Below are 42,291 nucleotides of genomic sequence, written 5' to 3'. Positions count from 1 at the left end.
TCTCGCGGGCCGCGCCAACCTGATTTTTTTAAAGCCTGCTCCAGCACGCTCACTCCGTGCTGGTCAGGCTCGCTCCACTTGCGCCAGTACGCATAGACGTTGTGCCACTTGGGGAACTGCGGCGGCAGATAGCGCCACTGACAACCCGTGCGAAGCAGGTACAGCACTGCACAGAACACTTCGTACAGGTCCAGCTTGATCGGTTTGGTGCTGCGCCGAACGCTGCGCAGCAGCGGCTCGATCTCGGCAAACTTCTCTCTACTGATGTCGCTTGGGTATGGCTTTCTTTTCACCCCAGGATTGTCGGGGGAGATCGTAAACACGCTCTTAGAGACGCACCTGAAAACAGGCCTCCCTCCCGAGGCGGCGGATTGTGCCCACCGGTCTTCCAGGAAGTTTGTCAATTCGTGACATCGGCCGCGAACAGCGTGCGCGCCCCGGTTCGGCATTTCGGCCCCCCCTTCGCACCGGCGCCCATGCCATCTCCGCTTCCGGGATTTAGTGCGAATCCATGCACGCACAAGCCCTGACCCACAGGGTGGTTCCATGAAGATTCACAGCCCACGGTCCAGCAGCCCGCAACGAAGCACGGAAGAGAACCGCAACCCCGCCAGCCAGGAAGGTCCGCGCCCGGACGGCCACGGCAGTTCCGGGCACAAGGCCGAGCCCCAGTCGGCACTGCTGAAGAGAAGAAGCTTCAAGCTCAATGCGGAAATCAGCGAGGGGTTGAGGCTCAACGCCCGGCTTCCGTCCCTCGGGGACCGCCAGGCCGTTCCCTTCAGTCCCCGCTCCCTGCCGACCTCCACGCCATCCTCGACCCCGAGCCCCAGCCTCACGAGGACGAGCTCCTCGTACGACAGCCCGACGTCGAACCTCGCGTCCCTCCTGGACCCCACGACGCCCGTCCTGCGCGACGGGGCGTCGGACTCCTGGCATGCGCTGCGCTCCCTGGGCCATGAAAGGCGGCGCAAGGGCGAAATACGCTCGGCCACCTCCGACGTGGTCCTCAGCCCCCGCCTGGTGAAAGTGATCAGCCAGAACATCACGCGGCGCGACCTGCGGGAGAAGCTGGCGGCACTGAAGCCGGGCTCCGCGGAAGTCGGCAAGGGGTTCACCGCCGTGGCGCTGGAACGGCCGCGGAAGGGGTCTTCCGGGGCATCGCCGGGCCTGCGGCCACTGGGCGCGGGCGCCTCCGGAACGGCCTATGCCGTGAGGCTCTCGGAGAATTTCGTGCGCGACGGGAAGGATTTCGGGCGGGACTTCGTGTTCAAGGCGATGCTGTGCACCGATCCCGCGAATCCCATCCCGCGCCATCTGTACGACGCCCATGCCGACGACGCCCCCGGCCTGGCGGAGGCCATCGAGAACGAAAAGGCCAGGATCGGCAAGGAATACCAGATGGCCGCCTCGCTGGAGGACACCTCGCAGGTCATGCGGGTCTATGGCTTGGTCCAGATCGGCGACAAGTTCGGAATCCTCTCGGAAAAGATCGAGGGCCCGACGGTCCACGGCGTGATCGGCAAAGCCCACCGGGCCCTGGAAAGCGGCGCCGTCAGTCCCGGTGAATACCTCACCCTGGCGCGGACCATGGTCGCCGACGTGCTCATCGGGGCTTCACGCTTCGCGGACGAGGGCGTCGTGCACCAGGATATCTCGCACAACAACGTCATCTACGACGAAAACCAGAAGATGTTCCGGCTGATCGACATGGGCAAGGGGGACGAGGAGGGCGAGCCCAGCGGCATGGGCACCCCGGGCTACATCGATCTGCGGTCGGTGGCGGGCCACAAAAGCGATGTGTACAGCGCGGCCCAGCTGCTCGTGCACTTCTTGAAGTCGCCGGACTACCACATGGGCTTCATCGGACTCCATGGAGAGTCCTCGGTGGAGAAATTCCCCTTCATGGAGCCACTGAAAGCCTTGCCCTCGGAAAGCAAGGCGGAAATCGTTCAGTTCCTCAACCGCATGATCAAGGGGAATTCCGAGGAACGCGCCAGCGCGGAAGCCTTGCTGCGGGACCCCTTTTTCGGAGAACTGCCGCCCCGCGATCACACCCATGCGATCTACGGAAGATTGAGCCGGCCCGCGTCCTGAGAAAACCGATCCAGGAGAGGGGCATGGCCCCCAGGCTCAGCGCGCCGTCAGCGCATCGATGGCGCGCAGATCCTCCGGCGTCAGCGTGCCGGCGGCCTGCCGCAGTCGCAGCGTGCCCAGCAGCACGCTGTAGCGGGCCTGGGCCAGGTCGCGCTTGGTCTGGTAGAGCTGGCTCTGCGCGTTGAGCACGTCGATGTTGACGCGCACGCCCACCTGGTAGCCGAGCTGGTTGGCGTCGAGCGCGCTCTGGCTCGACAGCTCGGCCGCCTCCAGCGCCCGCACCTGGCTCTGCCCGGACTGCACCCCGAAGAACGCTGAGCGCGTGCTTTGCGCCACGGTGCGGCGCGCGTTGTCGAGATCGGCGCGGGCCTTGTCCTCCAGCGCGAGGGTTTCCTTCACGCGGTTCTGCACCGAAAAGCCCGCGAACAGCGGCAGCGTGAGCTGCACGCCCACCGTGGCGTTGCGCGTGCGGGAGTTGATGTGGGGCAGGGTCACCGTGCCGTTGGGGTTGCGCGCCACCGTGTAGCCCGCCTGCAGGTCCACGGTGGGCAGGTGGCCGGTCTCGGCCCTGCGCGTCTCCAGCCGGGCGACGTCGAGCGCGATGACCGCCTGCCGCACCTGCGGCTGCAGCTCCTCGGAGGTGCGCACCCAGGTGTCCACGTCGGCCGGGGCCACGGCCGGCAGCTGCACGGGCAGGGCCAACGGCAGGGGCGAGACCCCCACGCGGCCCACGACCTGCTCCAGCGCGAACTGCTTCACGCGCAGGTCGTTGTCGGCCGCGATCTCCTGCGCCACCACCAGGTCGAAGCGCGACTGCGCCTCGCGCGAATCGGTCACGGTGGCGTTGCCCACCTCGAAATTGCGCTGGGCCGAGGCCAATTGCTCGGAGACGGCCGTCTTCTGAGCGCGCACGAAGGCCAGCGTATCGCGCGCGGCCAGCACGTCGAAATACGCCTGGGCCACCCGCACGATCAGGTCCTGCCCCGCCGCGTCCAGCCGCGCCTCGGCCAAGTCGATGCCGCGCTGCCCCTGCTCGAAGCCGATGCGGTTGGCGGGGCGGTACAGGGGCTGCGATGCCGTCAGACCCGCACTCTGCTGCGGCGTGCCCAGGTCCAGCGGCGGGCGGTTCACGTCGGTGCGCGCGTACGAGGCACCCGCGGAGAGGCCCGCGCTCGGCAGCAGGCCGGCACGGGCCTGCTCCGCGCGGCTTCCGGCCGCGCTGGCCTCGGCCATGGCGGCCTGCAGCGGCGCGTCGTAGGCCCGCGCCATCTCCATCAGCGACGAGAGGCTCTGCGCATGGACGGGCGCGGCCAGGGCGGCCAGCGCAAGGGCCGCGGCCAGCGCGCGGAGCGGGGAGGGAAGAGGGCGGAGGAGGGGCATGGCGAACAGGCGTCCTTCAAGGAAAAAACCAGGGTTTTCTTCGATCGGCGGGCGCAGGGCGGCCCGCGCGATGCCGGCATGCCGGCCCATCGCGGGGGGCGCATTCGACGCCGGCCGGACCGGCGTTCAGTAGCGGGCCACGGAGGCGTCCCGCTCGTGCGACCAGGCGTCGATGCCGCCGGTGATGTTCGCCAGCCGCCGGAAACCCTGCTGCGCCAGGAAGGCCGCCACGCGCTGGCTGCGCATGCCGTGGTGGCACAGGCAGGCGATGGGGCGGTCGGCATCCAGCTCGCCGAGCCGGGCGGGAATCTCGCCCATCGGGATCGCGGCCACGTCGAACCCGCCGGCGCCGGGCGCGGGCTGTACGCTGGCGGTCTGCAGTTCCCAGGGCTCGCGCACGTCCAGCACCAGGGGCCGCGCTTCGTCCGCGTCGGTGGCGAACCATTGGTCAAGCTGGGCGGGACGCACGTGGTCGATCATGGAAGGGTTTCCTGTATCCGGAAAGAAAGGTTGCTCGTTCGCCAGGGACGCCGGTTCAGAAGGTGAAGCGCGGGCGCTCGGCGAAGTGCTGCAGGCGCGGCGCGTTGGTGTCCCAGGGGTAGGAGGTCTCGAAGCGGTCACCCGTGCGGCGCACGAAGGTGGCGCGCATCATCGGCTCGTTGCCCGTGATGGCGCCGAGGCGTCCGCCCTCGCGCAGCAGGGCGAGCAGGTTCTGCGGCACCTCGTACACCGAACCGCTCAGCACGATGACGTCGAAGGAGCCTTCCGGGATCGCGTCCAGCGCGCCGTCGGCCTGCCGCACCACGGCGTTGTGGATGCCGGCGCTCAGCAGGTTCTCGCGGGCGAACTCCACCAGGTCGGGCACGATCTCCAGCGACAGCACGTGCTCGGCGCGGTGGGCGAGCAGCGCGGCCATGTAGCCCGAGCCGGCACCGATCTCCAGCACGCGGTCGGTGGACTTGATCTGCAGGTCCTGCAGCAGGCGGGCCTCGACGCGCGGCGCCAGCATGCACCGGCCCAGGTTGCGTGCCTCTTCGGTGGAGGGGCTGAGCGGGATCTCCATGTCCATGAACGCCATGCCCCGGTAGGTCGGGGGCACGAAATCCTCGCGGCGCACGGCCGCCAGCAGTTCCAGCACGTCGGCGTCGAGCACGTTCCAGGGGCGGATCTGCTGCTCGATCATGTTGTAGCGGGCCAGCGTCACGGGGTCGCTCGCGTTGGCGGTCGTGTTGAGGGGGAGGGTCATGGGGGATTTCTCCGGTGCACGGGTCAGGACAAACCGTCGATTTTAGGCGGGCCGCCCTCGCGCACGCACAGGCCCGCCAACAGGTTGTCCACCTGCGCGTCGATGAAGCGCTGGGGGTCCATCTCGAGCGCATCCGGCATGCAGGGGCCCGAATGCCGCCACATCATCATGAAAACCAGCGGCGCCACGACGACATAGACGGAGCAGTCCAGGTCCAGAATCCGGAACTCGCCCCGGTCCATGCCGCGCTGCAGGGTGCGCCGGATGAGCCGGTGGCTCGGCTCGACCACCTCGGTGCGGTAGAACGCCGCGATGTCGGGAAAGTTGTGGGCCTCGCTCAGGATCAACTTGGAGATGCCCGAGGCCTTGGTGGAGCCGATGTGCTCCCACCAGAGCTGGTAGGCATGGCGCAGGAGCTCGGGGGTGCCGTGCGGATACTGCTCGATCTCCACGTCCCAGTCGGCGAAATGCCGGCCGATGTTGTGGCGCACCACCGCCTTGAACAGGTCTTCCTTGCTGGGGAAATAAAGGAACAGCGTGCCCTTGGAAACCCCCGCCCGCGCCGCCACCTCATCCACCTTGGTGGCGGCATAGCCTTTCTCCACGAACAGGTCGAGCGCGGCCTCGATCAGCTCGCCCGGGCGCGCTTCCTTGCGCCGGGCACGCCGGGGCGCCTCGGGCTCGGCAGGGTGGGGGGGGGATGCGTCGTGAAGCATATTAATGACTGACTGGTTAGTAATGTAGCAACCGCGCGCTCCAGCGTCAACGCACCTGAGCGGCTGCGCGCCATCGCGGCGCGGTGCCCGGGCGCCGTCGGCGGCCCTTTTTCCTGGTCTCTTTTTCAGCGAGGCGTTCCATGACTTTCGAAACCATCACCCTGGGCGGCGGCTGCTTCTGGTGCACCGAAGCCGTCTTCGACCGCGTGCGCGGCGTGACCGACGTGGAGAGCGGCTATGCCAACGGCCACGTGCCCCATCCCACGTACGAGCAGGTGTGCACCGGGTCCACGGGCCACGCGGAGGTCGTGCGGCTCACGTTCGACCCCGAGGCGATCACGCTGCAGGAGATTCTCGAGATCTTCTTCGCCACCCACGACCCCACCACGCTCAACCGCCAGGGCAACGACGTGGGGCCGCAATACCGCAGCGGCATCTACACCAGCCACGCCGGGCAGCAGGAGCAGGCCGAGGCCATGGTGCGCCAGATGTCGCAGGACCGCCTCTTCGGCGCCCCCATCGTCACCGAGGTCGCGCCGCTGGCCGCGTACTGGCCCGCCGAGGACTACCACCAGGACTATTTCCTGAACCACCCGGAGCAGGGCTACTGCGCATTCGTCGTGGGCCCGAAGGTGGAGAAGTTCCGCAAGACCTTCGCGCGCCACCTCAAGCCGGACTGATCCGGAATGCGGCCCAGGCGGGCCGCAGAAATCGCGTGGGCGGGAGCCGGCAGGCGCATAATGCAACCCGATTGCATTAATGGACGCCCGTTTCCTGCGCCCGCGCGGCACCGCCCCGTGGATCGCCTGGAGCGTGCGGCCCGCACCGGCCATGCCATCCACCTCATCCCCCCGTGCCCCCCGGCCCTCGGCCGCATCCACCCCCGCCACGCCACGCGCGCTGCCTGACGGGCTGCGCGCCACCCGCGCCACCCGTGCCGTGCTGGCGCTGATGGACAGCGACCCCGCCGTGGCGCGTTCCGGCACCGACGTCGTGGCGGCGCTGGAGCGGCGCGGGGTGTCGGTGAACCGGGTCACGGTGTACCGGCTGCTGGACCGCCTGGCCGTGGCGGGCCTGCTGGAGCGGCATGTCGACGGCCAGCGGGTGACGCGCTATGCGATCGCCGCCAGGGCGCCGGACCGCGCCGCGCCGCGCTTCGTGTGCGCCGACTGCCACCGCCAGTTCCGGCTCCCGGAGGGAGCCGCGCCCGTGCAGTCGGCCCTGCAGGAGGTGCTGCGGGCCCTGGCCTCGGCGGGCCACGAAGAGCTGGCCGTGGACATCGCGGTGCGCGGGCGCTGCGCCGGCTGCGCGCATCCGGAGAAGGGCGCGTGATCCGGGCACAGGGGCTGGCGTTCTCCCACGCTGGCGGCGCTGCCCTCCGTTTTCCCGACATGGACCTGCCCCAGGGCGGATGCCTGCTGCTGGGCGGCCCGTCGGGCTCCGGCAAATCGACGTGGCTGGCCCTGGCGGCCGGGCTGCGCACGGCCACGGAGGGACATCTGGAAGTGGCAGGGCAGGCGCTCGCGGGAGCGGGCCGGCTCGCCGGAGCGCGGCGCGATGCCTGGCGGGCGCGCCACGTGGGCTTCCTGCCCCAGGCCCTGCACCTGTCGCCCGCGCTCAGCGTGGCGGAGAACCTGGCGCTGCCGTATTTCGCCGCCGGCCTCGCGCGCGACGACCGCGCCATCGCGGCCGCGCTGGCGCGGCTGGACGTGGACGCGCTCGCCGCCCGCCGCCCGCACCAGCTCTCCGGCGGGCAGGCGCAGCGCGTGGCCCTCGCGCGGGCGGTGCTGCTGTCGCCCCGCGTGCTGCTGGCCGACGAGCCCACCGCCAGCCTCGACGACGATGCCGCCCGCGCGGCGCTCGGCCTGCTGACCGCCTGCGCGGCGGCATGCGGCGCCACGCTGGTGATCGCCACGCACGACCGCCGCGCCACCGACGCGCTGGGCCCCCTGCCGGGCACGCAGCGGCTCGATCTGGCCCCCGGGGCCTCCATGTCGCCGTCGAATCTATCTCATCAGCTATGAAAAATATAGCAAACGGATGGAGCCTGCCCCGGCTGGCCTGGCGCTACCTCTGGTCGCGCCCGCTGGCGGCGGCGCTGAACCTGCTGCTGCTCACGCTCGGGCTCGCGGCCGTCACGCTGGTGCTGCTCGTGGCCACCCAGGTGGACCGGGGCTTCGAGCGCGACGTGCAGGGCATCGACCTCGTGGTGGGCGCCAAGGGCAGCCCGCTGCAGCTCATCTTGGCGGGCGTGTTCCACATCGACGTGCCGCCCGGCAACATCGCGCTGCAGGATTTCGAGGCGCTGCGCAGCCACCCGCTGGTGGCGCAGGCGATCCCGCTCAGCCTGGGCGACAGCTTCGGCGGCTACCGCATCGTGGGCACCACGCCCGAGTACCCGGCGCATTACGGCATGCAGATCGATGCGGGCCGCCTGTGGGACAAGCCGATGGAAGCCGTGCTGGGCGCCACCGTGGCCGGCGCCATGGAGCGCGCGGCCCGAGGGCCCGAAGGCGGCGGCATGCCGGCGCCCGGGCCCGTGGGTCTGCTGGGGCGCAGCTTCGTCGGCACCCATGGCCTCGCGCCCGGCGGGCACGCACATGGCGACCATCCCTACTCCGTGGTCGGCACCCTGCGGCCCTGCGGCTGCGTGATCGACCGGCTGGTGCTCACATCGACCGAATCGGTCTGGATGGTGCACGAGACCGCCCAGGCCGACGACCCCGAGGACCTGGAGATCCTGCGGCAGGAGCGCGAGGTGACCCTGGCCCTGGTGCGCTACCGCAGCCCGCTCGCGGCGGTGACGCTGCCGCGCTACATCAACACCAGCACCCCCATGCAGGCGGCCGCCCCGGCCGTGGAGATCACGCGCCTGCTGCGCCTGCTGGGCGTGGGCGTCGAGGTGCTGCGCGCCTTCGGCGCCGTGCTGCTGGGGGTGGCGGCCCTGAGCGTCTTCATCGCACTCTGGAACGCGGTGCGCGAGCGCCGCGCCGATCTGGCCATGCTGCGCATGCTGGGCGCGCCGCCCGCACGGGTGGGCGGGCTGCTGCTGTGCGAGGCACTGTGGCTGGCGCTGATCGCGTCGGCCCTGGGCCTGGGCCTGGGCCACGCGCTGGCGGCGGTGGTGGGCCAGATGCTCGCGGCCCAGAACGCCATGCCCGTGACCGGCGCCCTCTGGCTGCATGGGGAATGGTCCATTCCCGGCCTGGCCGTGGCCGTGGCCGCCCTGGCCGCGCTGCTGCCCGCCCTGCAGGCCTACCGCGTGGACGTGGCCGAGCTGCTGGGGCGCCCCTAGGGGCGCCCCCAGGCCCTCGTCCGGTTGTCCTTTTCCTTCTTTTTTTCTTTTCCGTTCCCTTCTCAACCTTGCCTGAAAGGATGCACACCATGCACCAACCCCGCCGCCTCGCCTTCGCACTCGTCCTGGCTCCCTTGCTCGCCCTGGGCGCCCTGGCGGCCCACGCGCACGACGACAAGGACTCCGCCCATGGCGACAAGGAGATCCAGGCCGACATCCAGCGCCACCGCGCCATGGCCAGCGCCCACGAGGCCGCGGCGAAATGCCTGGAATCGGGCAAGGGCCACGACCAGTGCGAGAAGGAACTCCAGGCCGCTTGCAAGGGTCTGGCCATCGGTAAATACTGCGGCATGAAGCATCAGCACTGACCGGACTGCATGGCGCGGCCGGCCGTTATGCCATGCCGCGCCCCCCGGTCGGCTTCGATCTTCCCCACCCCACCCGATGGTTTGCCCCTCTGCACCGTATCCCGGAGTGTTCCGATGAAATCACCGAGCCTGGCCTGGATCTGCGCCCTGGCGTGCGCGGGCGCCTGGGCCCAGAGCCCATCGGCACCCAAGGCGGACGGCAATGGTGCCGTCCTGTCGTCGCCGCTGGGCGGCGGCGCGCTGCCCGGCGGCAGCGGCCCGGGCTACCACAGCCCGCAGAGCCCCATCAAGCCGCTGCCCCAGCGCGATGACGTGGTCCCCTGGTCCACGCTCACCAACCTGACCAAGAAAACCCTCAAGACCCGCGTTGCCCCGGTCTTCAACGCCGAGCAGAAGGCGCTCGACGGCAAGGTGCAGCGCATGCAGGGCTTCATGGTGCCCATGGATGCCAGGCCGCTGCAGCGGCACTTTCTGCTCACGTCCGTGCCGCTCACGTGCCCGTTCTGCATCCCCGGCGGCCCCGAAAGCATGGTGGAGGTGAAGGCCTCCGTGGCCGTGCCGTATTCGCTCGAACCCATCGTGGTGCAAGGCGAATTCAAGACCCTGGGCAACGATGAATACGGGCTCTTCTACCGCATGGTCAATGCCGAGCCCGTGAAGTGACGTGACCCGGCCCGCTCCCATGCCCCGCCTTTCCACGGCCACCTCCCTGCCGGCTGCGCGCCGGCAGCGGCGCGCCCGCACGCTCGCGCTGTGGATGTGGCTGGCGATGGCACTGGTCCTGGCCCCGGCACTGGGCCGGGTGCACCAGGTGGTGCACGGGCCCACGGCCGGCGCGGTGCAGGCCATGGACAGGGCAGGGGGCCACGGCGGGCACGCCCATCCGGCCGGCGTGCTGGAGGCCTTGTTCACCGGCCATGCCGGCAACGACTGCCACCTGCTCGACCAATCGCTCTTCGGTGACGCGCTGCCGCCGGCCCTGCTGCCGGCCCCGGCGCCGGGCGTCGTGCCCGCGCCGCCGGACCTTCCCTGGACGGGCATCGGCGCACGCCCGTCGCGCACCTTCCTGGCACGCGCGCCGCCGGGCTCCGCCCGCGCCTGAACACGCCGGGCCGTGGGCCGCTTCGCAGCGGCCCGGCCGGGTTTTTCGTTCTCCGGTTTTTCGTTCTCCTTTTCCGCTTCCTTTTTTCTCTCAGCGCCTGCTGTGCGCGTTTCGCCCCGCTACGGCCGATGACCGGCCGGATTGCGGCGGCATTCGCCATGGCGGGCGTCCGGGCTGGCGCGCGGGTGTGCGCCGCCCGTCCGTTGTCCTCCATTTCTCTCTTCTCTCGTCGTTTGCCATGAACTCCCACCTTTCATCCCCTCCACGCCGCTCACGCCATACCGCGCTGCACCCGCTCGCCTGTGCCGTGCTGATGCTGCTGGCGTCCGGCGCACGCGCGCAGACGACCGAGGGCGACCCCTCCGGCCAGAAAACCCGCCTGCCCGAAGTGACCGTCACCGGCAACCCGCTGGGTGCGGACACGGTGGTCGCCCCTGCCACGCAGCTGTCCGGCGACGACCTCACGCTGCGCACCGAGTCCACGCTGGGCCAGACCCTGGACGGCCTGCCCGGCGTCAGCAGCACCTATTTCGGCCCCAACGCCAGCCGGCCCATCATCCGCGGGCTGGACGGCGACCGCATCCGCGTGCTGCAGAACAGCGGCGCCACGCTGGACGCATCCGCCCTGAGCTTCGACCATGCCGTGCCCACCGAGGCGCTGACCACCGAGCGCATCGAAGTGCTGCGCGGCCCGGCCGCACTGCTCTACGGCGGCAGCGCCGTGGGCGGCGTGGTCAACGTGATCGACAACCGCATCCCGCGCGAGCCACTCAACGGCGTGGACGGCAAGGCCGAGGCCTCGGCCGCCACCGGCAACCGCGAACGCGCGGGCGCCGCGATGGTGGAGGGCGGCAACGACCGCTTCGCCCTGCATGCCGACGTGTTCGACCGCAACACCGACGACGTGCGCGTGCCTATCGACCTGGCCTGCGAGAAACCCGGCTCGCCGAGCCTCGCGCGGCGCATCTGCAACTCGGCCAGCCACACGCGCGGCGGCGCACTGGGTGGCACGGCGTTCTTCGACCGGGGTTACCTGGGCGTCTCGGCCAGCACTTACCGCAGCAACTACGGCACCGTCGCCGAGGACGACGTGACCATCGGCATGCGCTCCAACCGCTATGCGCTGGACGGCCTGTGGCGCTTCGACACCGGCCCGCTGCAGAGCGTGCGCGTGCAGGCCAGCCACACCGACTACCGCCACACCGAATACGAAGGCAGCACGCCCGGCACCACCTTCCGCAACGGCGGCAACGACCTGCGGCTGGAAGCGCGGCACGCGCCCATCGGCAAACTGCAGGGCGTGGTCGGCCTGCAGACCGAGGTTTCGCGCTTCTCCGCCGAGGGCAATGAAGCCTTCGCCCCGCGCAGCCGCAGCGCCAGCACCGCGCTCTTCGTGCACGAAGAGCTGGGCACCGACTGGGGCAAGCTCACCTTCGGCGCCCGCACCGAGCACGACACGGTCGAATCCTTCGGCAGCCCCGGCATCGACCGCTTCGCCATCGGCAAGCACGACTTCAACCCCTACAGCGCCGCCCTGGGCGCGCTCGTCAACCTCACGCCCGCGTGGCAGCTGACCTCCAACCTCTCCTACACCCAGCGCGCGCCCAAGGACTACGAACTCTTCGCCAACGGCCCGCACGTGGCCACCGGCGCCTGGGAGACGGGCAACCCCAACCTGGGCCTGGAAAAATCCACCAGCCTGGATGTGGGCGCCGCCTGGAAAAGCGGCCCGCACCGCTTCGCCGCCACCGCCTTTGTGAGCCAGTTCTCCAACTACATCGGCCTCACGCCCACCGGCCTGCTGCGATCGGAAGAGGGCGACACCGTGCCCGCCGGCACCGACGGCGCACTGCCCGAATACCGCTACCAGGGCATGCGCGCCCGGTTCTACGGCCTGGAAGCCAGCGGCAACGTGCGCCTAGTGGGCGAGAGCGGCCTCGTGGCGCCATCGTCCCGCGTACTGGGTGATGGCTCCACGGTGGACCTGCAACTGCGCGGCGACATCGTGCGCGCCACCAACCGCGACACGGGCGAGCCCCTGCCGCGCATCGCCCCGCTGCGCCTGGGCAGCACCTTGCTGTGGGCCAGCGGCCCCTGGCGCGCCGGGCTGGGCTTCGACTATCTCGCCGCGCAAAACCGCGTGCCCGCCGACGGCACCCGCGCCACGGGCGCCTACACGCTGTGGAATGCATCGCTGGGGTATCGCACCCAGTGGCAGTTCGGGGCCAACCGGAGCAATGTGCTGTGGTACGCGCGGCTGGACAACATCACGGACAAGCTGGCGTACAGCGCGACTTCGATCCTGACGACCACGGCGTTCCCGAAGGCGCCGTTGCCGGGGAGGAGTTTGAAGGTGGGGGTGAAGGTGGAGTTTTGAGGGGGTGGGGCGTGCTGGGGAGGAACTGCACGCCCCATTTTGGGTCGCTGGGAGACGGTATTAAGGGGCTGTTTTAGGCTGGTAGCAGTCCTTCGCTAACGGCCACGCCCCTCTCGTATGGCGTTGATCCAGCCCCGCACATGGGAGCCGTCGTTGAACCGATCCTGGAACAACACGTTCGACAGCAAACCCCAGTTGTGGTCTGCTGCGCGCAGGCCAGTCTCCACCGCAGCTGCGTCGCCATGCCACAGCGATTCGATATTGCTGGCCCAGCGAAGGTACTGCATCCAAGACAACTTTAGCCACGCAACCTTCTCTCCGCTCCGGATGATTTCAAGTATTCGAGCCCCTGCGGGATTTGACTCAAAGGTTCGATCATCGAACCAGCCCTGGCGGTTGAGCTTCGCGACGTCGGCTTCCCGCAAACGCGCAAGTAGAGGGCCTTCGTTCCAATATGGCACTTGGCGACCGCCAGGCTCCTCCTCGCCCCAGCGACCTGGAGAGAAGCGACGGAGGTTCATGTACTTGCCCGTTGAGATGTCAGTAGCGCCGGCAAATTTCCAGAGCACAAGGTCGTGGCTTGCGAAGGCGACATGGATGCGCATCGCCTCGGACAACAGCCTAATTAGGTGCACAGCCGTCGGCAAGCCTGCCGCGTCCTTCATGGGTTGCCGTGCCGGAACGTCTTCGTTTAGAAACATCAAGTAGACGCGATCACACGAGCTGCGGGACAAAATAGACGCGATGCTGAGAGCGCGGGAGGGGTTGTTCAGGTCTCTGAGGCTAACGATTGCGGTGAGCAGCGTCTCCTGCTGTCGTCCATCGGCATGGTGCTTCATCGCATCAGCAACCTCAACAATGAAGGCGTAGTAGGCGTCGGTGAACTGTCGGGGAACAAAGGCCGGCGAGCAAACCGCATCCACCCCTAGCTGCGCCCCTTGCTCGACGATTTCGTGGGCGCGTTGAGCCCACCAGTTGAGGTCTCCACGGTCCGCAGTCTCGTATTCGGAAGAGAAGTACGCCCACTCGTCCATCTTCCCCTTCTCGAACGCGGGGTTGTACATCTGCGGATCGAGGATCACCTCCAACTCGTCACGAAGATCACCAAGCCGGCCTAAGCGGTTTGCGACGTCAGCTGGCGCATCGTTCACCGGACTGAGGACTAGCCCTGCGTAATCACCAATGTCCGGCTCTTCCAAAAGGTTCCAAGAGTCGTGACCGAGTTGCAAGTAAGAAGCCATAAGTTTCCTCAGGAAGATGTCTTCAACGACTCTAGAAAGTCAGAGGGATTTCTGAAGCGGGCGATGGGCCAGGGTTTCAGTGCCGTCCGAAGTGCTCCGAACCCCAGGGCCGCAAGGCGCGCCGCGTTTTCGGCGGGCATCTCGTGGCGGGCAGCCACTGCCATGATCGCCTCGGGGATGGTCTTCCCCGATGCGAGGAACGGGTGATGCCCAAGTAGGCACTCAGCGAGCACGATGGCGAGGTCGAATTGGTCGGTGCGCCAGTCAATCAGTGCCTTGTCGTTGGTCAATTGTTCTGGAGCCGCGTATGCGGGGGTGCCGGGCCCCATTTGGGCGAATGCCTGAGTCAGGGTAGGCTGATTGAGCATCCGTACGATGCCAAAATCGGTCAGCACCGGGTGGGCGTTGCTGCGGTCACGGAACATGATGTTCTCAGGCTTAATGTCGCGGTGGACGAGTCGCTTCTCATGGAGATGACCGAGAACCTCGGCAAGCGCAACACCAATTGCCCGGGTATCCGCGACAGACAGCACACCACATGTACGCCGGGATTGCAGGGTTCCTCCAGCCAGGTATTCTTCGCAGACGACCCACAGCTCGCCCCCCTCCAGAGTGATGTGAGGGTGGGCCTGAAGAAGCCGAGCTACCGAGTTGTGCGAGCACTCTTGAAGCGCTCGAGCTTCCCTAACCAGCCGCTCCGTAGCGCCGGCGGCAACTGCAAGCTTCAGTGCGAATTGCTGAGAGTTGTAGGCGGCCAGATAGGCACTTTTGAAGGCGCCCTGCCCAAGAGGGCCTAGAAACTCAAATCCGCGCTGGTTGCACAGCTCCGCAGCTGCCGCGTCCAGATTCAAGTGCCCGCTCATCGTCGAGGGCATCGAAATGTTCGTGCGCTTGTGCACGGAGCCAAACCAAAAGCGCCTCCTGCTCTGACGCTTCGATTAGCACCTGCACGGACTTCCCATCGAATGAACATAGTCCCACCCCTCGTAACTCGAACTCGTCTCGATCCCTCAAGGCTCTCTCGGCCACACGTGCGGGGACGATGACATACGATTTGTTAGCGTATGCGGTGCTGCGGTACGCCTGATGAAATGCTCTTTTCCAGTTATCCAGCTTGGCCTCGAAGGCCAGCAGCGTCTTTCGCCGATGTCGTGCGAGAACATCCACGAACCCTGCTGTGTGATCCCACTCTTTAGTAATCTGGACCCGCCCGAAGGAGGTACGACCTGCCGACAACTTACCAACAAAGCGCTCTACAAAGTCGGCTTCGGTGGCAAATTCTTTACGATCGTTCGGTTGGGTGATGGCGTGGGCCATATCGCTTATCCAAGGCTCTTTGATACACAGTTTAACAAGGGGTTAGGGTGCTGGGCATTTTCTACGCCCCATAGTTGGCAGCATACGGATGCTAAGCATCCCGCCCTGAACTTGGACCATTCGGATGCCCAGTCATTGACGCAAGGGACCGCCCTGCATAACGGCCCTTGATCGGGCTCTACGAAACTGTAGGAATCCAAGCGGCTTCCGGCCCAGTCTTGGCGGCAGATAATCCTGCATCCCAGTCCTCGTTGCGCCCCATCGACCCCGCTGTCCCTCCGGATGGGGCACGCCTCCCTCCCCGTGAACTCCCCCGTCTTCGCCTCCCTCGTCCCCGTCATCCTCTGCATCGCCATCGGTTTTTTCACCGCCCGCATCGGCTGGGTGCGGGCCACGGCGATCAAGGATCTCTCCAACATCGTCTTCCTCGTCCTCACGCCCGCGCTGCTGTTCCGCACGATGGGCGCGGTGCGGGTGCAGGACCTGAACTTCGAGCCGGTGGCGCTGTACTTCCTCGCGGCGGGGCTGGTGTTCAGCGTGACCATGGCCTTCGCGGGTTTTTCCACGCGGTCGGCGGCACGCGGGCTGGCCAATATGTTCAGCAACAACATCATGATCGGCGTGCCGCTGGTGGGGCTGGTGTATGGCAAGGAAGGGCTGGTGACGCTCTTCACGCTGATCTCGCTGCATGCGCTGGTGCTGCTCACGGGCGCGACCATCGTGTTCGAGCTGGCCGAGGCGCGCGAGAGCCAGCGGTCGGGCCGCACCGCGCCGCGGCCGGTGCTGCACACCGTGCTGCAGGCGGTGCGCAACGGCATCGTGCACCCGGTGCCGCTGCCGATCCTCGCGGGCCTGCTGTTCGGGCAGACGGGGCTGGTGCTGCCGGAGGTGATCGACAAGCCGCTGCAGGTGCTGGGCACGGCCCTGGGGCCGATGGCGCTGCTGCTGGTGGGCATTACGCTGGCCTACACCAAGGTGGGGCACCACGTGCGCGAGGCGCTGGGCATCGCGGTGGTGAAGAACATCGCGCACCCGCTGCTGCTGTTCGCTCTGGCCTGGGTCTTCGGGTTGTCGGGGCTGTCGGTGGCGGTGATGTTCACGGCCGCGGCGCTGCCCGTGGGGGCGAACGTGTTCCTGTTCACCCAGCGCTACGGCACGATGCAGGACGAGGTGTCGGCCAGCATCGCGCTTTCGACGGCGATGGCGCTTCTCACGGTGCCGCTGATGCTGTTGCTCGCGCAGCGGCTGTGGCACTGACGAGAGGCCCAGCCGCCCGGGGCGTGGCCGGTCAGGGCGCGAGGCGCTCGCGGGCCCAGGTGCCCGCGGGGTCCTGGCGGTAGCTGAGCCGGTCGTGCAGGCGGCTCTTGCGGCCCTGCCAGAACTCCCAGCGGTCGGGCTTCAGGCGGTAGCCGCCCCAGTGGGGCGGGCGCGGGGGCTGCAGGAGGAATTGCGCGCCGTATTTCGCCGCGTTGGCCACCAGCACGCCGCGACCCGAAATCACCTGGCTCTGCGGGCTGGCCCAGGCGCCGATGCGCGAATCGAGGGGCCGGCTCGCAAAATAGGCGTCGCTTTCGGCATCGCTCACTTTTTCGACCGTGCCTTCGATGCGCACCACGCGCTCCAGCTCCACCCAGTGGAACTGCAGGGCCGCGAAGGGGTTGCCCGCAAGCTGCCGGCCCTTGCGGCTTTCATAGTTGGTGTACCAGACGATGCCGCGCTCGTCGTAGCCCTTGATGAGCACCACGCGGGTGCTGGGGCGCAGGTCGGGGCCCACGGTGGCGAGCGTCATGGCATTGGGCTCGGGCACCTGGGCGGCAAGGGCTTCCCGCAGCCACTGGTCGAACTGCTGCAGCGGGTCGGCATGGGAGGCGTCTTCGCCCAGTTCGGCGCGCTCGTAGCTTTTGCGCAGGTCGGCGATGGAGGAGGCAAGCGGAGAGGGTGTGGAGGCCATGCGGCGATTGTGCCCCGGCCGTTCCCGGCACGGCCTGCGGGCGGTCAAGGCACCCCGTCGGGCCGCAGGGACAGGCGCAGCAGCCGCGCCAGGGCGCGGTCCTCGATGCCGATGCGCTTCAAGCCGTCATAGGTGGCCTGTGCGTAATCGAGGGTGGTGCCGTATTTGCCGCTGGCCTCGGCGAAGATGCGGCGGTATTCCGCCTCGGACAATTCGCCCGTGTGGCTGGGGCTTCTGCGCGAGAGCGTGAAGGCCAGGGCGCGCACGGTGCCCTGCGGCGTCTGGCACGGCAGCCACCGGGGGTCGTACACCGCCAGGGCCATCTCGCGCTGCCACAGGTTCACCAGCACCTGCCGGGCATGCGCCTGCTCCACCCGGAAGACCATGCCGCGGCAGCTGCCGCCCGACAGCATGCCGAACACCAGCCCCGGGCAGGCGGGCGTGCCCCGGTTGATGCGGCTCCACATCTTGAGTGCCCGGTGCCAGCCGTGCACGCGCGCGGGCCGCTGCTCGGCGAACTCGAAATCGGGCCGCCAGATCAGCGAGCCGTAGCCGAAGATCCAGAGGTCCTGCGCCTCTCCCCATTCGCAGAGGGTCTGCTCCAGCAGGGGTGCGGGATCCCGCAGCGGAGCGGGCAGGGGGGCCGTGTCCGCCCCCCTACAATTCGCGGTTTCGTCCATGTCCCATTATTGACCTACGGAGTTTTCCCCATCATGGCCTTCAGTTCTTCCAGCGATGACAGCCAGCAGCGCTTTGCCCTGGGCTTCCTGTTCGCGATCATCGCGCTCGTCGTGTCCACGGTCGTGGGCACCGTGGTGGTCCAGCGGGGCATCGCACGCCATCCCGCCCCGGCGGTAGCCGTCCCCGCGGCGGAAGTGGTGGCCCCCGCCGGCACCCTGGATCTGGCCGGCAACGAGGTGGCGCGCGTGGTGGTGGATGGCAGCGTGGTGAAGTTCTTTTTCGCGTCCGGCAAGGCCGATCTGGCCGCCGATGCGGCCCCCGCGCTGGCCGACGTGATCCGCGCGGTGAAGGAAGACGGCCGCCGCGTGCTGGTGTCCGGATTCCACGATGCCACGGGCGATGCCGCGGCCAACGCCGAGCTGGCCAAGCAGCGTGCCCAGGCCGTGCGCGATGCGCTGGTGGCCGGTGGCGTTCCCGCCGACAGGATCGAACTGCGCAAGCCCGAATTGACCCAGGGCGCCGGCAACAACGCAGAAGCCCGCCGCGTCGAGGTGACGCTGGCGCCCCGGTGACGCGCTCCCCCCAAGGCACTGGCTCCAGGCCCGGCACTGCCGGGCCTTTTGTTTTCTATCCACCCGCACGGACATGCCGTGCGGCTTCCTGAAAGCCAGGGCGAAATGCGCGGCCCCGGGTCACCGGGCACCGCTCAGCGCCACGCCTGATCCAGCGCCTCCACAGCCTGCACGAAGCGCAGCTCGTCGATGTGCTCCCGGATGGATTCCAGCGATGAAGCGCCGATGCCCATGCCCAGCCCGGGCGCCAGGGTGGCGAACAGGTCCAGCGCCGCCAGATCCTGGCGCAGCAGCAGCTCCCGCAGGCGGACCACCTCGGGCGCGTTGCGCGACAGGGCCGGGACGGACGCGGGGCTGGAGAGCGGATCCGGGGCCTGCGGGCTGCTGGAGAGCCACTGCGCGGCATGCTCGCGCAGATGGGCCAGCGACTCGTTGAGCGCGGCGATGAGCGCCCGCGCATGCATGCGGTTCTGCGCGCGGCAAGCGTTCTCGGCATCCGTGGCCAGGCGATGCACGTCCTGCGCCCCCACGGTTCCGGAGGCCCCGCGCAGCTTGTGGACCCGGGCTGTGGTGTCCCGCCAGTCGGCTTCCGAGTCGGCGGGGATGGGGAATTCCTGGAACTCCCGCAGCAGATGCCCGAGCAGGGACCGGAAGAGGACCAGATCGCCCCCGAGCTGCCGCGCCACATGCTCTACCGCGATGCCCGGAATGTCGGGCCAGTCACTGGAGTGCGGTGCTTCGGTGATGGCCGGCAAGGCCTGGGCATTTCCGGCGGCGCGGTCCGCGGGCAGGTACCTGCGGATGCAGGCCACCACGTCGCGCGGCGAGAACGGCTTGACGATGAAGTCGTTCATGCCTACGTTCTCGGCTTCCTGGCGCTGGCTGGCGAGCGCCCCGGCCGTGAGCGCGATCACCGGGAGATCCGTCAGGCCCATGCTGCTGCGGATGAACCGGGTCGCGGTCAGTCCGTCCATCACGGGCATGTGGATGTCCATGAGCACGATGTCGAACGCCTCGCCCCTTGGCTGCAGGCGGTCGATGGCCTCCTGGCCGTTGGCCGCGAGGCCGACCGAAGCCCCTTGCAGCTCCAGGACGCGCCGGGCCACCTCCAGGTTGATGTCGCTGTCATCCACCACGAGGACGCGCACGCCGGAGAGCCCGGTCATCTCCGGCTCCTGCGGCTTCTTCGCCTCGGCCACCTCGATGGCGGCCTCGGCGCGCCCGAACGGCAGCTCCACCCAGAACTGGCTGCCGGTTCCCGGCACGCTCTCCAGCCCCACGCGCCCGCCCATCAGTTCGGCCAGTTGCCGCACGATGGACAGCCCCAGGCCCGTGCCCCCGAAGCGCCGCGTGATCGTCGCATCGGCCTGCGCGAAGGGCTGGAACAGCCGCGCCGCATCTTCCGGCGAGATGCCGATGCCGGAATCGTGCACCTCGAAGCGCAGGCGGATGGAGGCGTCTCCGTCCGGCAGACTGCGCACGATGAGGCGCACGCCCCCCCGCTCGGTGAACTTGATGGCGTTGGACAGCAGGTTGGTCAGGATCTGGTTGAGGCGCAGCGCGTCGCCGACCAGGTGGCGGGGAAGGCCATCGGGGAGGTCCAGGGTCAGGCCGATGCGCTTGGCGTCGGCCTGGACCCGGACCACCTCCATCAGGTAGTGCAGGCTGTCGCGCAGGATGAACGGCTCCGGGGACACGCTCAGTTCGCCGGCCTCGATCTTGGACAGGTCCAGGATGTTGTTGATCACGCCCAGCAACGCCTTGCTGGCGCGCAGGATCTTCTGCAGGAACTCCGCCTGCTGGGCATCCAGGCTCGTCTGTTCCAGCAGGTAGGTCAGGCCGATCACGGCGTTCATCGGCGTGCGGATCTCGTGGCTCATGTTGGCGAGGAATTGGCTCTTGGCCAGGCTGGCCTGCTCGGCGGCGGTCTTGGCCCATTCCAGCGCCTGCTCATGCTCCTTCTGGTCGCTCATGTCGTAGGCGACCCCCAGGAAGCCCAGCAGCCGCCCGTCATCGCCGTACATCGGCGTGACCACCAGGGAGACCACCACGCGCGAGCCGTCCTTGCGCAGGTAGGTCCATTCCCGCACATGCCCGTGCGTGGAGGGCTCCCGGAAGATGCCCTCGGCGGAGGCCGGCACGGCATGCCCCAGCGCCTGGCCGAGCTCCTGTGCGCGTGCGTCGATCTCCTGCGGGTCGTGGAAGAGCGTCGTCGAGTTGGTGCCGATGATGTCCGTGCTGTCGTAGCCCAGCAGGCGCTCGGCCCCGCGGTTGAAGATGCGGACGACGAAATCCGCGTCCGTGGCGATGATGGCGACCTCCGATGCGGACGCCAGCACCATGCGCAGCAGGGACGTGGTCTGCGACAGGTCCAGCTCCACCTGCTTGCGGTCCGTGATGTCCCAGTTGATGCCGATCATGCGCAGCGGGCGGCCATCGGCACTGCGATGGAGCTTGGCCATGGCCTTGATGTGCCGCACCTGGCCGTCGGGCCACAGCACACGGAACTCCATGTCGACGTCCTTGAGTTCCGCGATGCAGTGGCTCAGCTCCTGGGTGGCGCGTTCGCGATCGTCGGGATGCACGCGGTCCAGCCAGAGGGCGTAGGGCTCGACATCGTGGTGGCGCGTCTGCCGGTAGATGCGGTACATCCAGTCGTCCCAGCGCAGGCTGCGGGTCTCGAGATCCAGCTCCCAGACGCCCAGGCTGGCCGCGTCCGTGGCCAGCGCGAGGCGCTCGTGCGTGGCCGCCAGTTCGGCGGCGGCGCGCTTGCGCTCGGTGATGTCGAAGCGGATCGAGATATAGCGGTCCACCTGCCCGTCGGCATCGGCGAAGGGCGCGATGATGCTGTCCACCCAGTAGAGCGAGCCGTCCTTGGCGCGGTTGCAGACCTCGCCATGCCACACCTTGCCCGAGGCGATCGTGCGCCAGATGCCCGGCCAGAATCCGGCATCGTGCGTGCCCGAGTTGATGAGCCGGTGGGTGCGGCCCAGCAGTTCCTCCCGGCTGTAGCCCGAGATCGCGCAGAACGCAGGATTCACGTCGGTGATGCGACCGGATCGGTCGGCCACGGAGACGATGGCGTGTTCATGGATGGTGCGCAGCAGGAAGTCGTTGTCCCGCTGGGCCGCCGCCGCGGCCTGGCGGCTCTCGGTCAGCTCCGTCACGTCGTGCACCAGCACGTAGAAGCCCCGGACCGTGCCATCCACGATGTCGGGCAGGTAATGCGCCAGCCAGTGGCGGATGCCCGGGCCGTCGCGGCGCGTCTCGGAGCGGTCGAAGGTCTGCGCCACCCCGCGCAGGGCCGACCGGGCATAGGGCTCGTTGCGCTCGAACAGGTTCTGCCCCAGCAGCTCCAGCATGGAGCGGCCGGTCGCCGGCTCCTCCCCGACGCCCAGCCAATCCCGGTAGGCCTTGTTCGCGAAGCGGTTGCGCAGGGCGTCATCCCAGTAGCCCACCATGGACGGCAGCGCGTCGAGGATGTTGCGCAGGTCGCGGCGTGCGGTCTCCAGGCCCAGGGTGCGCTCGGCCACCTTGCGTTCGAGGTCGGCCGTCAACTGCTGGAGCGCGCGCTCGGCCGCCTTGTTCTGGCTGATGTCGCGCAGCGTCTTCACCACGCCCACGACGGCTCCGCGGGCATTGCGCAGCGGCGCGGCCGACACCGCGACGTCGATGCGGGTGCCGTCGCGGCGCAGCCGCGTGGTCTCGAAGGTCGAGACGAGCTCGCCCCGGCGGACCCTGGCGAGGATGCCGGCATGCTCGTGCTCGGGGTTGCCGGGAGCGAAGAGGGTGTCGATCGGGCGCCCGACCATGTCGGCTTCCGCGTGGCCGAAGATGGCCTGCGCGGCCGGGTTCCAGTGGATGACGCGGCCATCCAGCGCCACGCCGATGATGGCGTCCGGCGAGGACTCCACCATCGCCGCCCGGCTTTCCCGCGCGGCCTGCAGCGCATCCCGCTGGCCCGCCCCCTGGCCCGCGAGCCAGGCGAGCGCGGCGAGCAGGGCGACCACGCCCGCGCCCAGCACGGCGACTTCCCAGGCGGCCCGCTGGTGCAGCGCGGCGACGAACTGGGGGGTGGCCAGGATCTCCGCTTCCCATTGCCGGCCATAGACCGTCAGGGGAACGCGCACGCGCAACCCGTCTACCACGGTGGCCTGCCAGGGCGATGTGGCATGGAAGGGCGCCGCCTCTGTGCCCGGGGCGCCGTCGTCGCGGTCCCGCAGCGCGAGAACATACCCCTCCTCGCGCGCCCGCTGGGCCGCGAGGATCTCGTCCATCACCAGGGGGGCGTACGACCATCCGATGGTGGCCTCCTCCCGGGACTCCGGGGTGTCCGGCACCGCGCCCGGCCGGTAGATCGGCAGCAGCAGCAGGAAGGACTGCCGGGACTTGCCCGTCTGCTGCAGCAGGGCGAGGGGGGCGGTCAGGATCGGGGTGTTTTCCCGCATCGCCCGCTCCGCCGCCGTGCGGCGCCGGGTCTCCGAGGCGACATCCAGGCCGAGCGCGACCGCGTTGCGCTCCCGGGGCTCCGCGTACTGGATCACGTAGCGTTCGCCGGCGTGCGGCTCCAGCTGGCGGATCGTGAAGTCCGGGGCGCCGTCGCGGCGCGCGCGGGCCAGGAAGGCGGCCTCTTCGCCCAGGGCGACACGGCGGACGAAGCCGAACCCCCAGGCCCCGGGAAACTCACGCGCGATGTCGCGCGATTGCGCGTACTGCCGGAACATCTCCCGGTTGATGTTGTCCGGGCCGGCCGCAATGATCGCACCCCGGGCACCGCGCAGGCCGTATTCATAGCGCTCCATTCCGGTCTGAACGCGCTCGACGACCCGTGCGACCAGGGCCTCGAACGCCGCCTCGCGGGCCTGCCGGTTGATGGCGATCTGCCAGGAAACCGCCAGGATCACGAGCGCCATTCCGCCCAGCAGCACTCCCGCCACGGCACTCCTGACCTTCCAATGCCCATTGACCATGAAGGGGACTCCTGTCGCGTCCGAGGGGTTCGGGAACCGTGCTGCCGGATCTGGCATCGTGGCCCCGGGTCAGCGGTCGGTGCCCGGCCGCGGGCCGGGGCCGGTGGCCGAAGCGAGAAGGGACAGGGGCGGGACGGCCAGGACGGGGGCGCTCCCGGGGGCCGTATCCGAGACGTGTCCCTGATACGCCCGCGCGCGCCCGGCCTGCTTCGCGGCATAGAGTGCCTGGTCCGCGCTGCGCACCAGGCGATCGGCCTGCTCCCGCATGGATGCCTCGCCATGCTCTCCCCGGGAGGGCAGCCAGTCGGCGCTGTATTCGTCGCAGCTCGCGATGCCGATGCTGACGCTCAGGCGCCCGGCAGCCGCGGAATCGCCGTGCTCGATCCGCAGGGCCGCGACGTTCTCCATGATCCTGCGGGCGACGAAGGCGGCGCCCGCGCGGTCCGTCTGGGGCATCAGCAGCGCGAACTCTTCGCCGCCGTAGCGGGCTGCGAGGTCGCCCAGCCGGAGGCCGGCATCGCGCAGCGCCTGCGCGACCTGACGCAGGCAATCGTCGCCCGCGGGGTGGCCATAACGGTCGTTGAACTGTTTGAAATGGTCCACGTCCACCAGCAGCATGCTCAGGGCCGTGCCCGAGCGCTGGCAACGCTGCCATTCCTGCAGCAGCGATTCGTCGAACTTGCGGCGGTTCGCCAACTGGGTCAGCCCGTCGGTGGCCGCGATCTGGCGAAGCTCTTGTGTGAGCTGCGAAAGCCGCAGCTGGGTTTTCACCCGGGCCTGGAGGAGGGCGGGCCTGACGGGCTTGGCGATGAAATCCGCCGCGCCGAGCGCGAACCCTTCCAACTCCAGGTCCACCTCGGCGTGGCTGGTGACGAAGATGATGGGTACGTCGGCGGTGGCGGGGTCGGCCTTGACGGCCCTGCAGACTTCGAAGCCGCTCATGCCGGGCATTTCGGCATCCAGCACGATCACGCTGGGCGGGGCCTCGCTCACGAGGCGCAGGGCATCGGCGCCATTGGTGGCGAACTGCACGTCCCCGAGCCCCGCCAGCATGTAGCGCATGAGCTTGATGGCGCCCAGGTCATCGTCCACCAGCAATATCTTCTGCTGCATCCATTCTCCCTCCGGGATTGAGTTCCGTTGCCCGTGCCGGCTCTCGGGCCGGATCGAACGCCGCTCAGTCGCTGCCAGCCCTGTCGGGCCTGCAAGCATTGTGGGGGAGAGTCCTTGATGTTCGCTTACGAGAGTTGCATGAATGTAACGCTCGCCGTAGGGTCTCTCCCCGCGGGTTCAGGTGCTCTGCCGCACCACCAGCTCGTACTCCAGGGCCACGCAGTGCCGGGCGGGCGGCGTGCCGCGCATCAGGTCCAGCAGCATGCCGGCGCCGGCGCGCCCCACCTCGCCGCGGGGCGTGCGCACGGTGGTGAGGGGCGGCACCATCTGGTCGCTGCCGGCCAGGTCGTTGAAGCCCGCCACGGCCATGCGGCCCGGCACGGCCACGCCCAGCCGCGTGGCGGCCAGCAATCCACCCTGCGCGATGTCGTCGTTGCAGAAGAAGATGGCATCGGCATCGGGCAGGCGCTGCAGCACTTCTTCGAAAAGGCGGGCACCGAGCGCGATGGACGAGCGCTCCGGGCTCAGGATCTCCAGGCGGGGATCGTAGAGGCCGGCCTGGCGCAGGGCCTGGCGGTAGCCCTCGGCGCGCTGCATCGTGCGGGGGTCGAGCTGGGCCGCGCAGAAGGCGATGCGCCGGCGCCCCTGCTCCAGCAGGTGGCGCACCATGGCGGCCCCGGCCTCGGTCTGCGAGAAACCCACGCAGTGCACGCCCTGCGCATCGCTGGTTTCCATGAGGTGCACGCAGGGCACGCCGCTGCGCGCGATGAGCTGGCGCGCGGCCTCGCTGCGGTCGAATCCGGTGACCAGCAGGCCGGCCGGGCGGTGGGGGAGGTAGGTGCGCAGCAGCAGCTCCTCCTCGGCCACGTCGTAGTGGGTGACCCCGATCAGCGGCAGGAAGCCGGCGGGGAACAGAGTGCGGTGCACCGCCTCCAGCAGGTCCACGAACAGCGCGTTGGAGAGCATGGGCACCAGCACCAGGACCTGTGTGCTGCGCTGCGAGGCCAGGGCGCGCGCGGCCGGGTCGGGCACATAGCCCAGTTGCCCGGCGGCCGCCTGCACGCGCGCGGCCAGCACCGGGTCCACGCCGCGCTCCTGGCGCAGGGCGCGCGAGACGGTGATCGGGCTCACGCCCGCCAGGCGGGCCACGTCGTCGAGGGTGACCCGGCCGCTGGCCTTGCGGGCGCGGCGGCCGGGAGGAGGAGCGGATGCGTTCAAGGGTTAATCCGGATCGGCTGGTACAGCATTGTTGTCTAGGATAGCGCTATCCATCTCAGGGTTAACGTCAGAAGCAGGCCAAGTCTTTCTTAACGTCCCTGGGAATTCTTTTTTCTACATTGGAGACAAGCGGGCCCTTTTTCCCCGGGAAAAGTCCGCATTTTTTATGGATTCTTTGGATAGCGCTATCCAAGCACTGCCGACCTCCACCCTGGTGGTCATGGGCGTCTCGGGATGCGGCAAATCCAGCGTGGCCGCCGCTGCTGCCGCCCTGCTGGGGTGGCGCCTGGAGGAGGGCGACGCGCACCATTCCCCCGAGAGCGTGGCCAAGATGCGCGCCGGCCAGCCGCTGACCGACGAGGACCGCGCGGGCTGGCTCGATCGCCTGGCCCGTCTGCTGGCGGACGTGGGCAGCCCGGGCGCGGTCGGGTCCGCGGGGCAGGGCGGCGGCGGGCTGGTGCTGACCTGCTCGGCCTTGCGCCGCCGGTACCGGGACCGCCTGCGGGCCGCCTCGCCGGGGCTGCGCTTCGCGTTCCTCGAACTGGACTACGACAGCGCACTGGCCCGGGTGCGGGCGCGGCCCGGGCACTTCTTTTCCCCGTCCCTGGTGGCGGACCAGTTCGCCACGCTGGAATCCCCCCGGGGCGAACCCGGCGTGCTGCCGCTCGACGCCCGGCAGCCCGTGCCCGCGCTGGCCGAGGCCATCGCGGCGTGGATGCGCCGTGGCGGCACTGAACCCCAGGGCGTGGCGGTGTCCACGCCCACCCCTTCCGGAGATACCGCATGACCGAGTCCGCAACCCACCCGGCGCAGCCCGCGCGCCGCAAGAGCCTGCCGCAGCGGTGGGCCGAGCATTTCATGGTGCTGGCGCTGGCCGGCATGGTCGTGGCCGTGTTCGTGAACGTGGTGCTGCGCTATGCGTTCGGCACCAGCATCGTTTCCTACGAGGAGATCTCGCGGCTGCTGTTCGTCTGGCTGGTGGCCGTGGGCGCCATCGTGGCCGCGTTCGAGGGCAAGCACCTGGGCTTCGACATGCTCACCGCGCGTCTCTCGGGGGCGCCGCGCAAGGCGCTGTTCTGGGTCAGCCAGGCGCTGGTGGCGCTGTGCATGGTGCTGCTGCTCAAGGGCTCCTGGGAGCAGGTGGTGGCCGGCCTGGAGAGCTACAGCACGGTGCTGGGCTACCCGCTCGCGCTGGGCGCGGCGGCCACGCTGGTGCTGGCCGCGGGCCTGCTGGTCGCGCTGGTGCTGGAACTCGTGCGCGGCCGTCCGGCCGGCGATGACGCGGGCGGCGACGCCTCGATCGAGTGAGGGAAGCACCATGGTCGTGACCCTCATCTTCCTCGGCGTGCTGATCGGCGGCATGGCCATCGGCATGCCCATCGCCCAGGCGCTGGTGCTGACCGGCGTGGCCCTGATGTGGCACCTGGACTTCTTCGATTCGCAGTTGCTGGCGCAGAACCTGCAGGCGGGCTTCGACAACTTCCCGCTGCTGGCGGTGCCGTTCTTCATCCTGGCGGGCGAGCTGATGAACGCGGGCGGCCTCTCGCGCCGCATCATCGATCTGGCGCGCGCCTTCGTGGGCCACATCCGGGGCGGGCTGGGCTTCGTGGCGATCGGCGCGGCGGTGCTGCTGGCGTCCATGAGCGGCTCGGCCATCGCCGACACGGCGGCGCTGGCCACGATCCTGCTGCCGATGATGCGCCAGCAGAACTACCCGGCCAGCTACAGCGCCGGCCTGCTGGCCTCGGGCGGGATCATCGCGCCGATCATTCCGCCGTCCATGCCGTTCGTGATCTACGGCGTGACCACCAACACCTCGATCAGCAAGCTGTTCCTGGCGGGGGTGTTCCCCGGCCTGATGATGGGCATCTTCCTCATCCTGGCGTGGTGGTGGATCGCGCGCAAGCACCAGTTGCCCGCGATGGAGCGCGTGGAGTGGGGACCCCGGCTGCGGGCGCTGCTGCACAGCTTCTGGGCCATGATGATGCCGGTCATCATCCTGGGCGGCTTGAAGGGCGGCATCTTCACGCCCACGGAAGCCGCCGTGGTGGCCGCCGTGTATGCGCTCATCGTCTCGATGTTCGTGTACCGCGAGCTGAACTGGAGCCAGCTCTACGAAGTCTTCCTGGCCGCGGGCAAGACCACGGCGGTGGTGATGTTCCTCTGCGGCGCGGCCACCGTGACGGCCTACATGATCACCCTGGCCGACCTGCCCAACCTGCTGGCCGACAGCTTCGCCGGTGTGATGGGCCACCCCATGCTGTTCATGGCGCTGATGATGGTCTTCCTGCTGGTGGTGGGCACGGCCATGGACCTGACGCCCACCATCCTGATCTTCGGCCCCGTGTGCGTGCCGCTGGCCGTGAAGGCCGGCATCGACCCGGTGTACTTCGGCTTCATGTTCATCTACGTGGGCTGCATCGGACTGATCACGCCGCCCGTGGGCACGGTGCAGAACGTGGTGGCCGGCGTGGGCCGGCTGCGCATGGAGACCGTGATCCGGGGCACGACGCCGTTCCTGCTGGTGTACGTGCTGCTGCTCGTCCTCTTCGTCATCTTCCCGTCGCTGGTGACGGCGCCGCTGCGCTGGCTGCATTGAGGCTGCGGCCCCTCGCGTTCGATTCCATTCATTTTTTCAGGAGACAAAACCATGCGCATCCGCTTCGCCCTCGCCACCCTGGTGGCCGCCATTGCCGCCACCGGCGCGCCCGCCGTCGCCCAGGCCCAGGATTTCAAGCCGCGCATCGTGCGCTTCGGCTTCGGCCTCGTGGACAACTCCAACCAGGGGCGCGCCGTGCGCTTCTTCGCGCAGGAGGTGGAGAAAGCCACCGGCGGCAAGATGAAGGTGCGCGCTATCGGCAATGCGTCGCTGGGCTCCGATACGCAGATGCAGCAGGCCCTGATCGGCGGGGCGCAGGAGATGATGGTGGGCTCCACCGCCACGCTGGTGGGCATCGTGCCCGAGATGGCGGTGTGGGACACGCCCTTCCTCTTCAGCAGCGCGAAGGAGGCCGACGCCGTGCTCGACGGCCCCGTGGGCGAGAAGGTCAAGGCGAAGCTGGAGCCCAAGGGCATGGTCGGGCTGGTGTACTGGGAGAACGGCTTCCGCAACCTCACCAACAGCAAGCGCCCCGTCACCAAACTGGAAGACATGGGCGACATCAAGCTGCGCGTGATGCAGAACAACGTGTTCCTCGACAGCTTCAAGGCCCTGGGCGCGAACGCCGTGCCGCTGCCGTTCTCCGAGCTGTTCACGGCGCTGGAGACGCGCGCCGTCGATGGGCAGGAAAACCCGTTCAACACGGTGGTGTCCAGCAAGTTCTACGAAGTGCAGAAGTACCTTACCGTCACCAATCACGTCTACAGCCCCTGGATCGTCACGGTGAGCAAGAAGTGGTGGGACACGCTCACGCCCGCCGAGAAGAAGGTGCTGCAGGACGCCGCCGCCAAGAGCCGCGATTTCGAGCGCAAGGACACGCGCGAGGAGGCCGCCAAGGCGCTGGCCGACCTCAAGACCAAGGGCATGCAGGTGAACGAGCTGCCCGCCGCCGAAGCCAGCCGCATGCGCGAGCGGCTCGCCGGCGTGAATGCCGGCATCGCCAAGGCGGTGGGCCAGGACACCTGGGACGCCGTGCAGGGCGCCGTGAAACAGGCGCGCGGCGGCCAGTGACCCGGCCGGCCGGGGAGGGCGGGGCGCCGCGATCGCCCACCCCGGCCTACAGCGGGCCTGCCGCGGCGGGCGTACGATCGGTGGCCCGGCTGCTTGCCGATGGTTGCTTTTGGTAGCGAACTTCCGGCGGCCCGCCGTCTCACCTCCCAGCAAGGCAAAGCCCGAATCCCGCCATGCCACTCCACGATACCGTCCACACCGTCACCCAGCGCATCCGCGAACGCAGCGCCGCCACGCGCGCCGCCTACCTCGAACAGCTCGCCTTCCATGCGCGCCGCGACCGCGGCGCCGACCGCCTGGGCTGCGCCAACGTGGCGCATGCCTTCGCGGGCATGCCCGGCAACGACAAGTTCCGCGTCGTGGCCGAAAAAGCCCGCAACATCGGCATCGTCACGGCCTACAACGACATGCTCTCGGCCCATGCGCCGCTGCAGCACTACCCCGATCTCATCAAGGCCGAGGCCCGCGCCCACGGCGCCACGGCGCAGGTGGCCGGCGGCGTGCCGGCGATGTGCGACGGCGTCACGCAGGGCACGCCGGGCATGGAGCTTTCGCTCTTCAGCCGCGACGTGATCGCCATGGCCACGGCCGTCTCGCTCTCGCACGACGTGTTCGACGCGGCCCTGATGCTGGGCGTGTGCGACAAGATCGTGCCGGGCCTGCTCATCGGCGCGCTGCATTTCGGGCACCTGCCCACGGTGTTCGTGCCCGCGGGGCCGATGACTTCCGGCCTCTCCAACAACGCCAAGGCGAAGGTGCGCGAGCAGGCCGCCCAGGGCCTCGTCGGCCGCGACGAGCTGCTGGCGGCCGAATCGGCGGCCTACCACGGCGAGGGCACCTGCACCTTCTACGGCACCGCCAACAGCAACCAGATGCTGCTGGAGGCCATGGGCCTGCACGTGCCCGGCACGGCCTTCGTCAACCCGGGGCAGGCGCTGCGCACCGAGCTCACGCGCGAGGCCGCCCGCACGGTGCTGGGCGCGCCGGGGGCGCCATGCCCGCCCATCGGCCGCATCGTGGACGAGCGCTGCATCGTCAACGCCATGGCGGCGCTGCTGGCCACGGGAGGATCGACCAACCACCTCATCCACTGGGTGGCCGTGGCCCGCGCCGCCGGCATCGAGATCGACTGGGACGACTTCGCGGAGCTGTCCGCCGTGGTGCCCCTGATCGCACGGGTCTATCCCAACGGCAGCGCCGACGTGAACCAGTTCCAGGCCGCCGGCGGCCCCGGCTACGTGATCCGCGAGCTGCTCGATGCGGGCCTGATGCACGAGGACGTGGCCACAGTGCGCCCCGGCGGCCTGCGCGAATACACGCGCCTGCCTGCGGGGGACGCAGACGGCCGCCTGCACTGGAGCGGCATCGGCGCCAGCCTGGACGATGGCGTGCTGCGCCCCGCGCACGCGCCCTTCAGCCCCACCGGCGGGCTCAAGCTGCTGCGGGGCAACCTGGGCCGCAGCGTCATCAAGGTTTCGGCCGTGCCGGAGGACCGCCACGTGATCGAGGCCCCGGCGCGGGTCTTCGCCTCGCAGGCCGAGCTGCAGAAGGCCTTCCAGGCCGGCGAGCTGGACCGGGCCTGCGAATCGCACCCCTCGCGCGGGCTGGTCTGCGTGGTGCGCTGGCAGGGGCCGCAGGCCAACGGCATGCCCGAGCTGCACAAGCTCACGCCTCCGCTGGCCGTGCTGCAGGGCAAGGGCTACAAAGTGGCCCTGGTCACCGACGGCCGCATGAGCGGCGCGTCCGGCAAGGTGCCTGCCGCCATCCATGCCTCGCCCGAGGCCCTGGCCGGCGGGCCGCTGGCGCGCGTGCGCGACGGCGACATCGTGCGGCTCGACGCCGTGGCGGGCACGCTCGACGCGCTGGTGGAGCCGGCGCAGTGGGCGGCGCGCGAGCCGGCGCGCCAGCCGGAGGATCTGGCCCGTGCCGACGGACACGGCTGGGGCCGCGAACTGTTCGCCGGATTCCGGCGCAATGCGCTCAGCGCAGAAGAAGGAGCCTGCTCATGGCTGTGACATTGACCGCGCTCGACGTGATGCGCGATGCCCCCGTGATTCCCGTCATCGTGCTGAACGACGTGGCCCATGCCGTGCCCATGGCGCGCGCGCTGGTGGAAGGGGGCATCCGCATGCTGGAGGTGACCCTGCGCACCTCCCAGGCGCTGGACTGCATCGAAGCCATCGCGCGCGACGTGCCGCAGGCCGTCGTGGGCGCGGGCACCGTGCGCAGCGCCGCCGACGCGCAGGCCGCGGGCCGCGCGGGCGCGCGCTTCGCCGTGAGCCCGGGCTTCACCCCGGCGGTGGGACGCGCCTGCCGCGATGCCGGCCTGCCCCTGCTGCCCGGCGTGGCAACGGGCAGCGAGATCATGGCGGCCCAGGAGGAGGGCTTCTCGGCCCTCAAGTTCTTCCCCGCCCTGCAGGCGGGCGGCCTCGCCATGCTGAAGGCCTGGCAGGGCCCGTTCGGTGACGTGCGCTTCTGCCCGACCGGCGGCATCCAGCCGGGCAATGCCGGGGAATTCCTGGCGCTCTCCAACGTGGAGTGCGTGGGAGGGTCGTGGCTGGTGCCCGGCGACGCGCTGGCCCAGGGGGACTGGGCCCGCATCACCACGCTGGCCCGTGGGGCCCGGGCTTTGAGGCCCTAGGGCCTCGATGTCGCCGTAAAATCTACATAGTTCGCTATTATTTCAATAGCAATCCTCAGCGCAGTCCGGTGCCGGTTCCCTGGTCGTTCGCCCGCTGGATCAGCTCGATCTTGTAGCCGTCCGGGTCGGTCACGAACGCGATGACCGTGGTGCCGCCCTTCACGGGGCCGGCCTCGCGCGTCACGTTGCCGCCGGCGGCCTTGATCTTCTCGCACGCGGCGTAGGCGTCGGGCACGCCCAGCGCGATGTGGCCATAGGCCGTGCCCAGCTCGTAGCTCTCGACGCCCCAGTTGTAGGTCAGCTCGATCTCGGCCTGGCCCGGATTGCCGCCCTCGAAGCCCAGGAAGGCGAGCGAATATTTGTACTCGGGGTTTTCGGACTTGCGCAGCAGTTGCATGCCGAGCACCTGGGTGTAGAAGTCAATCGAGCGCTGGAGGTTGCCGACGCGCAGCATCGTGTGGAGGAATCTCATGGCCCGGATTGTGCCGGCAGATCGAAAACCCGCCACCCCGGCCGCCTTCCGGCCGGGCCATCCGCGCGCCCGGGGGGGGCCGGAGGGCAGGGCGGTGCCCCGCATGCCGGATCAGGCTCAAAAGCCCTCCATGTCGCCGTATTTTCTTGATTGTTTGCTATGTTTTATATAGCAAACGCCAGGTAGGCGGGCGGGCAGGAAGGCGCGGGGCCACCGCCCTCAGCCCTCGACCGGCACGGTGTAGTTGAGCGTCATCCGCCCGCCGTCCACGGTGACGATCTCGCCGGTCACATAGCTGGCGGCATCGCTGGCCAGCCATGCCACCACGTCGGCGATCTCGGAAGGCTCGCCCAGGCGCTTCATGGGGGTGCGGCTCAGGATCTTGCGGCGTGCGTCGTCGCTCGTCAGCACGGCCTTGGACGCCAGTTCCGTCGCGATCGTGCCCGGCGCCACCGCGTTCACGCGCACGCCACGCTCGGCCAGGGCCAGCGCCATCACCCGCGTGAGCTGGTTGATGCCGCCCTTGCTCACGTTGTAGCTGGCGATGTTCGGGATCGCCAGCACGCCGTTCACGGAGCTCATGTTGACGATGGCGCCGGCGCCCGCGGCCGCCATCACCCGCGCCACCGCTTGGCCCATCAGGAAAGCGCCCTTGAGGTTGACGCGCAGCACGGCATCGAAGTCCGCCTCGGTCACCTCCAGGAAATCCGCGGCGCGAAAGATGCCCGCATTGTTCACGAGCACGTCGATGCGGCCATGCCGGGCCACCACCTGCCGGACCAGGTCATCGACCTGGGATTTCTCGCCCACATCGCAGCGCAGGTACCGGGCCGCGCCGCCCAGTTCGTCCGCCAGGGCCGCGCCGCGCGCGTCATCCACATCCGCCACGACCACGCGGGCCCCCTCGCGCGCGAAACGCCGGGCGCAGGCCTCGCCGATGCCCTGGGCACCGCCGGTGACGATGCAGACGCGATCGGCGTGGCCGAGATGGATGGAGGGGGTCTGTCCGGGGAGCATGGGGCATCCTTTGAAAGAGAGAAAATTTTCAGCCTGCCGCGAGACGGGCCACCTCGCCGGCGGACAGGGCGCCCCGGTAGATGCGGAAGTCGTCCAGCAGTCCATTGAAATAGCGATCCGAGAACGAGAGCGATCGTCCCAGCAGGTTCTTGTCCGTGGTGCCCAGGCGGAACGGGTGGAAGCGCGAGGCCACCGTGCCCACCGGGGCGCCATCGATGTAGAGGGTGAGCACGTCGGCCGCGAACGTGATGGCCACGTGCTTCCACGCATTGGCGGCGAGCGCCGAGCCCGTCTCGATGCGGTCCGCGCCATCGATGGCGTTGAGCGTGATCACGAAGCGGGTGTTGTTGCTGGAGCTGGTGTTGAAGCTGGGCGTGAACGCCATGTACTGGACGCCTGACCCGAAGTAGAACACCGACTGTCGGGAACCGCCCCCGCGCCAATAGACCCAGACCGCGAGCGTGCAATCGCCCACGTCGCTCAGCAGGCCGTCAGGCAGCGCCACATAGCTGGAGCTGCCGTTGAACGATGCCGCGTAGCCGCCCGCACGCCCGGCCCCCCAGGTCGCGTTGACCAGCTGTGCGGTATTGGCGTTGCCGCTGCGGTCGGCGGCCGTGGTTCCCGTTCCTTCGTCGAACGGCAAATGCACCAGCAGCGATGTGGACGTGATGGCGCTCACCTCGTTGGAGGCCGCCGTTTCCCCTGCCGGCGTGGTCGCCGTGACGACGTAGTAATACGTGCCCGAGGGGGCCGCGGTATCGGTGCAGGTCAACCGTTCGCCGCTGCCGACGGTCGCGATGGTCGCATAGCCCGAGCCGCTCGCCAGACTGCGCTGCACGCTGTAGCCGGTGGCGCGGGCGCTGCCCCACCACGAGAGGATGACATTGCCGCCGACCACGTGCGCAGTGAGGCCGCTGGGCGGCACGTCGCCCGTGTAGGCATCGCGCGCGTAGGCGAGGGTGCCGAAGCCCGGCAGATCGTTGTCTGCCGCGGTCTCGGTGCGTGATTCGGCGAAGGCCTTGCAATTCGGCGCGGCCAGCCCCTTGCGGTTCACGTAGTGGTGGTAGAGGATCGACCACTCGTTGCGCACGGACGGCTGCCCGGCCGTGGAGAACACCGTCTGCTCCACCTGCTGGTTCCTGTAGGTGGTGAAGGGCATGTCCGGGTAGCTTGTGGTGCCGGCGGCGTATCGATTGCCCATGGCGACGTACTCGGCGCCCGCCAGCACGCGGTTGTTGTCGTAGCCGTACAGATCGATGCCCTGGTTCCAGGCCATCTCGCAGATGACGCCCATGAGCCCAACGCTCAGCGTGTTGTGGCCCTGGTCCCGGCCGGATTCCTGCGTCTGCCCCAGGTGCCCGGGATGCAGCAGGAAGACCGCCTGCCGGATGCCGCCGTTGCCCGCGCCGGTCCGGAAATACTCCACGGCCTTGTTGAACATGTCGATGTCGTCGCACAGTACCCCGATCGCCATCAGCGCGGCGATGCTGGCCAGTTGCCAGTTCGAGTACACGGTGTGCGGCACCAGCGAGGTGTAGAGGCCCTGGACCGAAACGGGCGCGAAGATGCCCGACATCATCTTCTGGAAGTTCGCCAGCGCGCCGTCCGGCAGGCCCGTGTAGGTGCGCATGGTTTCGCCCACGTTGGCGAACTGGTACGCGTTGAGCGCCAGCAGCGCGACATCGTTGTTGCCGTTGAGCGTGGTCAGCGTGGATGACCAGGTGGCCATGTAGTACGCGGCCTTGTCGGCGTACCGGGTGTCTCCGGTGACCTTCCAGTACAGGGCACAGGCCTGGGCCCGCGAGATGTCCGTGGCCAGGCGGCCGAAATTGCTGCCCGATGAAGAGCGCGTGATGGTGGCGGTGGCGTTGCTGGTCCAGCCCTGCATGCCGGACACGGCCGAGCGCACCTGCGCGAAGCCATCCGCCCACGGCGCCGCATTGGCGGCCACCTTGGCGGCCATGCGGGCGAAGTCGTCCGCCGTGTTCAGCAGCCCGGGATGGACGAACGCCGAAACCACCTGACCAGCTTCGGAGGCGACCCGGGCATCGGAGGAGCCCGCGCCCTCCGCAGGACGGGCCCGGGATTGCGCCGCAGAGGCAGACGCAGGCCCGTCGCCGCCGCCACAGGCCGCGAGGCCCCAGGTGCAGAGGGCGTACAGCAATTGTTGGCGGCGCCGTTCGGAGAAATGATCGGAAGAGGTGGTCATGGATCTGTCCAGTGCAGCGTTACGGCCGCGATCATCGGACAAATCCGAGCGGGCCGTGGCCGAACCCGGCCGAGGTCCGCCGACGGACCCGCCTGGTCCAGACCGGCGACCTCGCTTCCGATGGCACCACCAGGCTGCGGTTGGCCACCCGGGGATATGCGGTCAGTCCCGACAAGACCCCGCAAACTCTGATCGTTTTGAAGGTGCGGAGCGTCAATTGCTCTCGCGTTTGTCCAGCTTCCGGAGGGCCTTTCACCCACGGGCCGGTTCGCACCTGATTATTGGAAAAAGGCCGGGCAGGTGCTGGGCAAGGCGGTGGTAGGAATGGCCTCGCAGGTGTTGCGGAATGTCAGGTCGCCTTGCTTATCGGTGGACAGTTCCCACACGCTGTCGTAATCCTCGAAGCTCCAGGACGGCACTTGCGCTGCGGCGGCCGGGTTGCGGTACATGCCGGTCAGCAGGTATTTCACGGCCTTTTCGATATGGGCGTGCTCCCAGCCCACCAGGATCGTGCCGCCATGCTCCGCACGGCTGAAGTAGGGCGAAGCGCGGTTGAAAAGCGCCTGCGCCAGGTCGATGGCATCGTTCCACTGGAACTCGGCCAGCGTCAGAGGCAGGTGGTGCTCAATGGCGAACGGCGCCACCGTCAGCGAGGGACGGATGTACGAGCACGTGCCATTGCAGCCGATGATGTTGTTGGGGTTGGACGTGAAAACATGGTCCGGCTTGCGCTTCATGATCTCGCTGAGCCGGGCGTTGGCACCCAGTGCGCGCCACTGCCCCTGGCACACGTAGTTGCCGTTTTCAAAGTTGCCGCTGGGGTGCGCTTCCACGTGGCGCACCAGATACACCTTTTGTTCGGTGTAGGGCTGCCAGCCGCCCGGTGCCTTGGCCTGGATGGTGACAGGCGGCTGGGCGCAGGCGGAGCGCGGTGGCAGCGGCACCTTGGGAAAGAGCGGGTCATCGGCAATGCCATCGCTGTAGATGCCCACGGCAAACGGCTGGCCCTGGCCCGACAGCACCACATACTGGTGCGTGCCATTCAGTGCCAGCGCATCGTTGCTGACGCTGCCCACCATGGCCTGGATCATCTCGGGCGGCATGGCCATCACATAGGTGCCGCGCGGCTGGTTGCCCAGCAACTGCTGCATGAAGTACGCCGGTGAGTTGTATACGCTGGCATCGCCCTGGCTGAGGCTTTGCGAGGAAACACCGAAGTTGTTCAACAGCGCATAGGGCTCGATGGTTTGCAACGGCACCATGCTCGGCGAGCCTGCGTAGGTGAAGGCGTACACCTGTCGCACCTGCGCCGCCTTGCCCGCCAGCACGCTGTTGAGCAACTGCCCAAAGCGCAGCGCGTGGTTGAGGCCAGTGGGCGAGACGTTGTTGCCCTTGCCCGCCTGGCTTTCAAAGCTGGGCACCAATACAAAATTCCAGTCGTTCGGATTGAGGGCTGGAGAATCTGCCAGCGCGGCGCGGTTGAAGCACAGCGCGCACAGCAGCAACAAAAAGAAACGCAGCATCATGATGGTTTTCCGGTAAGCGGCACCGGCCGCAGGGTTGCGGCCGGTGCGGAGGGCGGGGCAGGGGATCAGGGGGTGAAATACTGGCGGCGCTGGTGCTGCTCCTGGTGCATGGGGAACATCACCGCGTAGAACTCGGTCCAGCCCCCCATGCGCACGCGCAGCAGGTCGTAGCGTTCCGGGTCCTTGCTCGCCGCCTGGTAGGTGGCCAGGTCGGCGCAGGTCAGCGTGATCAGGTTGGAGCCGGTGCCCCCGTCGGCATACACGCGCAGGAAGCGTTTCAGGTCTTCCAGCGGGAAGTTCTCGGAGATGTTCATGTCCACCGGAGACGCGTTGGAGAGCCCGTAGTCGATGGCATCGTTGCGCCAGCTCTCCAGCGATTGGTAGATGTTGCGGAAGGCCGGTGCCGCCGCCAGATCCTGCGGTGCCGGAACGGGAGACAGGTCGGACGCAATGGGCATGCCGTTGCGGCGGCCATCGGCCGTGGCGCCGCAGGGTGCACCGTCGCCCACATAGCCCTCGAAGGTGCCGATGCCCGGCGTGACGACGAACTCGAACGGGCCATAGGTCTTGGCAATGCCGTCCAGCACCGGCTGCAGTGCAGGATGGGGCTGGCGGATCACATCCACGCACAGGCGGATCAGGTGGTCCATCACCCAATTGCCCAGCTCGTCCACGTCCTTGTGGCCACTGCCCCACTTGGGCAACTGCAGGGCGGTGTCACGCCATTCCTGGTAACGGCGTGCGCGCTCGCCCGCCGCTGCAGGCCCCATCAACCCGTTCTGATACGGCTCGATCAGTGTGTAGCCCCAGTCGTTGATCAGGCAGTCCACCAACTCGGGCAGTGTGGCGATCGCCGTCTCGCGGTCGTACACCAGCTTCTTGATCGCATACAGCGAATCGATGGTGTTGGAGACGCCCACGCACAGCGGCGCAATCATGTGGAAGCGCGCTCCGGCGTTGGTCAGGTCGCGGCCCGACTCGACACAGCCGTCGATCACCGTGGACAGCAAGGGGCTGGGGCAGATTTCGCCCAGATTGCCGTAGGCACCGAGGATGACGTTGTAGGTCTGGATCACCAGCCATTCCAGCTGGCGCAGGAACTGTGCCTGCAGCTTTTCAAAGCTGTCTATCTCGTGCGCGGGCGGAGAGCGGAAAGTCTGCTTCAGGCCGCGCAGGTAGATCGGCCCGGCCTCGCCGTAGGTGGCCCCCTGGTTCAGCGCCTGCTCCAGCGCCGCCATCGGCGTGACGTTGGCAAACGCAAACTCGGTGGCACCCGCCAGCATCGGCTCATAGCAGCCATCGGCGGCGTAATCGCGCGACCAGCGCAGCGACACGTCCTTGCCCGAGCGGCGCAGCGCTTCGCACAGCTTGTCGTCCTGGTACAGGATGGGGTGCGCGCCGCCCGCCAGCAGCGACTGGGCCGCCGCGTCCAGCACCTCCTGGGGCATGTCCTTGTACACCCGCAGCGAAAGGGTGGGCGCATTCACCGGTATGCGGCGGGCCGCCTTCAGGCACAGCATGGTCACCGGGTTGACGCCGCCGACAGGCTCGGCATCGTCATTGGCCACATAGCCGCCCACCGTGATCTGCTGCACCCACTGGTTGATGCCGCCCCCCTGCGGGAAGTTACCGCCCAGCCCGCACACCGCCGTGGTGCCGTAATTGACGTAGTCGGTGATGTTGGCCCGGTTCACGAAGGCGTTCTCGCCCATCTTCAGCCACAGGCAATCGATGATCTCCTGCGCACGGGCTTCGTCCAGCGGGTGCTTCTGGAGCAGCGGCCACAAGATCTGGTCCAGCCGCCCCATGGCCGTCAGCTCACCCAGCAGGTGCAGGCAGCAGTGGAAGGAAAAGATCAACTGCACGCCATCATGGAAATCACGCGGCGGCTGGCTGCTGAGGTGGCGCAGGCGCGCAGCCACGTCACGCATGTTCTGCGCATCTTCCGGTGTCGTGGCCTGGACCACGGTGTGCTCGGCATGCTCCGCCCAGTTGAGCAGGTAGCGCTGCACGCCTTCCAGCGACCAGATCGCCCCCTGATAGAACTCCTGCTGCGCCGCCGTCAGGCCAGGCTGTGCCTGCTTTTGCTGCAGCTGCGCCACCAGGCCGCCCAGGCCCAGATCGACCAGGCGCTGGTAGTGCGGCACCACATGGCCCATGGCCGACCATTCGTTGAGCTCGCCCTTGAGCCAGGCCGCAATGGTCTCTTGCTCGCTCAGGTAGGGCACCACTTCCTTGCCGCGCCCCAGCGTGAAGTCGGGAATGATCCCCACCAGCAATTCTTCGGGGTAGATGCGCAGCAACTGGTTGTCACGCGCCAGCCGCGAGTGCGGGGCCGAGAGCAGATCGGCCAGCGTCTTCTGGTTGGCCAGCCCCTTGCGCAGCAAGGCCGACCCCTGGAGCACCGGCGCTTCGTCCGGTGTCACCAGCGTGGACAAGTGCGGCAGGCGCGGAAAGGGCTGGCGGCGCAGCCAGCCGTCGCTCCAGTGCGAAAAGGTGCGCCCCAACAAGGCCAGCAGGCGAGGGCTGGGCGGGTCACCCGGCGCATAGCCGCCCTCCGCCATCTGGTGCAGATAGTCCTGCGAGTTGTAGAACAGATAGCCATTGGGGCTGCGCACATCCCAGTGCGGGTCTTCCTCCGCATCTGCCACGCTGGCCACGTGCGCCACGTCCAGCTCGGCAGCCGCCGGCACATACCAGTAGGCACCCGCCACCCCCTGCACCACGCTCATCAGGCGATCGATCGGGCGATCGGGCATGTCACCCATCAGGTGGTGCAAGATCTTCTCGAAACGCTCCTGCTCGTTGCAAAAAGCCACGAACATCAGCCCCGCCTCACGCGCCGCGTGACCGGCCTGCTCGCCAAAGGGCAGCGCCTGGCGCAGCAGCTTGCGGTTGTCGCCATTGGCGTCGCGCACATGGGCGCGGTGGATGTGCGCATCCGCCGGCCCCTGCGGCAGGATCGCGCCATCGGTATCGCGGCCGATCATGGCGTCTTCGCTGTCCGGCGACATCGCGGCAATGGTGCGCCAATCAAACAGGAATTTCTGGGTGAAGGCGAACGACGCCCCCGCATACGCGTCGCCCAGCAAAATATCCTCGGCCAGACTGACGGGATCGTTGGGATTGGTGATGCCATCCAGATAGCGGCCGCCGATGACACGGCCATCCTCGCGTTTGCCAGCCTCCACCGCCTCGATGTGGCTGGCCAGTGCTTCCAGCGCGGGCCGGCATTCGCTCACCAGACGGCGCGCCGTTTCTGCATCGGGCGCTTTCAGGTACAGCAGCACATCTCCACCGGTATCGCGCAGCTTGGGCGAGTGGTTGAGCACCTTGCGGCTGACCGGAATCTCACGGCCCTGCCAGTGGCCCCACAGCTCTGGCGCAAACGCAGCCACCAGCCCCGCAGGCTGGGGAGCAGCCTCGCTGGCCCGGGCCAGCTCGCGAACCACATCCAGCACCGCCTGCTGACTGGCAGGGCCACGGTCCCGAAGCGTGAGTGTGAGAATCTGGCCGAATAAAGGCCGCAATAACAGACCACGTTGAGCTCCCTCGACGATATTGGCAAACATGCGATTTCCTTGCGATGAGGATTGAAAAGAAGCAACGCTCGTAACGGATGTTCAAAAGCGGTACTCCGGCAGGCCTGCGGAGCGGGCGGTGCTTAATGGCGCCGGATACCCCACGACCCGAGTCAAAAATTAAACCAAATGTAAAAGATGCGCCACCTCAATGTGGCCTGACGATACGAGCTCGCTATGTGCGGCAGGCGGTGATCCCGGTTTCGTTGTCGCCCGGTAGGTAAGGGTGAGGAGGGTGTCCACCCCGGCGGACTTGCGCAGATGCCGGAGCGAGCCTGCTTTCAACAAGCCCATGCCCAAGGCCTCGAAGCCTGCTGCAGATTCGACCAGGCAAGGCGAACCTGCGCCAACGCCTTCACCTGCAGCTGCACCGAAGGACAAGAAGCCGCCCACGGATTCCAGACCGCTGGGGGCTGCTCATGCGCCACTCCCCGCGAAGCCTGCAGCAGCTGCAAGCGCACGCGAGGATGCGCCAATGCTGCCGCCAGCGAGGCCCCTGGGGATCGATGCCGAGGAGGCGGCCTACCTCATCGACGAATCGGAGTTTCTCGATCCGATGGAGTCTGCCGCAGCGCTCAAGCGGCACCAACCACAGGCCGCCGCAGCGCCGGCACCAGCCGCTCCGCAGGCTGCGATCGGCGGCGCCGACGCCGCGTCCCTCGCTCCCTTGGGACCACCGCGGCATGCCGGCGTGAGTGCGGAGTTTCGCCGGCTGGCGGACGAGCTCGACGAGTTGCCGGAGATCATGCCGCGCACGATGCCTGCAGCGCCGCCCTCGGCGCCAGCCCCTCCCGAGCCGGTGCTTCTGGTTCAGCAGCTGCCGCGGCTTGGGGGAGACCAGGGCAAGCCCTCGCCCGAGCCGAGCGAACTCGCGATCGCGTTCCTCCGGTGGGTCCAGCAGAGCCTGGTGAGCCGCGAGCTCACATACAACGAGCCCGGGGCCGCGGTGCATTTCGTGGAGCAGGGCATGGCATTGGTGTCGCCGCTCATCTTCCGCATGTACGCGCGGGACGTGGGTGGCTAGGAGCAGGCTCAGGAGCTCGGTGCACGGGTGCAACGTGAGGTCATCAAGTGCGGCTGGCACATGCCGGGCCCCAACCGCACGAACATCGTTCGCTTCGCGATCCACAGCCGCGGCGGGGTGGCCGGTCACCTGTCCTGTGTAGTCCTGGTCGAGCCTTCACGGTGGGTGCAGCCAGTACCGCCGAGCAATCCGGTTCTCAAGGTCGTGTAGCAGTTGCTGATGCGCAAGCTAAGGCGGTCTCAAAACCGAAATGCAACACCCGGCATTTGCTGATCGATTAATGGATTGTCGCGTCGCGTTGCTCGACCATACCTTGCACGAGATCGCGCATAGCTTGAATGGGGCTGCGCCAGTCGAGCGTGGCGCGCGGCCGGTTGTTCAGCAGGTCGGCAATGGAGTCCAGTTCGTCTTGGCTGTAGACCGACAGGTCCGTGCCCTTGGGCAGAAATTGGCGCAGCAGTCCGTTGGTGTTCTCGCAGCTGCCGCGCTGCCAGGGGCTGTGCGGATCGC

At 68.4% G+C, this 42,291-nt stretch carries 37 protein-coding genes; 18 read left to right on the top strand and 19 right to left on the bottom strand.

Translation table 11 applies throughout. The features are described 5' to 3' along the window. The coding region (locus AX018_RS18265; RefSeq protein ID WP_245951673.1) for a transposase at positions 1 to 293 on the bottom strand (293 nt) is incomplete at its 3' end. A 253-nt stretch (positions 294 to 546) separates the two neighbouring features. Between AX018_RS18265 and xopAU the strand changes: the two genes are divergently transcribed. Next, positions 547 to 2,094 (top strand): serine/threonine protein kinase, encoded by a 1,548-nt coding sequence (gene xopAU, locus AX018_RS18260; RefSeq protein WP_111880189.1) that lies wholly within the window; start codon positions 547 to 549, stop codon positions 2,092 to 2,094. Positions 2,095 to 2,130: 36 nt separating this feature from the next. Here the strand turns inward: xopAU and AX018_RS18255 are convergent, their stop codons facing one another. The 4 genes from AX018_RS18255 to AX018_RS18240 form a co-directional block, all read right to left on the bottom strand. Then, the gene (locus AX018_RS18255) at positions 2,131 to 3,474 is read right to left on the bottom strand and encodes a TolC family outer membrane protein (RefSeq protein ID WP_111880196.1); all 1,344 of its coding nucleotides are present in this window, start codon (positions 3,472 to 3,474) and stop codon (positions 2,131 to 2,133) included. A 126-nt stretch (positions 3,475 to 3,600) separates the two neighbouring features. Then, positions 3,601 to 3,954 carry a rhodanese-like domain-containing protein gene (locus AX018_RS18250; RefSeq protein WP_111880187.1) on the bottom strand — a complete coding sequence of 118 codons (354 nt, stop codon included), beginning with the start codon at positions 3,952 to 3,954 and terminating at the stop codon, positions 3,601 to 3,603. A 55-nt stretch (positions 3,955 to 4,009) separates the two neighbouring features. After that, on the bottom strand, positions 4,010 to 4,720 hold the full coding sequence (locus tag AX018_RS18245) for a protein-L-isoaspartate O-methyltransferase family protein (RefSeq protein ID WP_111880185.1): 711 nt from the start codon (positions 4,718 to 4,720) through the stop codon (positions 4,010 to 4,012). 23 nt (positions 4,721 to 4,743) lie between these two features. Then, positions 4,744 to 5,436: a TetR/AcrR family transcriptional regulator gene (locus AX018_RS18240; RefSeq protein ID WP_111880182.1), complete on the bottom strand. Its 693-nt coding sequence runs from the start codon at positions 5,434 to 5,436 to the stop codon at positions 4,744 to 4,746. 140 nt (positions 5,437 to 5,576) lie between these two features. On the opposite strand from AX018_RS18240, the gene msrA reads away from it, so the two are divergent. The 8 genes from msrA to AX018_RS18200 all read left to right on the top strand — a co-directional run bounded on the left by msrA (position 5,577) and on the right by AX018_RS18200 (position 12,578). Beyond that, positions 5,577 to 6,116, top strand: coding sequence for a peptide-methionine (S)-S-oxide reductase MsrA (gene msrA, locus AX018_RS18235; protein ID WP_111880180.1), 540 nt, complete (start codon positions 5,577 to 5,579; stop codon positions 6,114 to 6,116). A gap of 232 nt (positions 6,117 to 6,348) precedes the next feature. Next, positions 6,349 to 6,768, top strand: coding sequence for a transcriptional repressor (locus AX018_RS18230; protein WP_245951675.1), 420 nt, complete (start codon positions 6,349 to 6,351; stop codon positions 6,766 to 6,768). Further along, entirely contained in the window at positions 6,765 to 7,460 is a 696-nt protein-coding gene (locus AX018_RS18225) for an ABC transporter ATP-binding protein (RefSeq protein ID WP_111880175.1), read from the top strand. The genes AX018_RS18230 and AX018_RS18225 overlap by 4 nt, the downstream gene beginning before the upstream one ends. Further along, on the top strand, positions 7,457 to 8,731 hold the full coding sequence (locus AX018_RS18220) for an ABC transporter permease (protein WP_111880173.1): 1,275 nt from the start codon (positions 7,457 to 7,459) through the stop codon (positions 8,729 to 8,731). Before AX018_RS18225 ends, AX018_RS18220 begins: the two co-directional genes overlap by 4 nt. Before the next feature lie 89 nt (positions 8,732 to 8,820). Then, positions 8,821 to 9,099 (top strand): hypothetical protein, encoded by a 279-nt coding sequence (locus AX018_RS18215; protein ID WP_111880193.1) that lies wholly within the window; start codon positions 8,821 to 8,823, stop codon positions 9,097 to 9,099. Positions 9,100 to 9,213: 114 nt separating this feature from the next. Continuing rightward, positions 9,214 to 9,762, top strand: a complete 549-nt coding sequence (locus AX018_RS18210; RefSeq protein WP_111880171.1) for a hypothetical protein — start codon at positions 9,214 to 9,216, stop codon at positions 9,760 to 9,762. A gap of 19 nt (positions 9,763 to 9,781) precedes the next feature. Then, positions 9,782 to 10,201, top strand: a complete 420-nt coding sequence (locus AX018_RS18205) for a hypothetical protein (protein ID WP_245951671.1) — start codon at positions 9,782 to 9,784, stop codon at positions 10,199 to 10,201. A 238-nt stretch (positions 10,202 to 10,439) separates the two neighbouring features. Next, on the top strand, positions 10,440 to 12,578 hold the full coding sequence (locus AX018_RS18200) for a TonB-dependent receptor (protein ID WP_111880166.1): 2,139 nt from the start codon (positions 10,440 to 10,442) through the stop codon (positions 12,576 to 12,578). 95 nt (positions 12,579 to 12,673) lie between these two features. On the opposite strand, the gene AX018_RS18195 is transcribed toward AX018_RS18200, so the two are convergent. From AX018_RS18195 to AX018_RS18185, 3 genes are read right to left on the bottom strand one after another with little or no spacing between them, the layout of a single operon-like run. Next, positions 12,674 to 13,819 (bottom strand): hypothetical protein, encoded by a 1,146-nt coding sequence (locus AX018_RS18195; RefSeq protein ID WP_111880164.1) that lies wholly within the window; start codon positions 13,817 to 13,819, stop codon positions 12,674 to 12,676. An 8-nt stretch (positions 13,820 to 13,827) separates the two neighbouring features. Beyond that, complete coding sequence (locus tag AX018_RS18190) at positions 13,828 to 14,670, bottom strand: serine/threonine-protein kinase (RefSeq protein ID WP_245951668.1); 843 nt, start codon at positions 14,668 to 14,670, stop codon at positions 13,828 to 13,830. Then, complete coding sequence (locus tag AX018_RS18185; protein ID WP_111880161.1) at positions 14,621 to 15,136, bottom strand: hypothetical protein; 516 nt, start codon at positions 15,134 to 15,136, stop codon at positions 14,621 to 14,623. The genes AX018_RS18190 and AX018_RS18185 overlap by 50 nt, the downstream gene beginning before the upstream one ends. A gap of 303 nt (positions 15,137 to 15,439) precedes the next feature. On the opposite strand from AX018_RS18185, the gene AX018_RS18180 reads away from it, so the two are divergent. Next, entirely contained in the window at positions 15,440 to 16,393 is a 954-nt protein-coding gene (locus AX018_RS18180) for an AEC family transporter (protein ID WP_111880190.1), read from the top strand. Between the two features lie 31 nt (positions 16,394 to 16,424). On the opposite strand, the gene pdxH is transcribed toward AX018_RS18180, so the two are convergent. Further along, positions 16,425 to 17,087, bottom strand: coding sequence for a pyridoxamine 5'-phosphate oxidase (gene pdxH / locus AX018_RS18175; protein ID WP_111880159.1), 663 nt, complete (start codon positions 17,085 to 17,087; stop codon positions 16,425 to 16,427). Positions 17,088 to 17,131: 44 nt separating this feature from the next. Beyond that, the gene (locus tag AX018_RS18170; protein WP_111880157.1) at positions 17,132 to 17,767 is read right to left on the bottom strand and encodes a gamma-glutamylcyclotransferase; all 636 of its coding nucleotides are present in this window, start codon (positions 17,765 to 17,767) and stop codon (positions 17,132 to 17,134) included. A 33-nt stretch (positions 17,768 to 17,800) separates the two neighbouring features. Here AX018_RS18170 and AX018_RS18165 point away from each other — a divergent pair, with 33 nt between their 5' ends. Then, positions 17,801 to 18,340, top strand: coding sequence for an OmpA family protein (locus AX018_RS18165; protein ID WP_111880154.1), 540 nt, complete (start codon positions 17,801 to 17,803; stop codon positions 18,338 to 18,340). A 134-nt stretch (positions 18,341 to 18,474) separates the two neighbouring features. Here AX018_RS18165 and AX018_RS18160 read toward each other — a convergent pair whose 3' ends face one another. The 3 genes from AX018_RS18160 to gntR all read right to left on the bottom strand — a co-directional run bounded on the left by AX018_RS18160 (position 18,475) and on the right by gntR (position 25,641). After that, the gene (locus AX018_RS18160; RefSeq protein ID WP_170146298.1) at positions 18,475 to 23,310 is read right to left on the bottom strand and encodes a PAS domain S-box protein; all 4,836 of its coding nucleotides are present in this window, start codon (positions 23,308 to 23,310) and stop codon (positions 18,475 to 18,477) included. Between the two features lie 69 nt (positions 23,311 to 23,379). After that, positions 23,380 to 24,423 carry a diguanylate cyclase gene (locus tag AX018_RS18155; protein ID WP_111880148.1) on the bottom strand — a complete coding sequence of 348 codons (1,044 nt, stop codon included), beginning with the start codon at positions 24,421 to 24,423 and terminating at the stop codon, positions 23,380 to 23,382. 177 nt (positions 24,424 to 24,600) lie between these two features. Then, complete coding sequence (gntR, locus tag AX018_RS18150) at positions 24,601 to 25,641, bottom strand: HTH-type transcriptional regulator GntR (protein WP_111880145.1); 1,041 nt, start codon at positions 25,639 to 25,641, stop codon at positions 24,601 to 24,603. 166 nt (positions 25,642 to 25,807) lie between these two features. On the opposite strand from gntR, the gene AX018_RS18145 reads away from it, so the two are divergent. The 6 genes from AX018_RS18145 to eda all read left to right on the top strand — a co-directional run bounded on the left by AX018_RS18145 (position 25,808) and on the right by eda (position 31,952). After that, a complete protein-coding gene (locus tag AX018_RS18145) occupies positions 25,808 to 26,428 on the top strand; it encodes a gluconokinase (RefSeq protein WP_111880142.1) in 621 nt (206 codons plus the stop codon). Next, positions 26,425 to 26,949, top strand: coding sequence for a TRAP transporter small permease (locus tag AX018_RS18140; protein ID WP_111880139.1), 525 nt, complete (start codon positions 26,425 to 26,427; stop codon positions 26,947 to 26,949). Before AX018_RS18145 ends, AX018_RS18140 begins: the two co-directional genes overlap by 4 nt. A 10-nt stretch (positions 26,950 to 26,959) precedes the next feature. Then, positions 26,960 to 28,240 (top strand): TRAP transporter large permease, encoded by a 1,281-nt coding sequence (locus AX018_RS18135; RefSeq protein ID WP_111880137.1) that lies wholly within the window; start codon positions 26,960 to 26,962, stop codon positions 28,238 to 28,240. Positions 28,241 to 28,291: 51 nt separating this feature from the next. Further along, positions 28,292 to 29,311 carry a TRAP transporter substrate-binding protein gene (locus tag AX018_RS18130; protein WP_111880135.1) on the top strand — a complete coding sequence of 340 codons (1,020 nt, stop codon included), beginning with the start codon at positions 28,292 to 28,294 and terminating at the stop codon, positions 29,309 to 29,311. A gap of 173 nt (positions 29,312 to 29,484) precedes the next feature. Further along, the gene (gene edd / locus AX018_RS18125) at positions 29,485 to 31,326 is read left to right on the top strand and encodes a phosphogluconate dehydratase (RefSeq protein WP_111880132.1); all 1,842 of its coding nucleotides are present in this window, start codon (positions 29,485 to 29,487) and stop codon (positions 31,324 to 31,326) included. Beyond that, on the top strand, positions 31,317 to 31,952 hold the full coding sequence (eda, locus tag AX018_RS18120) for a bifunctional 4-hydroxy-2-oxoglutarate aldolase/2-dehydro-3-deoxy-phosphogluconate aldolase (RefSeq protein WP_111880129.1): 636 nt from the start codon (positions 31,317 to 31,319) through the stop codon (positions 31,950 to 31,952). Before edd ends, eda begins: the two co-directional genes overlap by 10 nt. A 55-nt stretch (positions 31,953 to 32,007) precedes the next feature. Here the strand turns inward: eda and gloA are convergent, their stop codons facing one another. The 5 genes from gloA to AX018_RS18095 form a co-directional block, all read right to left on the bottom strand. Then, positions 32,008 to 32,424 carry a lactoylglutathione lyase gene (gene gloA / locus AX018_RS18115; RefSeq protein ID WP_111880127.1) on the bottom strand — a complete coding sequence of 139 codons (417 nt, stop codon included), beginning with the start codon at positions 32,422 to 32,424 and terminating at the stop codon, positions 32,008 to 32,010. Positions 32,425 to 32,643: 219 nt separating this feature from the next. Next, on the bottom strand, positions 32,644 to 33,441 hold the full coding sequence (locus AX018_RS18110; protein WP_111880124.1) for an SDR family NAD(P)-dependent oxidoreductase: 798 nt from the start codon (positions 33,439 to 33,441) through the stop codon (positions 32,644 to 32,646). Between the two features lie 28 nt (positions 33,442 to 33,469). Next, entirely contained in the window at positions 33,470 to 35,650 is a 2,181-nt protein-coding gene (locus AX018_RS18105) for a LamG-like jellyroll fold domain-containing protein (RefSeq protein ID WP_111880122.1), read from the bottom strand. 278 nt (positions 35,651 to 35,928) lie between these two features. Continuing rightward, complete coding sequence (locus tag AX018_RS18100; protein WP_111880119.1) at positions 35,929 to 37,176, bottom strand: hypothetical protein; 1,248 nt, start codon at positions 37,174 to 37,176, stop codon at positions 35,929 to 35,931. 65 nt (positions 37,177 to 37,241) lie between these two features. Beyond that, entirely contained in the window at positions 37,242 to 40,637 is a 3,396-nt protein-coding gene (locus AX018_RS18095; protein ID WP_245951666.1) for a Dyp-type peroxidase, read from the bottom strand. 595 nt (positions 40,638 to 41,232) lie between these two features. Here AX018_RS18095 and AX018_RS26090 point away from each other — a divergent pair. Further along, positions 41,233 to 41,781, top strand: coding sequence for a conjugal transfer nickase/helicase domain-containing protein (locus AX018_RS26090; protein ID WP_415842101.1), 549 nt, complete (start codon positions 41,233 to 41,235; stop codon positions 41,779 to 41,781). A gap of 277 nt (positions 41,782 to 42,058) precedes the next feature. On the opposite strand, the gene AX018_RS18085 is transcribed toward AX018_RS26090, so the two are convergent. Next, on the bottom strand, positions 42,059 to 42,291 hold a 233-nt coding region (locus tag AX018_RS18085), incomplete at its 5' end, for an IS30 family transposase (protein WP_146749360.1).

Origin of the sequence: Paracidovorax anthurii (genome assembly GCF_003269065.1) — a bacterium.
GTDB classification, from domain to species: Bacteria; Pseudomonadota; Gammaproteobacteria; order Burkholderiales; family Burkholderiaceae_C; genus Paracidovorax; species Paracidovorax anthurii.
The sequence above is the reverse complement of the archived record's forward strand: the minus strand, read 5'-3'. Positions and strand labels throughout refer to the sequence as shown.

Coding starts and splice junctions, on each gene's coding strand:
- AX018_RS18215 (WP_111880193.1), top strand. CDS start 8,821: ATGCACCAACCCCGCCGCCTCGCCTTCGCACTCGTCCTGGCTCCCTTG.
- AX018_RS18135 (WP_111880137.1), top strand. CDS start 26,960: ATGGTCGTGACCCTCATCTTCCTCGGCGTGCTGATCGGCGGCATGGCC.
- AX018_RS18245 (WP_111880185.1), bottom strand. CDS start 4,720: ATGACCCTCCCCCTCAACACGACCGCCAACGCGAGCGACCCCGTGACG.
- AX018_RS18110 (WP_111880124.1), bottom strand. CDS start 33,441: ATGCTCCCCGGACAGACCCCCTCCATCCATCTCGGCCACGCCGATCGC.
- edd (WP_111880132.1), top strand. CDS start 29,485: ATGCCACTCCACGATACCGTCCACACCGTCACCCAGCGCATCCGCGAA.
- xopAU (WP_111880189.1), top strand. CDS start 547: ATGAAGATTCACAGCCCACGGTCCAGCAGCCCGCAACGAAGCACGGAA.
- AX018_RS18240 (WP_111880182.1), bottom strand. CDS start 5,436: ATGCTTCACGACGCATCCCCCCCCCACCCTGCCGAGCCCGAGGCGCCC.
- AX018_RS18140 (WP_111880139.1), top strand. CDS start 26,425: ATGACCGAGTCCGCAACCCACCCGGCGCAGCCCGCGCGCCGCAAGAGC.
- AX018_RS18195 (WP_111880164.1), bottom strand. CDS start 13,819: ATGGCTTCTTACTTGCAACTCGGTCACGACTCTTGGAACCTTTTGGAA.
- pdxH (WP_111880159.1), bottom strand. CDS start 17,087: ATGGCCTCCACACCCTCTCCGCTTGCCTCCTCCATCGCCGACCTGCGC.
- AX018_RS18130 (WP_111880135.1), top strand. CDS start 28,292: ATGCGCATCCGCTTCGCCCTCGCCACCCTGGTGGCCGCCATTGCCGCC.
- AX018_RS18170 (WP_111880157.1), bottom strand. CDS start 17,767: ATGGACGAAACCGCGAATTGTAGGGGGGCGGACACGGCCCCCCTGCCC.
- AX018_RS18165 (WP_111880154.1), top strand. CDS start 17,801: ATGGCCTTCAGTTCTTCCAGCGATGACAGCCAGCAGCGCTTTGCCCTG.
- AX018_RS18220 (WP_111880173.1), top strand. CDS start 7,457: ATGAAAAATATAGCAAACGGATGGAGCCTGCCCCGGCTGGCCTGGCGC.
- AX018_RS18255 (WP_111880196.1), bottom strand. CDS start 3,474: ATGCCCCTCCTCCGCCCTCTTCCCTCCCCGCTCCGCGCGCTGGCCGCG.
- AX018_RS18205 (WP_245951671.1), top strand. CDS start 9,782: ATGCCCCGCCTTTCCACGGCCACCTCCCTGCCGGCTGCGCGCCGGCAG.
- gloA (WP_111880127.1), bottom strand. CDS start 32,424: ATGAGATTCCTCCACACGATGCTGCGCGTCGGCAACCTCCAGCGCTCG.
- AX018_RS18185 (WP_111880161.1), bottom strand. CDS start 15,136: ATGGCCCACGCCATCACCCAACCGAACGATCGTAAAGAATTTGCCACC.
- AX018_RS18145 (WP_111880142.1), top strand. CDS start 25,808: ATGGATTCTTTGGATAGCGCTATCCAAGCACTGCCGACCTCCACCCTG.
- AX018_RS18200 (WP_111880166.1), top strand. CDS start 10,440: ATGAACTCCCACCTTTCATCCCCTCCACGCCGCTCACGCCATACCGCG.
- AX018_RS18160 (WP_170146298.1), bottom strand. CDS start 23,310: ATGGTCAATGGGCATTGGAAGGTCAGGAGTGCCGTGGCGGGAGTGCTG.
- AX018_RS18250 (WP_111880187.1), bottom strand. CDS start 3,954: ATGATCGACCACGTGCGTCCCGCCCAGCTTGACCAATGGTTCGCCACC.
- AX018_RS18100 (WP_111880119.1), bottom strand. CDS start 37,176: ATGATGCTGCGTTTCTTTTTGTTGCTGCTGTGCGCGCTGTGCTTCAAC.
- eda (WP_111880129.1), top strand. CDS start 31,317: ATGGCTGTGACATTGACCGCGCTCGACGTGATGCGCGATGCCCCCGTG.
- msrA (WP_111880180.1), top strand. CDS start 5,577: ATGACTTTCGAAACCATCACCCTGGGCGGCGGCTGCTTCTGGTGCACC.
- AX018_RS18155 (WP_111880148.1), bottom strand. CDS start 24,423: ATGCAGCAGAAGATATTGCTGGTGGACGATGACCTGGGCGCCATCAAG.
- AX018_RS26090 (WP_415842101.1), top strand. CDS start 41,233: ATGCTGCCGCCAGCGAGGCCCCTGGGGATCGATGCCGAGGAGGCGGCC.
- AX018_RS18210 (WP_111880171.1), top strand. CDS start 9,214: ATGAAATCACCGAGCCTGGCCTGGATCTGCGCCCTGGCGTGCGCGGGC.
- AX018_RS18105 (WP_111880122.1), bottom strand. CDS start 35,650: ATGACCACCTCTTCCGATCATTTCTCCGAACGGCGCCGCCAACAATTG.